The organism is Streptomyces sp. NPDC051987 (assembly GCF_040680735.1).
GTDB lineage: Bacteria > Actinomycetota > Actinomycetes > Streptomycetales > Streptomycetaceae > Streptomyces.
Map to the genome: position 1 here is coordinate 1 of NZ_JBFAXI010000015.1, position 56,479 is coordinate 56,479.

Here is a 56,479-nt window from a genome sequence, read left to right on the forward strand (position 1 = left end):
ACCCGGCCGGCGGCCGGGTCGTCACCCACGGGCCGCGCCCGCACCCGGCGCAGCACCGCCTCCATGCGGGCCAGCAACTCCCGGAAACCGTAGGGCTTGACGAGGTAGTCGTCCGAACCCGCCTGCAGGCAGAGCACGCAGTCGAGCTCCGAGCCGCGCGCGGCGACGGCGATGATCGGCAGGTCGCTGACCGCACGGATGCCCCGGCACACCTCCAGGCCGTCGAGGTCGGGCAGGTCGAGACCGAGCAGCACCAGGTCCGCCTCGCGGTGGCCGCGCAGCGCCTGGGCGCCGGTGGTGGCGCCGTGGGTGGCGTAGCCGTGCCGGACGAGCCCCTGCTGGAGGGTGTCGGCGGCCCGCGGGTCGCTCTCGACGACCAGGACGCTCAGCGCTCCCGCCCGGGGCGCGCCGTACGCGGGGGCCGGGCGGGCCGGGTGTCCGGCCGGGACGAGCGGGCCGTGCGAGCGGTGGCGCCGCGGCGACGGCGCCAGGTCCGCGTACTGGCGGTTCATCTGCTCCCCCTGAGGCACATCCACGTCATCTCGGACTCTGCGGGTTCACCACCAGACCGTACCAAACAGACTTGTCTGATTGTCAACCGATGAGCGAGGCGGGCGAGTCGCGTCGACCAACCCTCGGAGCCGCCCTCTTGAGCTGCGATTTCGTCGGATTACTGGACAAGTGGGAGGTCGGGCTCCGGTCATTCGTGCCAGGAAAAGACTTAACCAAGGCGCACGCCCTTCTTATGAATCATACAGGCTTGCACGTTTCACACTGACAATTCCGACATAGCGGCCAGACATCGTTGGCAGCGAGAACCTCCGCCTACTCAAATCGCCCAAGAAACCTCCTCACCCCTTGCGAAACCGGACCGACCTGTCTGTATCTTGTGCTCAGAACGTCGGCCACGGGGGGTGACAGCCGACGTACGGCCTGTTGCCCCCTCCTACCCGTCACACGACACAGGAGCGCTGCACATGCCGCACCTCACCGACCGGGCCATCGCCCCGAAGCACCTGCTTCCCGGACTGACCACCACTGTGCCGCGTGAGTACGTCCACCGCGCGGCGGTCTCCGAAGTCCTGCTCACCGGCTGGGAGCGCGACGAGGCCCCGCACGGCGACGGCTTCGACGGCTTCGTCGTCCGGGCCCAGTGGCCGCGCAGCCACGCGCTGTTCGCCCCCGACAGGGGCTACCAGGACCCGATGCTGCTGATCGAGTCCGTCCGCCAGATCGGCTCCCTGCTCGCGCACGCCGAGTTCGACGTGCCGTTCGGCCACCAGTTCCTCATGTCTGATATGTCCGTGACCGCGGAGCCCGACCTGCTGGTCACGGACGCGGTCCCCACCGAGGTCGAGATGCACACGGTCTGCCGGGACATCGTCCGCCGCGCCGGCCGACTGCGCGAGATGCGCTACGACGTCACCGTGGTGCGCGAGAACGGGGCCCGCGCCACCGCCTCGGCCGCGTTCCGCTGCATGAGCCCTGAGGTGTACCGGAGGATGCGCGGCGAGCGCCCCACCACCACCGACCGCACCCCGCCGGCCGCCCTCGACCCGGCCGCCGTGGGCCACGCCAGCGCCCGGCACGTCGTCCTGGGCGCGCCCGCGCCCGGCACGCACGACCGATGGGAACTGCGGGTCGACACCGCGCACCCGACCTACTTCGACCACCCCGTCGACCACATACCCGGCATGTTCCTGCTGGAGGCCGCCCGGCAGGCCGCGCACGCCCGCACCGGGGCGCCCTGCGCCGTGCTGCTCGGCCTGCGCAGCGAGTTCACCCGGTACGCCGAACTGGACGCGCCCTGCTGGATCACCGCCGAGCCCGAGCCGTACGGCGGCGCCGGCGACCTGCTGGTGCGGGTGCGCGGCAGCCAGCGCCAGGAGACGGTCTTCACCGCCGAGCTGGTCCTGCGGCCGCGTGTCCGCTGACCCCGACCACACCCCGGGAGGCTTCTCGTGCCCACCCTTCTCATCACCGGCGCGTCCGGGTTCGTCGGAACCCACGTGACGCGCGAGGCGCAACGCCGGCGGGCCGACCTCAGGCTCATGAGCCACCGCCGGTCCCTGCCGCGGTCCTGCTCCGGGGCGCGGACCGTGCACGCCGATCTCCGCGACCCCCGCTCGCTGCGCGGGGTGTGCGACGGGGTCGACGTGGTCCTGCACTGCGCCGCCCAGATCGGCGGCAGCGCCGCGGCCAACGAGGCGGTCAACACGCACGGCACGGCGGCGCTGGTCGCCGAGGCACGGCGGGCCGGAGTCCGCCGGATCGTCCAGCTCAGCACGGCCTCGGTGTACGGCCGCGGCACCTTCCGCGGGCACCGGCCCGAGGAACTCGCCCGCAATCCCGTCTCCGTCACCTCCCGTACCCGCGCGGCGGCGGAGGACGCGGTCCTCGCGGCCGGCGGGGTGGTCCTGCGGCCCCATCTGGTCTTCGGCACCGGCGACCTGTGGGTCGGCCCCGACCTGGCACGGCTGCTGCGGGCCCTGCCGGGGAGGGTGGCCGGCTGGCTGTCGCGGGCGTCGGTCATCGGCGCGCCGGACCTGGCCCGGCTGCTGGTCGCCACGGCGCTGGCGCCGGACGGGGCCCTGACCTCGCGGGTGTACCACGCCGCGGATCCGACGCCGGTCACGGTCGGCAGCGCGCTGCGGGCGGTCGCCGACTGCGCCGGGATCGACTGGCCGCGCGCCGATCTCACGGTCGAGGGGGCCAAGGCGATCCTCGCGGCGAAGGGGGTCGCGCCGGCCAAGCTCGACATCCTCACGACGGACCACTTCTTCGAGGCGGGCGCGCTCTGGTCGGAGCTCGGTCTGCGTCCGGGCGGTGGGTTCGCCACGTGGTTCCGGCGGGCCGAGCGGTGGTATCGGGCGGCCCTTGCGACGAACTGAGTCTGCGCCGATCCGTCGCCCCGGGTACCGGGTCCGGTGGCCCCACCCACCGGACCCAGTTGCCGCCGCCCACCTGAGGGGGGCGGCGCTTTTGTTGTGCGGGGGGTGGTGTGCGCCTCAGGGGGTGCCGGGTTGTGCTGTTCGGCGGGTGCGGGTTCGTCCGGGCTGATCGCGCAGTTCCCCGCGCCCCGGGAGGGGCCCCTTGAGTGGGCCGGAACCTTGAACCGCACGCCCCCGGAGGGGCGCCTGGGGCGGCCGGTACCTTGGCGGCATGCGTCTTCGGTGTGCTGTGCTCGACGATTTTCAAGGGGTGGCCGGGGAGTTCGGGGACTGGGGCTCGATCGCCGACCAGGTCGACGTCGTCTCGTTGCGTGAGCATCTCGTCGAGGAGGACGAACTCGTCGCGGCGCTCGCCCCGTTCGACATCGTCGTCACTCTTCGCGAACGTGTCCCCTTTCCCGGGTCGCTTCTTCGGCGGCTGCCGCGGCTGCGGCTCCTGGTCGCCTCCGGGATGCGGAACAGCGTCATCGACTACGCGGCCGCACAGGCGCACGGGGTCACCGTGTGCGGGACGGAGAGTTCCTCGGCGCCGCCGGTCGAGCTGACCTGGGCGCTGCTGCTCGGCCTGGCCCGCGGGCTGGTCCAGGAGAGCACGGCGGTGCGGACCGGCGGGCCCTGGCAGTCCACCGTCGGCGCCGATCTGCACGGACGCCGGCTCGGGCTGCTCGGACTCGGGAAGATCGGGAGCAGGGTCGCGCAGGTGGGGCTCGCCTTCGGAATGCGGGTCAGTGCCTGGAGCCAGAACCTCACCGCGGAGCGTGCCGAGGAGGTCGGTGTCGACCTCGCGCCGAGCATGGCGGACCTGCTCGCCACCAGTGACTTCGTCTCGGTCCACCTGGCGCTCGGCGACCGTACGCGGGGGCTGCTCGGCGCGGACGAGCTCGCCCTGCTCAAGCCCACCGCCTACCTGGTCAACACCTCCCGCGCGGCCGTCGTCGACCAGGACGCACTGCTCGCCACGCTGCACGAGGGCCGGATCGCGGGGGCCGGGGTCGACGTCTTCGACGTGGAGCCGCTCCCCGCCGACCACCCCCTGCGCACCGCGCCCCGGCTGCTGGCCACCCCGCACCTCGGCTACGTCTCCTACGCCAACTACACGACCTACTACGGCCAGGCCGTGGAGGACATCCGAGCCTTCCTGGCGGGTGCCCCGGTACGGCGGCTGCCCCAAGGGGTGTCCTGACTCCGACCCTTGGGGTGATCGTCCGCTGATCGGCGTGACCAGCCGCAGGTCGGGACGTTGAACGGGGAGTGCGGCGGCAGGACCGGCCACCGCACTCCCCCGAGCAACAAGAAGGAGAACGTGATGTCTCGCATCGCGAAGGCAGCCGCCGTCGCCCTGGGCACCGGCGCTGTGGTGATCGGCGGGGCCGGCCTGGCCCTGGCCGACGCGGGTGCCAACGGCGCGGCCGTCGGCTCGCCCGGCGTGCTGTCCGGCAACGTCATCCAGGTCCCGGTCAACATCCCGGTGAACCTGTGCGGCAACACCATCGACGCCGTCGGCCTGCTGAACCCCGCCTTCGGCAACACCTGCGTCAACGAAGGCCACCTCAAGGGCGGCGACAACAAGAGCGGCGGCTACGGCCACTGAGCCACCGTCGGCGGAAGGGCCCCGGTGCGCAAGGCGCCGGGGCCCTTCCCGTGTCCGTGGGGTTTCAGGCGTACCGGTAGATCCGGCTCACGTCCTCCAGGGACTGGGGGGTGACGTCCCACGGGGGCAGCTTCCCGTCGCGGGCGACGACCCGGTCGTGCTGCGGGTCCGTGACGCCCGGCGGCCGCGCCGGCAGGTAGCGCTGCCCGCGATGCCGGGCCTGCCAGCGCTCCCACTGCAGGTCGATGAAGGCGTGGTGGAACCAGAAGACGGGGTCGTTGACGGACGCGCCGCCGAGCATCGCCCCGCCGACCCAGCGGTGCACCCGGTTGTGGTTGTGCCAGGAGGCGCTGCCGCTGCCGGTCCCCCAGCCCTCCAGCTTGTTGCGGAAGCCTCGGGTGACGGTGGAGTCCCAGGGCGGGACGTCGTAGGTGGGGTCGTCGAGCGCCCAGTCGAGCTCGGCCCGGGTGGGCAGTTCGATGGGCCGGCCGGACCGGCCCAGGTCACGGGCGAGGAACTCGCCGTCGGTGACGCCCTCCTTGATGGTCCAGTGCCCGCCCGCATAGGCGAACGGACCGGTCATCACCTGCTGGTCGCGGGCCCGGCCGTTCCCGCCGAGCAGGTCCTTCGTCCACGGCACGCCGGTCTTCGACCGGTCCTTGGTCCAGTCCCAGTACGGCACGGTCACCGAGGAGTCCACCCGGCGCAGGGCGCGCTCCAGGTCCAGCAGGAAGCGGCGGTGCCAGGGCAGGAAGGAGGGGGCCATGTGGGCCGTGCGCAGCCCGTCGTCGCCGTCGGAGGTGTAGTAGTCGATGTGCGTCCGTACGAACTCGTCGTACTCGCCCCGCCGTTTGACCTCAAGGAACGCCTTCACCAGCCGCCTGCGCTCGCCGGCCGTCAGCCTGGCGACGTCCTTACGCACGTACGTCATGGTCTCCCCCCATGTGCGTGTGTCCCCCGCCCATCGGTCCGGGCGCCAGGTCGCGCAGCCGCTGGCCGGGCCCGATCTGGTCGACGGCCGCCCGCGCCGCCTGCAGCGGGGTCGGGTACGAGCTGTAGTGGTCGACCATGCTGAGCCAGGTGCCGTCGGCCCGCCGCATCAGGTGCAGCGGCCGGCCGTCCACGGTGACCTGCCACTCGCCCCGGCCGACGGCGGCCCGTCCGACCGGCGGCACCAGCACCCCGTGGATGCGGCGGCCCCGGTAGGTCTCGTCGAACGAGGTGCCCGCCCGCCCGTTCGCCGGAGGCACCGGGCTGGAGGCGGCGACGACCGGGGCGACTGCCAGGGCGGCCGCGGAGGCGAACAGCCCCCGCGTCACCTCGCGCCGGGTCGGTCTGCCCGTCCCGGCTCTGTCCGGCTGTCCGGCACCCGGCTCCGCGCCCACCGCCACCCCGCCGAATCCGACGACCATGCTCACTCCTCGTACGGTTCACCGTTCGCTGTCGGTACCGGTAACCGTCCGAGGGGCCGCCCGGTCACCACCGCGCCGCCATCCGGTGCACTCGAAGGCCGAAAAGACCTTCCCCGGAGAGGAGTTACCGCCCCGGGCCGGCACCCAGGTCGCCGCCGGCCACGGTCTGCAGGGCCGGGGCGAGCAGGCCGGCCCGGGGTTGCCTGAGGCCCGGCAGGCCGAAGTGGTGCGGGTCGGGCGCGGTGAGCGGGGCGTCCAGGGACAGGCCGGGGGCGAGGGCGCGCAGGTCGCTCGCGGGGGCGTCGACGCCGACGTGGTCGAAGTCGCCGCCGAGGACGTGCGGGAGCGGGGCGCGCAGGTCCAGGCCGGGCAGTCCGCCGCTGACCGGCAGCTGCGGCAGGGCCCGGTCGGGCAGGAGCCGGCCCTCGACGTAGCGCGGGCCCTCGGGGGCGCCGGGCGTCAGCAGCGGCAGCTCCATGCCGAGCTTGGGCACCTCCATGTCGAGGGACTTCCCGACGCCGTCCAGCGGTACCGGGACGGGGACCGTGCCCGCCGCGGCGGCGGGCGTGGCGGCGGCACCCACGGCCGCCACGGCGGCCACGACTCCCGTGACTGCGGCGGCGAGGGTTCCTCGGGTGGTCGGCTTCATGTCTGGTACGGGCCTTTCAGGAGGCGGGGCGAGGGACGTCCGTACCGGGTAACGAGCCGGAAAACGGCATCAATTCACAATTCGCCCGGGTGCAGCATTAGTCGGCTTGTCACTCGTCGGCTTGTCACTCGTCGGCTCGTCCTGACATCGGCTGGTCTTGACATCGGCTTGTCTGGAATACGGCTGGTCCTGTGGTCGGCTCGTCAGTCGGTCGGTTGATCGGCTCACGCCGCCGCCTCGGTCCCGGCGCCCGCGGTCCGGGCTGTCAGCCGCGCAGGCTGCGGGCCGGCAGCACGACGTGCGCGGCGGCCGTCAGGGTCTCCTCGGCCCCGGCGAAGTCCTTCAGCGCCTCGGGGGTGACGGGCCTGCCGGGCTCGCCCTCGGGCCACGGGCGGGTGGTGAACACCAGGTAGGCGTAGCCGCGTGCGCGGACCGCGGCGAGCCACTCCGGGGGCGCGGGGCACTGGGCGTTGAGCGGGGCCAGGTTGAGGACGGCCTGGCCGGCCTCGACGAGCAGGGTGACGGGCAGGCCGGGCCGGGCGGTGCCGTCGACGACGTCGCCGCCGACCGGCAGTCTGTTGTTGGCCAGCAGCGCCTCGATCGCGGCGGAGGTGGCCCCGGGTCCGCCCTCCGCGTCACCGAGGGAGTAGGCCAGCAGGTACGGCATGTCGCTGCCGTCAGGCGCCTCGCCGCTCCAGGCCAGCACGACGAGGGTGCCGAGGTCGGCGAGGCGGAAGGGGCGGGTTGCGCTTGGGGTTGAGGTCACCGCGCGACCCTATCGACGGGCCGCCCGGCGGCCGGGTACCCGCTCACCCGACCGGCGGACGCCCGCGGGGCTGCGCCACACGAACGAGGGACGGCCCGCGATGTCCCTCGAACGGCGTCCCTCGAACGGCCGCCGCGCGCTCCCCGTCGGTCGCCTCAGCCCTGCAAGGGCAGGCCGCCGAGGAGCGGGTTGTGCTGGTTGAGGCTGCCTGCCGCGCCCTTGACCGTGCTGAGCACGGAGTCCTTGTTCTCGGTGTCGAGCGCGTTCGACTGGTGCTGCAGCGGCATCGCCTGGTCCAGGCGCAGGGGACCCTTGGTGAGCGTGTTCACCGCGCCGTTGAGACTCGTGGGCGTGAGGTCGGCGGTGGTGTAGGCGAACGCGGGCGCGGCGACGCCGGCGAGAGCCACGGAACCGGCAACGACGGCGGCGGCCTTCAGGGACTTCATCGTGTTCCTTTCTTCGGCGACTTTCGGCGTGCCTAACGATGTCCCGGCGGCCCGGAAACCCCGCGTCCGGAAGACATATGAGATCACAGTCCGTGAGAAGCCCCGGTCAGGACGGGGGCAGCGGCAGCGGCGGGGTCGCCGTGAGGCCGGGCGTCGCCGCGTGTCCGGCGAGGTCGGGGGCGGGCAGCGTGCCGCCGAGGAGCAGCGCGGCGAGGTAGTCGACCACACCGGTCAGGACGGCGTCGGCGGCCGGGGCGACCTGGCCGGCGTCGCCGGAGGTGACGGCCTTGACCAGGTTGTCGATGGCGGTCCGCAGGGCCTTCAGCGCGTCCCCGGCCAGATCCTCGGCCGGGGCGGCGCCGAGCCCCTTGGCCTGGGCGGCCGCAGCGGCGGCCACGGCCGGCGCCGCCGGGACGCTCGGCAGGGCCGGGGTGGAGGGCAGGGCGGGGGCCGCGGCCGCCTCCGTGAGCCGGGCGATCGCCGCCTTCGCCGCGTCGGCGAGCCGGGCGGCCCGGTCGGGGGTCAGCTGACCGCGGTCCGCCTCGAGCACGGCGGTGAGCAGGGCGGTGACCGGTCCGAGCAGGGCGGTGAGACCGCCGAGCGACCTGGTCCGGCCGAGCAGCGCGTCGGCACCGGGTACGGGCGTCCGGGCGGTGGCACGGCCGCGCTCGTGGGCCGGGGCGGCGAGGGCCGCCGGGCCGGTGATCCCGGCCAGGAGGGCGGCGCAGAGCGCGGTGGACGCGAGACGCCGTGCGGGCAGGGCGCGCATGGGTGTTCCTTTCGGTGTGCGTCGGATCCTGCTGCCCACCGTGAAATCGCCCGTGCCGGCCCGCAACCGCTGGTCCGCCCGCCGAGGCCGGCCCGGAGAAGCCCGGACGCCCAGGAGCCGGGACGCCGAGAAGCCCAGGTGCCGAGAAGCCCGGACGCCGAAGAGCCCGTCGGCGGACGGCCGTGCAGACGCAGGTCGGCCGTCCGCTCGCGGGGTGCGCGGGCGGACGGCCGGCCGAAAGGGAACTGCAGCCGCGTCAGTCGTTGACGCAGGTGTTGCCGAACGCGGGGTTCAGCAGGCCGGTCAGGTTGATGGTGTTGCCGCAGAGGTTGATCGGCACGTGGATCGGAACCTGGATCACGTTGCCCGACAGCACGCCCGGGGAGTGAGCGGCGACGGCGTTCGCGCCGCTGTCGGCGGCAGCCACACCGGCGCCGCCGGCGACGGCCGCGACGGCGGCGGTGGACAGGACCAGGCCCTTCGCGATACGCGACATGGAGAAGTGCTCCTTGGGATCGAGACAAACATCCGGGCGGATGCCCAGCGCTGTGTCAACGCGCTGTACCGGCCCGGGTTGTGCCGCCAAAGGAGTGATCTCCGGGTGCCCGCCCTTCACCAATCCGACACACTTGACCGGTTTCGCCGGATTAGTACAGATACCGACTAGAGTTGCGCATCTCCCGATCACCCCGTATCGCCGTCCTCTCGCACTCCCCGGAAGGGCTGAGCCGGTCATGCGCAATCCCCTCGGCCCGCCGCTGCTGCGCCGCGCGTCGGTCGGCGCACTCGCCCTCGCCGCGCTCTGGGCACCGGGCACCGCACGGGCCGCCGCCCCGCCCGCCCCGCAGACCGCGCGCATCCCGTTCGCCGAGCGCTACCACGCGGTGCAGCACGGCGGGTTCGCCCGCGCGGCCAACACCTCCGTCAGCTGCCGCACCCCGGCCCACGACCCGGCCCACCCCTCGCCCGCCGCCCCGGCCGAGCCGCCCTGCCCGGCCGCCCGCGAGGGCCGAATCCCCGCGGTGAACGGGGACTTCGACATGTTCTACGTCGACGTCGACAGCGATCCCGACACGTACAACTCCTCCCGCGCCGAGCTCCGGCTGCCGGCCGGCGCCCGGGTGACGTACGCGCGACTGTACTGGGGTGGCAACCTGCTGGCCGGCGAGCAGAAGCCGGCGAGGGACGACGGACGGGTGCTGATCGCCGAACCCCACGGCGCCTACAAGGAGTTGCTCGCCGACACCGTGGTGGGTCACCGGGTGGCCGGCGGCGCGGACGCCTACCAGGCCTCGGCGGACGTCACCGCCCTGGTCCGGTCGAGCGGCTCCGGGCTGTGGACGGTCGGCCAGGTGGACGTGGCCAAGGGCAGGTCCGGGCCCGGTGCCTGGGGCGGCTGGACCCTGGTCGCGGCGTACGAGGACCCGGCGCAGCCCCGGCGCACGCTCGCCCTCTTCGACGGCTTCGACTCCCTCGACCGGGCGACCGAGGTTCGGCTGAACGGGCTACACCTCCCGCGTGGCGCCGGAGGCCAGGTGGGTCTCGTGGCCTACAACGGCGACCGGGGCGGCACCGGCGACTCGCTCACCTACGCCACCGCCGGCCACGTGCCCGTCCCCCTGGAGGACTCCGCCGACCCGGCCGACGACGTACTCAACTCCACGATCAACGAACCCGGCCCGGTACGCGCCCGGCGTGAGCCGGCGTACGTCAACACGCTCGGCTACGACTCGGATGTGTTCGATCTAGGTACTGGTCTCGCCCGGGGCGGTGACCAGCTGACCTTCCGTGTCGTTTCCCAGCGCGACGCGGCGTGGGCGGGCGCGCTCTTCGCCGCTGTGGACGCGCCGTAGTGCGGCGCGTTCCGGCCCGCAGTCCCGAGCGCCCCCCGTGAGCGAGGAAATCCGCGTATGCACCGATCAGCAACCGACCCTCGGCCGCGGGTCCTCCACCTGGCCCAACCCGTCGAGGGCGGGGTGGCCCGGGTCGTCCTGGACCTGACGAAGGCCCAGCTCACGGCCGGTCTGCGGGTCATGGTGGCCTGCCCCGGTGGTGAACTGGCCGAGCGCGCGCGGGACCTGGGCGCCGAGGTGCGCGGTTGGCGCGCCGACCGCTCGCCGGGCGCCGGTCTCCCGGACGAGGTACGACGGCTCGGCCGGCTGCTCGACGAGGTACGGCCCGCACTGGTGCACGCGCACAGCGCGAAGGCGGGCCTCGCCGGACGGCTCGCCGTGCGCGGCCGCGTCCCCACCGTGTTCCAGCCGCACGCCTGGTCCTTCGAGGCGGTCGGCGGCGCCACCGCCGCGCTGGCGCTGCGGTGGGAGCGGTGGGGCGCGCGCTGGGCGCACCGGGTGGTGTGCGTCAGCGAGGCCGAGCGGGCGACCGGCGTGCGCGCCGGGATCCGCGCCCGCTGCACCGTCGTACCGAACGGCGTCGACACCGGGCACTTCACCCCCGGCGGGCGGGGGCCGGACCAGCGGCCCGCGGGTGCTTCCGCAGCGGCTCCGCTGGTGGTCTGCGTCGGGCGGCTGTGCCGGCAGAAGGGCCAGGACGTGCTGCTGCGGGCCTGGCCCGAGGTGCTGCGCCGGGTGCCGGGCGCCCGGCTGGTGCTGGTCGGTGACGGCCCCGAGGAGACCGCGCTGCGCCGGCTCGCCCCGGCGTCCGTCGAGTTCGCGGGCGCCGTCGCGGATGTCCGCCCCTGGTACCGGGTCGCCGACCTGGTGGTGCTGCCCTCGCGCTGGGAGGGCATGGCGCTCGCCCCGCTGGAGGCGCTGGCCTGCGGGCGGCCGGTGCTGGTCACCGACGTCGACGGCGCCCGCGAGAGCCTGCCCCCCGGCCACGCGGCGCACTGCCTGGTCCCGCCGGGGCGGCCGGGCGCGCTGGCCGGGGCCGTCGCCGCGCTGCTCCTCGACCCGGAGCTGCGCGCGTCACTCGGCGACCAGGGGCGCCGGCACGTCCTGTCCACGCACGATGTGCGGCGCACGGCGGAGGCGGTCGCGGATCTCTACCGCGAACTCCTCGGCGGGCGGCCGCTGGTGTCCTTCGAGTGCAGGGAGTCCATCCACTCGTGACCGCGGAAAGCACCGTCCCCTCCCCCGGCACACAGCCCCGGGACCACGGACTCTCGCCTGTCTCGGTCCTGCCGCCGCGCACCGCCGGCGGCTTCCGGTTCCCGCTGCGCCGGCCGCCCGCCCGGCCCGCCTCCCCGGTGCCGCTGCTCGCCGCCGACCTGTGCGCCACGCTGCTCGGCGCGGCCGCGCTCGACGAGGCCGTCCGCCGGCCCGCCCTGGTCGGTGTGCTGCTGGCCGGGGCGATCCTGCTGCGCCCGCGGACCGCCCGGCGGATGACCGGGATCCTGGACGAACTCCCCGCCGTCTGCGGCCGGATCGTCGTCCTCTGGCTCGGGCTGGCCACGGTCGTCGCCGCCTGGGACCCGGACCGCGCGCTCTCCGTGCGCGTCCTGCTGCTCGGCTTCGCCCTGCACGCGGCGGCCGCCGCCGCGGGCCGCGGCCTGGTGCACTGGCGGCGCCGCGTCACCCTGCTGCGTCGGCCGCGCGCCGCCCTGGTCATCGGTCCGGCCGCCACCGCGCAGCGGGTCGCCGCCGCCGTGCTGCGCCACCCGGGCTGCGGAGTGCGCCCGGTCGGCGTGGTCGCCGAACACCCCGAGGGTCCGGCGGGCCTGCCCGTGCTGACCACCGGCGAGGAGGTCGAACGGGCCCTGATCCAGAACGGGGTCCGGGCCGTCCTCACCGTGCACCCGGCCGTCCGCACCGAACAGGGCCCGCTGCTGCGGGCGCTGGCCGAGTCGGGCTGCGTGGTGTGGGAGGTGGACGCGGACTCCCCGGCGTACGAGATGCGCGACCAGCTCGCCGGGTTCTCCTGCCGCCGCCTGGAGATGGGCTCGCGGCGGCGCGGCAGCGCCGGCAAGCGGGTGCTGGACATCGCCGTCTCCGGGGTGGCACTGCTGCTGGCCGGGCCGCTGCTGCTGGTCTGCGCGGCGGTGCTGCGGATCACCGACGGCCCCGGAGTCGTCTTCCGGCAGGAGCGGATCGGCAAGGACGGCCGGCCCTTCACGCTGCTGAAGCTGCGCACCCACCGCCCGGTCGACGAGCACGAGGCCGCGACCCGCTGGAGCGTGGCCGGCGAGATCAAGATGAGCCGCTTCTGCCGCTTTCTGCGCCAGAGTTCGCTGGACGAGCTGCTCCAGCTGTGGAACGTGCTCTGGGGCGACATGAGCCTGGTCGGCCCGCGCCCCGAACGCCCCTACTTCGTGGGCCAGTTCAGCCAGACCTACCCGGGCTACGCGGCCCGCCACCGGATGCGCACCGGCATCACCGGCCTCGCCCAGATCAACGGGCTGCGCGGCGACACCTCCATCGAGGACCGGGCCCGCTTCGACAACGCCTACATCGACAACTGGTCGCTGTGGCAGGACGTCTGCATCCTGCTGCGCACGGCGGCCGCGCTCGTGCGCTCGACGGGGAGCTGAGGATGAGCTTCGCACTGTCGCCGGCCAGGCCGCTCAGGCTGCCGCCGGTGCTGGCCGCGGTAGCGGTCCTCGCGGTCCTCGCGCTGCCGCTCGCCCCGGGCGGCGAGGAAGGCGGCGCCGGTCCGGCGGACGCGGTGTCCGCCCTCGTGGTGCTGTACGCGGCGCTGCGCACGCTGCGGGAGCGGCGGCGGCCGCTGTCCGCCACGGCCGTGCTGGTGCTCGGCATCCCGGTGGTGGGGCTGGCCGTCGCGGCGATGGGCGCGGCCTCGCCGGGCGCCGGACTGACCGGCCTCGGCCGCTACCTCCAGGTCTTCGTCCTGGTCCCGGCCGCCGTCGTGCTGCTGGTCCGGGACCGCGCCGACCTCCGGCTGCTGGCCTGGTCGTTCGTCGGGCTCGCGCTCTGGCAGGGCGCGGTCGGCGTGCACCAGTACGTCACCGGGACCGGGGCGTCGTACCAGGGCGAGGAGATCCGCGCGGTCGGCACCTTCGGGCCGCAGGACGTGATGGGGATGGCCACCGTCGTCTCGTTCGGTCTGGTGTGCGCGCTCGGGCTGGCGCTGGGGCGCACGCCGGTACGGCAGCGGGTGGCGGCGGGCGCCTGCGCGCTCGGGCTGCTGCTGCCGCTGGCCGTGTCCTTCAGCCGGGGCGCCTGGATCGCGACGGCCGTCACCTGTGTGGTGCAGCTGGCCCTGGGCGGGCTGCGGCGGGCGCTCAGGGTGGCCGCGGTCGCGGTCGCGGCCGGGGTGGTGCTGGTGGGCGGCTTCGGGGTGGGTACGGCGATGCTCCAGGAGCGGCTCAGCAGCATCGGGCAGGTGGCCGACGCGCCGGACCAGTCGGTGGTCGACCGGTACACGCTGTGGGCGGCGGCGACGGGGATGTGGCGGGAGCACCCGGTGACCGGCGTCGGCCTGAAGAACTTCCCCGCCTACCGGGACGCGCACGCCTCGCTGGCGCTGTCCTCCGGGAGCGACACGGAGGGGGCGGGGGCGGCGTACCGGAAGCAGCCGCTGCTGTCGCCGCACGACATGTACCTGCTGGTCCTCAGTGAGCAGGGGCTGCTCGGACTGTCGGCGCTGGCGGGCAGTTGGCTGGCGCTGCTGGTGTGCGGGGTGCGCGGGTGGTGGCGGGTGCGTGCCGGTGACGGCCTGGACTGTGCGGTGGTGGGGTGCGGGCTGCTGGTCTGGCAGCTCGTGGACTTCGCGTACGCCGACATCGGGGGGCCGTCGACGGTTCTCACGGCGGTGGTGTTCGGGGCGGTTGCCTGGTGGGCGCTGGTGGGGGCGGAGCGTGCCGAGGAAGCCGCGGCGCTATGACGGTGACGCCTTCTCGGATGCCGGGAGTGGAAGGGCCGGATGCCGGCTGCGGGCCGGTGGGGGTTGACCGCGCCCACGCGGCGGAGCCGCACATGTCACCGCCCCGCGCCCCTGGGCATGGTGGCGAACCCGGCGTCGAGAACCCACCCCCCACGCGGGGATTCCTCGCCAGGGCCGCTCTCGGGACTGCTCTTTTCTCCGTGCTCGGGTCGCTGCTCGGGCTGGTCCGGGACCAGTCGCTGGCTCGGCTGTTCGGGGCCGGGCGGGACACCGACGCGTTCCTCGTGGCGTGGACGATTCCGGAGTTCGCCGCGACGCTGCTCATCGAGGACGGGCTGGCGTTCGCGCTCGTCCCCGCGTTCAGCCTGGCGCTCGCCCGCAGGGGGCAGGGGGCGCCCGGTGACCCCGTGCGCTCCCTCGTCGCCGGCACCCTGCCCAAGCTGGCGCTGGCCTTCGCCGGTGTCGGCGCCCTGCTGATCGGCGGGGCCCCGCAGCTCGTGGAGGTGCTCGCGCCCGGACTGCGGGATCCCGGGCTGGCCGTCGGCTGCACCCGGCTCACCGCCACCTGTGTGCTGACCTTCGGGCTGGCCGGGTACTGCAGTGCGGCGCTCCGCGCGCACCGGCGCTTCCTCGCGCCGGCCGCGATCTACGTCGCCTACAACGCCGGCATCATCACGGCGATGTTCGCGCTCGGCGGCCACTGGGGCGTGCGGTCGGCCGCGTTCGGGGTGGCGGCCGGGGGCGCGCTGATGGTCGCCGTGCAACTGCCCGCGCTGCTGCGGCAGCTGCGGCAGGGGCCGAAGGCGCGGGAGAGCGCGGCCGTGCCCGAGGAACGGCCGCTGAACGTGGCGCTGATGGCGACCGTGCTGCTGTTCGCGCTGTGCCGGCAGTCGCAGGTGCTGATCGAGCGGTTCCTCGCCTCGCACCTGCACTCCGGGGCCATCTCGCACCTGAACTACGCGCAGAAGGTCGCGCAGATCCCGATGACGATGTCGATGATGCTGTGCACGGTCACCTTCCCGGTGGTGGCGCGGGCCCTGGCCGAGGGCGACACCGAGCGGGCCCGCGACCGGGTGGAGCGGGACCTGTCGGTGGCCGCGAGCGTGGTGCTGCTCGGCACCGCCGTGGTCGTGGCCTGCGCGCCGCAGCTGATCCGGCTGCTGTTCCAGCGGGGGGCGTTCACCGCCGCGGACACGGCCGCCACGGCCGGGGTGATGCGCGTCTACGCGCTCGGGCTGCTCGGGCAGACCCTGGTCGGGGTGCTGGTCCGTTCCTACTTCTCGGCGGGCCGCGCCACCTGGTACCCGGTGGGCGCGATGGCCGCCGGGATCGTGGTGACCTCCTGGCTCGGCGCCCTGACCGTCGGCTCGTACGGCGTCACCGGGATCGCCGCCGCCAACGCCACCGGCATCACCGCCAGTGCCGTGCTGCTGCTGGCCGGAACGGGCCCGCGCAGCGTCCCGATCCGTACCCGGCGGGTGCTCGTCGAGCTGAGCCGCCCGGTCCGGGCGGCGGTCGCCGCGGCCGCGGTCGGCGTCTTCGTCGCCGCGCGCCCGGCGGATCCGTTCACCGGTCTGGCCGCCGGCGCCACGGCCGTCACCGTCGTCTTCGTCCTGCTCGGCTGGGCCCTGGACGCCCAGGGCTTCGCACCCGCACTCCGTTCCGTAGCCACCGTCACCCGAAGGCTCGCGCATGCCGTCTTCCATTGAGTCCGCTGAGTCCGCCCGGAAGGCCGAGAAGGCCCAGAAGGCCGGACGCGTCACCGGCCCGGTCCCCTGGGTCGCCATGTACCACTCCGTGGGCGACTGTTCCGACGATCCGTACCGCGTCACCGTCACCCCGGAGCGCCTGGACCAGCAGCTGGGCTGGCTGCGCCGGCGGGGCCTGCGCGGGGTGTCGGTGGCTGAGCTGCGCGCCGCGCGGGCCCGTGGCGAGGGGCGCCGGCTGGTGGGGCTGACCTTCGACGACGGGTACGCCGACTTCCTCGACCACGCCCTGCCGCTGCTCGAACGCTGGGGCTGCGGCGCCACCCTCTTCGTGCTGCCCGGCCGGCTCGGCGGCGACAACGCCTGGGACCCGCTCGGCCCGCGCAAGGCGCTGCTCACCGCGGACGGGATCCGGCGGGCGGCGAAGGGCGGGGTGGAGATCGGTTCGCACGGGCTCACCCACGTCGACCTGACGAAGGCCGACGAGGCGACCCTGCGGGCCGAGGTCGCCGACAGCCGGGCGCTGCTGGAGGAGCTGGTCCAGGCCCCCGTCGAGGGCTTCTGCTACCCCTACGGGACCGTGGACCGACGCGCCGTCGACGCCGTACGGGACGCCGGGTACGGGTACGCCTGCGCCATCGACCCCGGCCCGCTGGGCGGCCCGCACGCCCTCCCCCGAGTGCACGTCGGGCAGGGCGACAACGCCCCGCGCCTCTTCCTGAAGTACCGGCTGCACCGGCTGCGCCGCCGTCCGGTCGAGGGGCTGTGAATGAGGGCGCTGCATGTCATCACCGGCCTCGGGGTCGGCGGCGCGGAGCAGCAGCTGCGGCTGCTGCTGCGGCACCTGCCGGTCTCCTGCGACGTCGTCACGCTCACCAACCCGGGACCGGTCGCGCGCGGCCTCGCCGCGGACGGGGTGCGGGTGGTGCACCTCGGGATGGCCGGGAACCGGGACCTGTCCGCGCTGCCCCGGCTGGTCCGGCTGATCCGCCGGGGCCACTACGACCTCGTCCACACCCACCTCTACCGGGCCTGCCTCTACGGCCGGATCGCCGCCCGGCTGGCGGGCGTGCGGGCCGTCGTCGCCACCGAGCACTCGCTCGGCGACTCCCAGCTGGAGGGGCGTGAACTGAGCGCCGGGGTACGGGCGTTGTACCTGGCGGGCGAGCGGCTGGGGCGGTCCACCGTGGCCGTCTCGCCGACCGTCGCCGAACGGCTGCGTCGGTGGGGCGTGCCGGGGTCGCGGATCGAGGTGGTCCCGAACGGCATCGACCTGGAGCGGTTCCGCTTCGACCCGGCCCGGCGGCAGCGGGTGCGCGACCGCCTCGGCATCCCGCCGGACGCCTGGGTCGTCGGTGCCGTCGGGCGGCTCGCCCCCGGCAAACGGTTCGGCGTCCTGATCGCCGCCCTCGCAGGCCTCCCCGCCGACTGCAGGCTGCTGCTGGTGGGCGGCGGCCCGGAGGAGGACGCGCTGCGCCGCGCCGCCCGGGAGGCCGGGATCGCCGACCGGGTGCTGTTCGCCGGGGAGCGGCCCTACGCCTCCGAGCACTCGCACGACCCCGACCTGCCCGCCCTGACCTCCGCCATGGACGTGTTCGCCTCCCCCTCCGCCGAGGAGGCCTTCGGGCTCGCGGTCGTCGAGGCGCTGGCCGCCGGGCTGCCCGTGCTCTACAGCTCCTGCCCGGCCGTCGAGGACCTGCCGCCCGCCGCCGCCCCCGGCGCCCGCCGCGTCACCGGCGACGCCGACGCCTACGCCGCGGCGCTGGCCGCCGCCCGCGCCGCCGCCCGCGCCGCCGGACCCGGCCCGCGCGGCGCGCCGGACGCCGCCCGGCACTACAGCATCACCCGCAGCGCCGCCCAGCTCATGGACGTCTACGCGGCCGCACTCGCCACCACACCTCAGGGAGCCAGCACGCCATGACCGAGAACCCCGACCGAGCACCCCGCTCGTCGCGCCGCGCCGTCCCGCCCTGGTCGCTGCTGGCGGCCGGCGTCCTCACCGGCGGGCTGCTGGGCGGCGCCTACGGTGTGCTGACCCCGCCCAGCTACACCGCGACCGCGTACGTCATCGCGGTTCCCGCCGACAAGTCCGACACCGCCGCCGCGCAGGGCTTCGCGCAGGCCTACGGCCGGGTCGCCACCCAGCTCGCGGTGCTCGACGACGCCCAGATGTGGGCCGGGGTGCCGCTGCGGACGCTGCAGGACAGCGTGCGGACGGAGACCTCCCCGGACGCGCCGATGGTCGCCGTCTCGGCCACCTCACCGCACGCTCTGCAGGCCACCGACATGGCGAACGCGGTCGTCCGCTCGCTCGTCCAGCACGCCAACGGCACCAAGGGCGCCACCAACGTCGAACTGATCAGGTTCTCCCGGGCGCTGAAGCCGACCGCGCCGACCTCCGCGTCGACGAAGGTGACCGCTCTGGTGGGCGCGAGCGCGGGCGGGCTGCTCGGCGGCCTGGTGCTGCTGGTGCGGCCCCGGCGCCGCGTGGCGGAGTCCGCGGTGCAGGCCTCGGTGCCCGGTCCGGCCGTCGCCGCCGACGTTCGCGGACAGCTGTGACGGCGACGGCCCACCCCACGCTCGCCGCGTACCGCACCGACCTGGTCACCGACGAGGACGCCTTCGCCGCTCTCGGCCCGGCCTGGGGCCGCCTGTACCGGCGGTGCGGCACGGCCACCCCGTTCCAGAGCCACGCCTGGCTGCACTCCTGGTGGCGCTCGTACGGCATCCCCGGGCGGCTCCGCCTGGTCCTGGTGCGCCACGGCGGTGAGCTGGTCGGCGCGGCTCCGCTGATGCTGGTGCACCGGCCGCTGCCCACCCTGGTGCCGCTCGGCGGGGCGATCTCGGACTACGCGGACGTGCTGCTCGCCGACGCCGACGACGGCCGGGTGACGGGCGCGCTCACCCGGGAGCTGGCGGAGGCGGCCCGCACGGCACTGATCGACTTCCGCGAGGTGCGGCCCGGCAGCGCGGTCGAGCGGGTCTACGACCGCTGGCACGGACCGTGCCGGAAGGTGCCGGACTCGCTGTGCCTGGAGCTGCCGGCCGTGTCGATGGACGAGCTGGTCGGCCGGCTGCCCTCGAACAAGGCGCAGCGGGTCCGCGCCAAGCTGCGCAAGCTGGGTTCGCTCGGGGTGCGCCGGGACGTCGTGCCGCCCGACGGGGTGGACGCGGCGCTGCGCCGCCTGCTCGATCTGCACCGGCTCCAGTGGCAGGGGCGGAAGGTGACCGCCGAGCACCTCCAGTCCCGCTTCCAGGAACACCTGGTGCGCTCGGTGGGGCCGATGGTGCGGTCCGGGGACGCGGTGGTCACCGAGTTCCGGCTCGACGACGAGGTGGTCGCCGTCGACCTGACCCTGCTGTCGCCGAGCCTGGCCGGCGGATACCTGTACGGGGCGCATCCCCGATTGCGGGAGCGCAAGGCGGACGTGGCGGTGATGCTGCTGGACGCCTGCACCCAGCACACCGGCGCCGGTGAGCGGGGCGCGCTGAGCCTGCTGCGCGGCGACGAGCCGTACAAGCACCACTGGCGGCCCCGGCCGGTCGTCAACCAGCGGCTGCTGCTGGCCCGGCGGCGCACCGCCCCGCTGCTGACGGCGGCGCTGTGCGACGCCGCCGCCCGGCAGCGGATCAAGGAGGTGCGGCACCGGTGGAAGGAACGCAGGCAGGACTAGGGCGTGCGCGGCGTCCTCGACCACCAGTCGAGGCGGATGCAGAGCTTCCCGCCGAGCCAGTACTCGACCCAGGCGCCGAGGTCCATCGGAACGCAGCCGGCCCGGGGCGTGCCCGCCGGTTTCGGCGTCGGGCCCGGTGTCGTGGTGGGGGTCGGGGCCGGTTTCGGCGTCGGGCTCGTGGTCGCGGTGGGGCTCGGGACCGGCTTCTGGGTCGGGGCCGGGCTCGGAGTCGGACTCTGGGTCGGACTCTGCGTCGGCGCCATGGTGTCGGTGCGGCCGGAGAGGGCCTCGCGGTAGACGCGCGCCGAGAGCGGGTTGGCCGAGCACTGCCAGACACCGTGCGGGCAGTAGTCGGTCAGCGTGTTGTACAGCGGCTTGTGCTCGTCCATCCAGGCGAGCATCCGCCGCATGTACTCGGCGTTGTCACCGTTGCGGAAGAGACCCCATTCCGGATAGGAGACCGGTTTCCCGTGGGCCTTGGCGAAATCGACGTGCTGCTGAAGTCCGTAAGGCTCCCGCACCTGTTGGTCGAAGGAAATTCCGGTCGGCTGGTCGTACGAGTCCATGCCGATGATGTCGACCGTGTCGTCCCCGGGATAGCACTGCGTCCACGGTACGGCGTCGCGGCCCCGGCTCGGCGTGAAGTCGAACCGGAATTTCTGGCCCGGCACCGCCCGCATGGTGGTGACGATCCTTTTCCAGTACGTCTTCCAGGCCTCCGGGTCCGGCCCGCAACGATGGGTGTACGTAGTGCCGTTCATCTCCCAGCCGAGCACGATGACCGTGTCCGGCACCCGCAGCTCCACCAGCCGCTCGGCCAGCGCCCGGAAGTGGTGATCGAACTGCCCGGCCGCGCCCTGCCGCAGCAGCTCGCGGACCTCCCGGTCCCCGACGCCCTCCTCGTTGCGCTCCTGCATGGGCACGTTGAGGACGAGGGTGCGGTCGGCCTTCTGCCGTCGCCAGTGCGCCCAGACGTCCAGGAAGCCGGGGGCGCCCTCGATGTCGGACCAGCGGTTGCCGGGCAGATAGGTGTGCGCGACCTTGAGCTCGGTGCCGCCGAGCCAGCTGCTCAGCTGGGCCATCCGGGCGACACCGAGCGGGCCGGAGTCGAGGAACGCCCCGAAGGCCGGGGGCATCGCCCTGGCCGGTACGCCGACGGCCGGTCCGTGGGCGGCCGGGGCCGGCGTCGGCAGGGGTGCCGCCGATGCCGGGACGGACGTCGTGGGCGTCGGGGCGGCCGGCGCGCGGTCCGGGACGGCCGGCGCCGGTCGCGGGACGGTCTTCGTGGGGGTCGGAGCCGGTGGGTCGGTGACCCGCGCCGCCCCCGCACCCGCCGCGAATCCCGGGCCGGTCGCCAGGGTCGCCGAGGCGACGACGACGGCCGCCGTGACCACGGCCGGCCGATACCACCGGAGCCGCGTGCGCTGTCGCTGCCGTGGGGCCATGCCTGCTCCTTTCTCCACCAGTTCCCGCCCGTTCGCAGAATCCCTGAGGTAGTGCCAGTTACTGACACTCAGTCATATCAATATGAATTCCGCCAGTGCGGTTGCGGCTTTCGGGTGCCCCGAACGCCCGCACGGGTGAACCGACGCAAAGGAAAAGGTCCGTGTCGCTGCTAGACATCCGGGTCCCCGCGGTATTGCTGCGGATCGACCGGAATCCCTTTCACCACGGCACCTTGGGGGCCGTGCGCTCGCTCGGCAGAGCCGGTGTGGACGTCCACGTGGTCGCCGACTCCGCAGGAAGCCCGGTCCGCAAGTCCCGGTTCGTACGACAGCTGCATCCGCCGCCGGCGCCGGGCGCGTCGCCCGCCGAGATCGCCTCGGTGCTGCGCCGGGTGGCGGCGCGGATCGCCCGTCCGGCGGTGCTGATCCCGATGGACGACGCGAGCGCGATCGCGGCCGGCCGGCTCCGTGAGGACCTCACCCCCGCCTACCTGCTCCCGCACCAGCCCGGCGCCCTGCCCGAACGCGTCGCCGACAAGGCCGAGTTGGCCGAGGTGTGCGCGGCGGCCGGGATCCCGCACCCGGTGACCGAGGTCCCGGACAGCGCCGAGCGCGCCGCCTCCGCCGCCCGGCGGCTCGGACTGCCGCTGATCGCCAAGTGGAGCCGGCCCTGGCTGCTGCCGGCCGGGGCCGGGCTGCGCAGCACGGTCGTGGTGCGCTCGGCGCGGGAGGCGGGGGAGCTGTTCCTGCGCAGCGAGGAGGCCGGCAGCAGGCTGCTGCTCCAGGAGTTCCTGCCGCCGGGCCCGGACCGCGACTGGTTCTTCCACGGCTACGCCGACCGCACCGGGGCGGTGCGCTCGGGCGGCCCCGGCCGCAAGCAGCGGGCCTGGCCGCGCGGTGCCGGACTGACCGCGGTCGGCCTGTGGACGCCCAACCCGCAGGTCCAGGGGCTGGCCGAACGGCTCACCGGCGAACTGGGCTTCCGGGGCATCTTCGACCTGGACTTCCGGCGCTGCGGCAGCACCGGCCGCTACCACCTGCTCGACTTCAACCCCCGGCCGGGCGCCCAGTTCCGGCTCTTCACCGACAGCGCGGGCGTCGACGTGGTGCGCGCCCTGCACCTGGACCTGACCCACCGTCCGCTGCCGGACGGGATGCCGCTGGCCGGGCGGGCGTTCGTGGTGGAGAACTACGCGCCGCTCAGCGCGCTGCGCCCGGCGCCGCGCGGGCGGGAGCTGGCCTGGTCCGCGCCGGACGACCGGGGGCCGGGCCTCGCGATGTGGGCCCTGTGGGGCCGCCATGTGGCGGGCCGGCTCCTGAACCGCCTGCACGACACCGCCCCCGGCCGACCCGCCCGGCCGCACTCCCCCTCCCCCTCTTCCCCCTCCTCCGTGGTCCGCCAGGCCGGTGACGTCCGCCAGGCCGGTGAGGCCGCCGTGCCGGGCGCCCGGGGCGAGGAACGCACCGGGGTGGCGGGCCTGACCGCCGCACCCGGCCTCCCCACCCTCTCCGGTCAGCCCGACCGGTCCGACGACGAGAAAGCGAGCAGCTGCTGATGTACGACCTGCTGGTGGTGGGCGCGGGCCCGTACGGCCTGTCCATCGCCTCCCACGCCGCGGCCGCGGGCCTGACCGTGCGGGTCCTCGGCCGCCCGATGGCGTCCTGGCGCGACCACATGCCCCGCGGGATGTTCCTCAAGTCGGAGCCCTGGGCCTCCAACCTGTCGGATCCCGAGGCACGCTGGCGGCTGGACGTCTACTGTGCGGGGCGCGGTGTGACGGCCCGGCACGGGCAGCCGATCCCGCTGGACATGTTCGCCGAGTACGGCCTGTGGTTCGCCCGCAACGCCGCCCCGCCCGTCGACGAACGCATGGTCACCCGTGTCGCGCCGCGGGCCGGCGGCTTCGACGCGACGACGGAGGACGGCGAGGTCCTGCGCGGCCGGACGGTCGCGCTCGCCATCGGGGTGCTGCCGTTCGTCGAGATCCCCGCCGCCCTGCGCGGCCTCTCCCCCGACCTCGTCACGCACAGCAGCCACCACGCCGACCTCGACCGCTTCCGGGGCCGGGACGTCACGGTGATCGGCGGCGGCCAGGCGGCCCTGGAGACGGCCGCGATCCTCGCCGAACTGGGCAGCCGGGTCCGGGTGGTGGTGCGGGCGGACCAGCTGTTCTGGAACGATGTGCCGCCGCCCTGGCAGCGTCCCTGGTGGCAGTCGGTCCGCTCCCCGCACAGCGGGCTCGGCCCCGGCTGGCGCAACTGGTTCTACGCCGAGCGGCCGGGCCTGTACCGGCGGCTCGCGGAGCCGACCCGGGCCCGGATCGCGGCGACCGCCCTCGGGCCGGCCGGCGCCTGGTGGGTGCGGGAGCGGGTGGAGGCCGGGGTGGAGGTGCTGCTCGGCCGGGAGGTGACCGCGGCCCGCGCGACGGCGGACGGGGTACGCCTGGACCTGTCCGGCGCCGAGGGCCGCACGGGCACCCTGGAGACCGGCCACGTCATCGCCGCCACCGGGTTCAGGGCGACCCGGGACCGGCTCGGGCTGCTCGCGGGCGAGCTGCGCTCGACGCTGGTGACGGGGGCCGACGGGGCGCCGGAGGTGGGCCGGGACTTCGAGTCGTCCTACCCCGGGCTGTTCCTGGCCGGTCTGATCACGGCCGCGGGCTTCGGCCCGGCGATGCGCTTCGTGCACGGCGCCGGCTTCACCGCGGGCACGCTGGTGCGCGGGGTACGGCGGCGGCTGCGTTCGGGGCCGGCCGGCTGGGGCATCCCGGCGGGGCGCCGGGAGTCGGCACCGGATCCGGTCCGCACCTGACGAACGGGTGCCGGGCGGCCATCGCGTCCGGCACCCGCTCCCTGCCTACGGGCGGCGGGACGCGGCCCGACCGCGCCGGTACAGGATCGTCCCGCCCGCGATCAGCGCGGCGCTGGCGGCCGAGGTCGCGAGCATCGCCCCGGTCCCGGTGTGCGCGAGACTCGGCGGCACCCCGTGGTCGTGGCCACCGACGGGCGGCGCCGTCTGCCGCGGCGGGGTCGAGTGCTCCGGCGGCGTGGAGTGACCTGGCGGGGTCGTCCGGCCCGGCGGGGTGGGCTGACTCGGCGGAGTGTCGTGGCACGGAGGAGAGTTGTCGCCGCCGTACCCGGGCGGGGTCTCGTGCCCGTACCCGGGCGGGGTCTCGTGCCCGTATCCGGGCGGGGGCACCTCGCCGTAGGGCCCGGGGGTCTCGCGGGGGCCGGGCGGGCTGTCGACGCCGTACCCCGGGCCGCCGTAACCGGAGTTGCCGCGGCCCAGGTCGCCGTAGTGACCGAGGTCCCGGTGGTCCAGGTCGCCGTAGGCGGAATCGTGGTGGCCGGTGTCGCCGTAGGCCATGTCGTCATGGGCCAGGCCGCCGTACGGCGAGCCGTGGGTACGGACGTGCTGGTCCGGATGTGACGGGTTGGCACAGGAGTTGCCGAAGGCCGGGTTCAACGCGGCGGCGGCGTCGACCGAGTTGCCGCAGACGTTGACCGGCACGCTCACCGGGGCCTGGACGTTGTTGCCGGACAGGACGCCCGGCGAGCCTCCTCCGATCCCGGTCGCCTCCGAGTCGGCGAACGCGGGGCTGCCGTACAGGGACAGAATGCTCGTCGCAGCGGCGGCGGCGACCATTCCCCTGCTGAGGGTCTGTCGCAATCTCGTTGTCTTCCTGCTTGACGAAGTGGGAAAGCCGGCCTCGGAACGCGGATGCGGAGGATCGCCGGTCCGAGGCCGGCCCTGACCCAGCCGGTGGGGCTGAGGCGCTGCGTCCGTGGAGTCAGTCGTTGACGCAGGTGTTGCCGATGGCCGGGTTCAACGCGGCGGCGGCGGCGTCGAACGAGTTGCCGCAGACGTTGACCGGCACGTGGATCGGGATCTGGATCACGTTGCCGGAGAGGACGCCCGGGGAGGCGACGGCGGCACCGTGGGCATCGGCGTCCGCGAAGGCCGGGACGGCACCGCCCAGAGCCAGGATCGCGCCGGCGACGACAGCAGCGGTCTTCTTCATGAGTTTTCCCTTCTCTGCGGTCATGCCCGTGTGACGGCCGAAACCGAGCGAGCGCAGCTGGACGGCTCGCACCATGACCGGCAGGCTGTAGAACGAGGAATAGACGGCGAGGAAACTACGGAACGCGCGCCGCCCGCTAATTCACTCGATCGCCTCCGCGGAATTGACGCGACATCGGGGAAACGATTCTCCTGAAAGACGGCAGAGAATTGCCGGGAAAGCCGCTCGGGCGACGGCGCATGAGCACACGCCGTCGCCCGAGCGGACTTCACACCACCGGGGTCACCTGTTGGCGACGCCGTTCGCGGACAGGACCGCGATGTCGTCCACGATGTGCGACAGCGGCTCGTCGCCCTTGGCCTGGGTGGAGTTCTCGGCGCACTGCTGGTTCTGCGGCGCGGACAGGATGGGCACGTCCTGCAGGGCGCCGACGGCGGCGACGGCGCCGAGGATGCTCTGGGCGTTCGCCTTCGCGGGCAGGCCGACACAGAGCTTGTTGAGCGAGCCCCCCACCAGGGTGGCCTGGGGACTCATGTTGCCCTTGGTCACCGCGTTGCCGAACGCCTCGTGGGCGCCGTTACCACTCGCGGAGGTGGTGCCGTGGTCGTTGCCGGTGGCAAGCGCCTGGGGGGCTGCCGCCGCCGACACACCTACGACGGACGCGGCGACCGCCGCCGCGGCCATTGCCTTCTTCAGCATTTCCAGTTTCCTTTCCCGGCTTGCGCCAAGACGGACGTTCCTGCCCGGCATCAACCGCCCGCGCCCTGAATGGTTGCGGCAGGGCTCCGGTACGTCACCCGAACGGACCGACGGCCCGTCCGGAATTCCCGGGAACACCGGGCCACCGCCTAAACCGGGTATTACCGGGCCGTGGGCCATTGGAGTGAAGGGGAGCAACCAACCGGCGCACGGGGAGTTGACCAGAACGCTCCGGTGGACGGGGTGTCCGCAGAAGGGAATTGACAAGTGATCAAAAAGGTTCTGGCCACCGCCGCTGTCGCAGCCTCCGTCGTCGGAGTCTCGGCCGCGGCCGCCGCACCGGCCCTGGCCACCGGCAACGACCACGGCACCACGTCGGCCAGCGGCAACGGCGCGTTCCAGTCGTTCGGCAACTCGGCCACCTACGGCAACATGAGCCCCCAGATGGCGCTGATCCAGGGCTCCTTCAACAAGCCCTGCATCGGGCTGCCGGCGAAGCTGAACCTCCAGAGTCTGGCCGGTGTCGCGGCCGTCGGCGCCCTGCAGGACGTGCCGATCCTGTCCGCGCCGCAGAACCAGCAGTGCGTCGAGAACTCCACCCAGGCCAAGGGCGACGAGCCGCTGTCGCACATCCTGGACGACATCTCGGCCCTGTCCGCGAACGGCGTCAAGAACAGGTAGTCCGAAGCGCCTTCACCGGCGGGCCGCCGACTTCCCGGCGGCCCGCCGGTCCGCTGCGCGGCCCGTGTGCCCCCGTCCGGCGAGGCCTTCGTCGGCTGATCTGACCGCACTACGCCAATCGGGGCAAAAGCCGCAACCACCGGCATACTTTCGCAGTTGATGATCACGCAGCTCCTCCCCGGAGTCCGCCTTTCGAAAGGGAACCAACATGAAGAAGCTGTGGGCAACCGCGGCCGTCGCCGTCACCGTCGCCGGTTTCGCCGCCGCGGCCGCCCCTCAGGCCCTGGCCACCGGTAACGACAACGGCACCACGTCGGCCAGCGGCAACGGCGCCAAGTCGGAGTTCGGCAACTCGGCCACGTTCGGCGACATGAGCCCGCAGCTGTCGCTGGTCCAGGGTTCCCTGAACAAGCCCTGCATCGGGCTGCCGGCGAAGCTGAACATCCAGAGCCTGGTCGGTGCCGCGGCCGTCGGCGCCCTGCAGGACGTCCCGGTCCTCTCCGCGCCGCAGAACCAGCAGTGCGTCGAGAACTCCACCCAGGCCAAGGGCGACGAGCCGCTGTCGCACCTCGTGGACGACATCGCGGTCCTCTCCGCGAACGGCGCCGGCAACCGGTAGCCGACACGCTCCGCGGGCGGCGGGTCACCGGTTCCTCCGGTGGCCCGCCGCTCTGTGCTGCCCCGCGGTGGAGCGCCGTCGTCCCTGGCTCCGGGAAGGGGCGTCTCAGCCGGCGCTGCCTGCGGCACCCGCTTCCCGGATGGCCGCGGCCAGGTCGGCCACCTCCTTGTCCTCGGTCGCCCTCGCCAGGCCCTCGGCCCGGTCTCCGAGCTTCGTCAGGCCCGGTGCTCCCGGGATGTCGTAGTCGCCGCCCGCCAGCGCGTCCGCGAAGTACGCCGCCACCGCCGTCACCTGGAAGCGCGGGGAGGCCGTCCACACCGAGTCGTGCAGGGCGTCGGTCTCCATCTCGCCGGTGTTCTCGTGCGGGGTGCGGGTGTCGGGGTCCAGCCAGCGGACGGTGGCGGTGGCGAGGTGGCCCTCGGTGCCGGGGTTGGTGCGGACGGCGTAGAGGGCGGTGACCGTGTGGCCGGGGCCGACCTCGCCGCCGTCCACCCGGTCGTTGCGGAAGTCCCGGTCGGCGACCTTGCGGTCCCGGTAGCCGATCAGGTGGAACTCGGCGACGGTGTGCGGGTCGAAGGCCACCTGGGCCTTGGCGTCCCGGGCCACCAGGTCGATGTTCTCCGGGAGTTTGCGGCAGAAGACGTCGGCGGCCGCCTTGGTGTCGGCGACGTACACGGTGTGGCCGTCGCCCTTGTCGGCGAGGCGTTCCATGAGGGCGTCGCCGTAGTCACTGCCCACGCCCACCCCGAACAGGGTGATGCCGTACTCGCGGCGGGCGCCGTCGACGCGGTCGAGGATGGTGTCCGGATCGGTGTCGCCGTCGTTGGCGAGGCCGTCGGAGATGAGGACGACCCGGTTGGTGGCGTGCGCGCGCCGGCCCGCGACGGCGGTGGCGTAGCCGGTCTCGACGCCTTCGCCGAGGTTGGTGGAGGAGAGGGCGTCCAGGCCGTCGATCGCGTCGTGGATCTCGGCGCGGTGGCCGCCGAGCCGGGTCATCGACAGCACGGTCTCGGCGTGTTCGCTGAAGGTGACGAGGGCGACCGAGTCGTCGTCGCGCAGCCGGTCGGTCATCGTGTCCAGGGACTTCTTGGCGAGGTCGAGGCGGCCCGGCTCGCCCATGGAGCCGGAGACGTCGATGACGAAGGTGAGGGCGGCCGGGGGGCGTTCGCCGGAGTCGTCGGCGGGGCTGGTGGCCAGGCCGACGCGGACCAGCGACCAGTTCGGCCTGCTGGTGCGGGCGCCGTCGACGGTGACCGTGAAACCGTTGTGCTCGGGGGTGCGGTAGTCCTGGCGGAAGCTGTTGACGAATTCCTCGGGCCGGATGGTGGCGGGGTCGGGGCGGCCGCCGTCGGCGAGGGTGCGGCGGGCGTAGCCGTAGGAGGCGGTGTCGACGTCGAGGGCGAAGGTGGAGAGGTGGTCGGAGGACGGCGCGGTCTCGGCGCCCTGGGCCTGCGAGGGGGCGGGGGCGCGGTGGTAGTCGGGGCCGTTGTAGCGGTTGCCGCCGTCGCCCGAGCAGCCTGCCAGGAGCAGGGCGCCCGCGGTGGTGAGGGCGAGCAGTGCCCCCACGGTCTGGCGTCGGGTCCGGTGTCGGTTCATCGCGTGTGCCCCCTGTGCCGCTCGGAGTCGACTTCCTGACGTGTCGTCGACTGTGACGGCGCAGGGGACAGGAACGTGCGCCCCGGCACGTTGCGGATGGATCTCGAACCGGCCACGGACCAGGGGTGCCGAGGCCGGAGGGAGATCGTCCGGTGACCTAGGAGACGATGTCCTTGCGGGCGAAACCCCGGAAGGCCAGGGCGAACAGCACCAGGGCGTACGTTATGGAGACCGCGGTGCCCTGGATCATGCCGGACCACTCCAGGTGCGGCTGTACGGCGTCCGCCCAGGCGAACTGCCAGTGCGCGGGCAGGAAGTCACGCCAGTGCCCGAGGGCGGTGACCGCGTCCAGGACGTTGCCGACGATGGTCAGGCCGACCGCGCCGCCGACCGCGCCGAGCGGGGCGTCGGTCTTCGTGGAGAGCCAGAACGCGAGGCCCGCGGTGACCAGTTGGGACAGGAAGACGTACCCGACCACGACCAGGAGGCGCTGGGTGGCGGTGGTGGTGTCGAGTGTGCCGCCGGTGGGGATCTGCAGCGGGCCCCAGCCGTAGGCGGCGGTGCCGACGGCGAGGGCGACCAGGGGCAGCAGGATCATCGCGGCCAGGCTGAGGCCGAGCGAGACGACCAGCTTGGACCAGAGCAGGCGGGCCCTCGGCACCGGTGCGGCGAGCAGGTAGCGCAGGGAGGACCAGCCGGCCTCCGAGGCGACCGTGTCCCCGCAGAACAGGGCGACCGGGATGACCAGCAGGAAGCCCGCGGACACGAACAGGTTGACCGCGGCGAAGTTGGCGCCGGACGCGGTGGCCGTGTCCAGGAGGGTGACCTGGCCGTTCTCCCTGCCCGGCTGGCCGCCGACGGCGAACGCGATCAGCAGCACGAAGGGCAGGACGGCCAGGATCGCGCCCATCACCAGGGTGCGGCGCCGCTTGAGCTGGCGGACCAGCTCGACGCGGAGCGGCAGGGTGCGGCCCGCCCGGTAGCCGGAGGCGACCGCGGCGTTCTCGGTGAGCGGGCTCACGCGGAACCTCCGATCAGGGTCAGGAAGGCGTCTTCCAGACGGCGGTGCGGGCCGACCGACGCCACCGGCACGTCGAGCCGGACGAGTTCGGCGACCAGTTGCGGGGCGCTGCCGCCGGGGTCCAGGCGGACGAGCAGGCCGTCGTCCGTACTGGTCACGGTGGCCACGCCGGGCAGGGCGGCCACCTTCTCCACGAGCGGCTCGGCCACGGGGGTGCCGGTGCCGACGAGGAGGGTGTCGCCGGAGCCGATGATCTCGGCGACCGGCCCGGCCTGGACGAGCCGGCCGCGGTCCATCACCACCAGGTGGGTGCAGGACTGCTCGACCTCGGCGAGGAGATGGCTGGAGACGATCACCGTGCGGCCGGCGGCCGCGTAGCGGATCATCACCTCGCGCATCTCGCGGATCTGCGGCGGGTCGAGGCCGTTGGTGGGTTCGTCGAGGATGAGCAGGTCCGGCAGGCCGAGCATGGCCTGGGCGATGGCGAGCCGCTGGCGCATGCCCTGGGAGTACGTGCGGACCGCGCGGGCCAGCGCGTCGCCGAGGCCGGCGATCTCCAGGGCCTCGTCCAGGTGGGCGTCCTCGGGGGGACGCCCGGTGGCCTGCCAGTACAGTTCCAGGTTCTCCCGGCCGGAGAGGTGCGGCAGGAAGCCGGCGCCCTCCACGAAGGCGCCGACCCGGGAGAGGACGGGCGCGCCCGGACGGACGGCGTGGCCGAAGATCCTGACCTCACCGCCGTCCGGCTTGATCAGGCCCATCAGCATGCGCAGGGTGGTGGTCTTGCCCGCGCCGTTGGGGCCGAGGAGGCCGAGGACCTGGCCCTGCTCGACGCGGAAGGAGAGCTCCCGGACCGCGTACCGGTCGGTCGAGCGCGCGTAGCGCTTGCTCAGGTCCGTTATCTGCAGCGGGACGTCGGCCAGTTCGGCGGCCGGTGCCGGGCCCGCGGTGCGGCGGCGGCCGGTGAGCAGCAGGGCCAGAGCGGCCACCGCGCCGGCCAGCGGCAGCCACCACACCCAGGCGGGCAGCGGGGCGGCGGCCGTGTCCACCTGGGGTGCCGTCGGCACGCTCAGGGGGCCCTTGAGGGAGACGGTGTAGGTGGCGGGGGCGGCCGGGGAGGCATAGCCGAGGTCGGTGGAGGCGAGGACCAGGCGCAGCCGGTGGCCCTTCTGCACCTCGTGGTCGATGGCCGGGAGGGTGAGCGTGACGTCCTTGCCCGCCTTGGCTCCCTCGACGCGGACCGGGGCGACCAGCTGGGCGGGCAGCACCTGCTGGGTGCCGTCCGGGCCGACGTCGTACACCTTGCCGAAGAGGACGGCGTCGTCGCTGGTGGAGGTGAGGTGGACGGTGGCCGTGGGGGTGCCGGTGATCTGCACGGCGGCGGTCATCGGGGCCGAGTCGAAGCGGGCGTACTGGCCGGGGAAGTCCAGGGAGATGCCGACGCCGAGGGAGGAGAGCTGGGCGAGGCCGCCGGCGCCGCCGAGGCCGGGCAGCGCGGAGACGCCGGGCGGGCTGGCGCCGGCCGGGTTGGCGACGCGCTGGGTGCCGCCGTGCAGGGCGATGTCCTTCCGGTCGCTCTCCAGGCCGGGGTAGCTGTCGGCGGTCGCGCCGCGCAACTGGGCGGTGCCGTTGGTGGAGTCGACGCCTCCGGTGCGGGTGATCCGGAAGGCGGGCCCGGTGGCGGTGGCCTTGTCGCCCTTCAGATACCGGTCGAACCACGAGGTCACCCGGCCCTCGACCCGGCTGGTCTCCAGGTCGCCGCCGTCGTGGCCGCCGGCGATCCAGTCGACGTCGACGGGGGCGCCGTTGGCCTTGACGGCCTTCGCCGCGGCGTCGGACTGGGCGAGCGTGAAGAGCGAGTCGGTCTGCCCCTGGAAGAGCAGCGTCGGCACCTTGATGCGGCTGCCGACGGCCGACGGTGACCGTTCCTCAAGGAGCTTGACGGCCGCCGCGTCCGGTTTGCCCGACTCGGCGACCCGGTCGTACATCGCGCACAGCGCGGGCTCGAACTTCGCGCATCCGCCGCCGGTGTTGAAGAAGATGCCGGCCCACAGCTTCTTGAAGACGCCGTCCGGGAACAGGGCGTCCGCGAGGTTCCAGTACGTGATGGAGGGGGCGATGGCGTCGACGCGGTCGTCGTAGGCGGCGGTGAGGAGGGAGATCGCGCCGCCGTAGGAGCCGCCGGCCATGCCGACGCGCGGGTCGCCGGGCTTGTCGAGCTGGACCTGGGGCTGTTTCGCCAGCCAGTCGATGAGCTGGGAGACGTCGGCCACCTCGCCCTTGGGGTCGTTGAGGCCGATCTTCCCGGTGGACCTGCCGAAGCCGCGGGCGGACCAGGTGAGGACCGCGTAGCCGTCGCGGGCGAGGTCCTCGGCCTCGGCGCGCATGTCGTCCTTGCTGCCGCCGAAGCCGTGGGCGAGGAGGACCGCGGGGCGTCGGCCGGTGCCGGCGGCGGTGAAGAACGAGGTGTCGAGACGCACCCCGTCCACGGCCATGACCTTGTCGGTGCGGTGCACCGGGGACGGGGCGTCGGAGGCGACGGCCGTCCACGTGCCGGCGGCGCCGAGCACGACGACGGCGGCCGCGGCGGCCAGCAGCCGCCGCGGCCGCCGGAGCAGCGCTCGCGGGCCGGGGGGTCGAAGATCCATGCTCCAACGGTACGGGTATGGACTGACGTCCGACGCCGACGGTGGGGTGAACCCGGGGCCATCCCCGGGACGTACAGAGACGTCCACCCGTACTCCGCCCGCGGTACGGCTCCCCTCGATCCCGCCGCCACGGCGGCGGAATTCGGCGGTGCCGGAGCGGCCGGTGGGCGGGTGCGGGGCCGGTGGGGGCTGGGCGCGCAGTTCCTCCCCCAGCCTTCGGCCGGGGGTACCCCCAGCGCCCCTGAGGTCGGCCGACCGACCCGGCGTTCACAAGTCGGCGGCGTTCACGCAGACCGCTTACGCCTTGGTGTCGTCCGGGATGGAGACCAGCCAGTGGGTCTGCTTGCGGGGGCGGAGGTAGAAGGCCCAGTAGAGGGTGGCGGCGGCGGTGATGCCGCCGGTCCAGAGGAGGTAGGTCGTCTCCTGCTGGGTGAGGATGTAGCCGAGGACGGCGATGAGCAGGATCGGCATCGCGGGCCAGAGCGGCATCCGCCAGGCCGGGGTGTGCTGGTGGTGGGCGCGGCGGGAGAGCAGGGCGGCGACGGCGACGAGGAGGTACATGCCCGTCACCGAGACGCCCGTCACGCCGTACAGGGTGTCGAGGTTGACGAAGCAGAGGAGGGCGCCCGGGACGCCGACGGCGAGGGTGGCGACCCAGGGGGAGCCGAAGCGGCCCAGCCGGGAGAGGGCGCTGTTGACCGGGTTCGGCCACGCCTTGTCGCGGGCCGAGGCGAACAGGACGCGGGAGTTCTGGATGACCATGACGATGCCCGCGTTGATGATCGCGAGGGCCACGCAGAGGCTGACGAAGGTGCCGACCGCGGAGTTGGACCAGGCGGTGACCATGGAGCTGATGTCGCCACCGGTGAGGGCCTTGAGGTCGCTCGCGCCCATGGTGATCGCGGCCACCGGGACCAGGATGATCACCGTGGAGATCGCGAGGGTGGCGAGGACCGTACGGGCGACGTTGCGGCGCGGGTCCTCCAGTTCCTCGGAGAGGTAGACCGCCGTCGAGAAGCCCTGGGTGACGAAGAGGGCGATGGCGAGGCCGGAGACGACGAGCATGGCGGTGACGGTCGTGGTGTGACCGCCCGCGTCCGCGACCTGCATCGAGGTGAGGCTGCCCACGCCCCGGTGGCTGTGGGAGAAGCCCAGCACGGCGACCAGGCCCGCCGCGATGACCTCCAGGACCAGGAAGATGCCGGTGATCCAGGCGTTGGCGCGCAGGTCAAGGAGGCCCGCGAGGGTCGCGAGGAGCATCACGCCGGCGCCGGTCACGGCCGGGTCCAGGTGCACGATCGGGGCGAGGTAGTCGGCCGTGCCCATCGCGATCACCGGGGGCACGATCATCACGACGAGGAGGGAGAGGACGAAGACCAGCCAGCCGGCGAGACGGCCCGCCATCGTCGAGACCATCGCGTACTCGCCGCCCGCGCTGGGGATGAGGGTGCCCAGCTCGGAGTAGCAGAAGGCCACGGCGATACAGAGGAGGGAGCCGATGGCGATCGTGAGGGCGGTGGCGGTCCCCAGGGAGCCGAAGAGGTCGGGCACGACCACGAAGAGCGTGGAGGCCGGGGTGACGCAGGAGAGGGTGAGGAGGGTGCCGCCTACCACTCCGATGGAGCGCTTGAGCGTCTTGGGGCTGCCTGACGCCTCGGTGACGGCGTTCTCGACAGGGCGGAGCGTGTCGGTCATGCGGCGGTTCCGATCGGGTCGTGCGGATGCCTCCGGCGGTTGGGCTGCGCTGCATGGAACCCCGACGAAAACCATCGCGTCAATGGCTGTTTACCTTCGGATTCCGCACTCGTAAAGGGTTCGATGCCGCATCACTTTCTTAGGGAGGAACCCATTGGCGAGGCAATCATCAAGACAGATCGCTGCACGACCTTGCTTTTGAAGGTCATGAACGCAAAGGACTTAAGTCACCCGTTTCATCCCACGGAAACGGGAACCGAAGGTGAGTCGACGAAAAAAGTCGAGGCCGTCCGGTATCCGGACGGCCTCGACGGGGTAGAGCGGTGACGCTCAGTGGTTGCGCGGGAAGCCCAGGTCGACACCCGTAGGGGCGTCCGCCGGGTCGGGCCAGCGGGTGGTGACGACCTTGCCGCGGGTGTAGAAGTGCGTGCCGTCGTTGCCGTAGATGTGGTGGTCGCCGAAGAGGGAGTCCTTCCAGCCGCCGAAGCTGTGGTAGCCGACGGGGACCGGGATCGGGACGTTGACGCCGACCATGCCGGCCTCGATCTCCAGCTGGAAGCGGCGGGCCGCGCCGCCGTCCCGGGTGAAGATCGCGGTGCCGTTGCCGAAGGGGGAGGCGTTGATCAGCGCCACGCCCTCCTCGTAGGTGTCCACGCGCAGCACGCACAGGACCGGACCGAAGATCTCGTCCTGGTACGCCTTCGCGGTGGTCGGCACCTTGTCGAGCAGCGAGATGCCGATCCAGTGGCCGTCCTCGAAGCCCTCGACCGTGTAGCCGGTGCCGTCCAGGACGACCTCCGCGCCCTCGGCGGCGGCGCCGGAGACGTAGGAGGCCACCTTGTCGCGGTGGACGGCCGTGATGAGCGGGCCCATCTCGGACGTCGGGTCGTTGCCGGGGCCGATCTTGATCTTCTCGGCGCGCTCGCGGATCTTCGCCACCAGCTCGTCGCCGATCGCGCCCACGGCGACCACGGCGGAGATCGCCATGCAGCGCTCGCCCGCCGAACCGTAGGCCGCGGAGACGGCCGCGTCGGCCGCCGCGTCCAGGTCGGCGTCCGGGAGCACCAGCATGTGGTTCTTGGCGCCGCCGAGGGCCTGGACGCGCTTGTGGTTGGCGGAGGCGGTGGTGTGGATGTACCGGGCGATCGGCGTCGAGCCGACGAAGGACACCGCCTTGACGTCCGGATGCTCAAGGAGCCGGTCCACGGCCACCTTGTCGCCGTGCACGACGTTGAAGACACCGTCGGGCAGACCGGCCTCGGCCAGCAGCTCGGCCAGCTTGATCGAGGCCGAGGGGTCCTTCTCGGACGGCTTGAGGACGAACGTGTTGCCGGTCGCGATGGCGATCGGGAACATCCACATCGGGACCATCGCCGGGAAGTTGAACGGCGTGATGCCCGCGACGACGCCGAGCGGCTGGCGGATCGAGGAGACGTCGACCCGGCTGGCGACCTGTGTGGACAGCTCGCCCTTCAGCTGCACGCTGATACCGCACGCCAGGTCCACGATCTCCAGACCGCGCGCGACCTCGCCGAGCGCGTCGGAGTGCACCTTGCCGTGCTCGGCGGTGATCAGCTCGGCGATCGCGTCCCGGTTGGCGTCGAGCAGGGCACGGAACTTGAACAGGATCTCCGTGCGCTTGGCCAGCGACGACTGGCCCCAGCTCAGATACGCGTCCTTGGCGGCGGCGACCGCGGCGTCCACCTCGTCGACCGAGGCGAAGGCGACCTTCGTGGTGACCGCGCCGGTGGCCGGGTCGGTGACCGGACCGTAGGTGCCCGACGTGCCGTCGACGGACTTGCCGCCGATCCAGTGGTTGACGATCTTCGTCATGACCGGTTACTCCTTCACAGATGGCGGCGTCGGGTCGAGACGTGCCGTTCGTACAGCTCACGTGCCTTGACCGCGGCGGATCGGGTCGCGGTCTCGGCCACAGGTACATCCCACCAGGCCTGCGCCGGAGGCGGGCCCGACACAGTGTCGGCCGTTTCGGTCTCCACGTAGACACATGTGGGAGTGTCGGCGGCCCGCGCCTCGGCGAGCGCCGCGCGCAGGTCCCGGACAGTCTTCGCGCGCAGGACGCGCATGCCGAGGCTGGCCGCGTTGGCGGCGAGGTCGACGGGGAGCGGGGCGCCCGTGAGGGTGCCGTCCTGGGAGGGGAAGCGGTAGGCGGTGCCGAACCGCTCGCCGCCCACCGACTCCGACAGCCCGCCGATGGAGGCGTAGCCGTGGTTCTGCACCAGCAGCACCTTGATGGCGATGCCCTCCTGCACGGCGGTGACGATCTCGGTCGGCATCATCAGATACGTGCCGTCGCCGACCAGCGCCCACACGTTCCGCTCCGGCGCCGCGAGTTTCACCCCGATGGCGGCCGGTATCTCGTAGCCCATGCAGGAGTAGCCGTACTCCAGGTGGTACTGGTCGTGCGAGCGCGCCCGCCAGAGCCGGTGCAGGTCGCCGGGGAGGGAACCGGCCGCGTTGATCAGTACGTCCGTCTCGTCGACGAGCGCGTCCAGGGCGCCGAGGACCTGCGGCTGGGTCGGCCGGACGTCCGGTTCGTCGGCCTCGTAGCAGGCGTCGACGCGCTGCTCCCAGCGCTCCTTGTCCTCGGTGTACTCGGTGACGTAGGAGTCGGCGGTCCGGTGACCGTCCAGGGCCTTGGTCAGCTCGGCCAGAGCGCTGCGGGCGTCGGCGACCAGCGGCAGGCCGGCCAGCTTGTGGCTGTCGTAGGGGGCGATGTTGAGGTTGAGGAAGCGGACGCCGGGGTTCTCGAAGAGGGTGCCGGAGGCCGTGGTGAAGTCGGTGTAACGGGTGCCGACGCCGATCACCAGGTCGGCGGTGCGGGCGAGTTCGTCGGCGGCGGCGGTGCCTGTGTGGCCGACCCCGCCGACGTCCTGCGGGTGGTCCCAGCGCAGCGATCCCTTGCCGGCCTGAGTGGACGCGACCGGGATGCGGGTGGCCGCGGCGAACTCGGCGAGGACGGCCTCGGCGCGGCTGTGGTGGACCCCGCCGCCGGCGATGATCATGGGCCGGCGTGCGTCCCTGATCGCCGTCACGGCCGTGGCGAGTTCTGCGGGGTCTGCGGCCGGCCGCCGTACGGTCCACACCCGTTCGGCGAAGAACTCCTCCGGCCAGTCGTACGCCTCCGCCTGCACGTCCTGCGGGAGGGCGAGGGTGACCGCGCCGGTCTCGACGGGGTCGGTGAGGACCCGCATCGCGGCGAGAGCCGAGGGGATCAGCTGCTCGGGACGGTTGATCCGGTCGAAGAACTTCGACACCGGGCGCAGGCAGTCGTTCACCGACACGTCGGCCGCGTACGGGACTTCGAGCTGCTGGAGGACCGGGTCGGCGGGGCGGGTGGCGAAGACGTCGCCGGGCAGGAGCAGGACCGGGAGGTGGTTGATCGTGGCGAGGGCGGCGCCAGTGACCAGGTTGGTGGCGCCCGGACCGATGGACGTCGTCACGGCGTGCGTGGCGAGACGGTTCGACTGACGCGCGTAGCCGACCGCCGCGTGCACCATGGCCTGCTCGTTGCGGCCCTGGTGGTACGGCATGTCGTCCGCGTGCTCCAGGAGCGCCTGGCCGAGCCCGGCCACGTTGCCGTGGCCGAAGATCCCCCAGGTGGCGCCGATCAGGCGGCGGCGCTCGCCGTCCCGCTCGGTGAACTGGACGGCGAGGAAGCGGACAAGCGCTTGCGCGACGGTCAACCGAATCGTCATCGGTAACCCTCCGTATGGTCCGGGTGGAAGCAGATCCGCCACTCCCGCGTCGCACCGGGCCCCGCCATGACGTTCAGGTAGTACATGTCGTGCCCGGGCTGCGCGATCGACGGGCCGTGCCATCCGTCGGGAACGAGCACGGCGTCGCCGGAGCGGACCTCGGCGAGGACGTCCGTACCGCCCTCACGGGAGGGGAATACGCGCTGGTACCCGATACCGTTCGGTCCGTCGATCTCGAAGTAGTAGATCTCCTCCAGCTCCGACTCCTCGCCGGGCCGGTGCTCGTCGTGCTTGTGCGGCGGGTAGGAGGACCAGTTGCCACCGGGCGTGAGCACTTCGACGGCGATCAGCTTGTCGCACTCGAAGGCGGACGCGGAGGCGAAGTTGCGCACCTGGCGGGCGCTGGTGCCGCTGCCGCGGTCTTCGACGGGGACCTCCGGCGCGGGGCCGTAGCGGGCGGGGAGTCGTCGCTCGCACTTCGCTCCTGCCAGGGCGAAGCGGCCTCCCGCGCCGGAGGCGATCTGGACCTGGGCGTCCCGGGGCACGTACGCGAAGTCGGAGACTCCGCTGAACACGCTTTCCCGGCCCAGGATCTGGAACTCGTTTCCCTCTGTGCGCACCGTACAACCGCCCTGCAGCGGAAGCACGATCCACTCGCTGTCCCCGGTGGTGAACAAATGCGTTCCCCCTGGGGCCAGTTCGACGATCCTGAGGCTGCTGTGCGCCCAACCGGCCCGCTTGGGGTCGATGTCGAGCGCGTACTGGGCGTTCGCGGTCGAACCCTTGGTCAGGTGCAGGTCGTTGGTCGTCATCTTCTCGCCCTCACAGGAGTCCGACGGCGGTGTCCACGGCGGCGGCCACGTCGCCGTCCGCCGGGTACAGCAGCGAGCGGCCGACCACCAGGCCGCGCACGGTGGGGAGTTGCAGGGCGCTGCGCCACTTCTCGTAGGCGCCGTCCTGGTCGTCACCCACCTCGCCGCCCAGGAGCACGGCGGGGAGGGTGGACGTCTCCATGACCTCGGCCATGTCGTCGGGGTTGTCGGTGACCGGCACCTTCAGCCAGGTGTAGGCCGAACTGCCGCCGAGGCCCGAGGCGATGGCGATGGACCTGGTGACCGCCTCCGGGGACAGGTCGTTGACGACCTTGCCCTCCGGGGTGCGGCGGCTGATGAACGGCTCGACGAAGACCGGGAGCCGGCGCGCGGCCATGTCGTCGATGGCGCGGGCGGTGGACTCCAGGGTGGTCAGCGAGCCCGGGTCGTCGTAGTCGATGCGCAGGAGCAGTTTGCCGGCGTCGAACCCGAGGCGCTGTATGTCCTCGGCGCGGTGGCCGGTGAACCGGTCGTCGAGCTCGAAGGAGGCGCCCTGGAGTCCGCCGCGGTTCATCGAGCCCATGACGACCTTGCCGTCGAGGGCGCCGAGCAGGAGCAGGTCGTCCAGGATGTCGGCGGTGGCGAGGACGCCGTCGACGCCGGGCCGGGACAGCGCCAGGCAGAGCCGCTCCAGCAGCTCGGCCCGGTTGGCCATGGCGAGCTTGCGGCCGCCCACGCCGAGCGCGCCGCGGGCCGGGTGGTCGGCGGCGACGATCATCAGCTTGCCGTCCTCGTCGAGGAGCGGGCGGCGAGAGCGCCGGGCGGCCGCCTCGGCGATGGCCTCGGGGTGGTGGGTGCGGGTGTGGACGAGGGCGGAGATGTCCACCTTCACCTGCGGACCGGGAACGCCCGCGCCGCCTTCGTGGTGCGCGCCCGTGACGCGGCCCGCCCTCACAGCACCGCTCCGGCGGCGAGCGCGGCGTCGATCTCTTCGCGGGTCGGCATCGCGGAGGAGCACTCCAGGCGGGAGGCGACGATCGCGCCGGCCGCGTTGGCGTGCCGCATGATCTTCTCCAGGTCCCAGCCTTCGAGGAGGCCGTGGCAGAGGGAGCCGCCGAAGGCGTCGCCGGCGCCGAGGCCGTTCAGGACGTTCACCGGCAGCGGCGGGACCTCGGCCGAGTCGCCGTCGCGGCTGACGGCGAGGACCCCCTTGGGTCCCTGCTTGACCACGGCGATCTCCACACCCGCGTCGAGGAGGGCCTGGGCGGCGGCCCGCGGCTCGCGCACGCCGGTCGCCACCTCCACCTCGTCGAGGTTGCCGACGGCGACGGTGGTGTGCTTGAGCGCCTCGGCGTAGAAGGGCCGGGCGGCGTCCGGCCCGCGGCGGGAGCCGTTGGCGTCACCGCTCCAGAACATCGGGCGCCAGTCGAGGTCGAAGACGGTCGTGCCCGCCTTGGCGCGGTGGGCGAGGGCCGCGAGGGTCGCCGTGCGGCTGGGCTCCTCGCTCAGGCCGGTGCCGGTGATCCAGAAGATCCGGGCGTCGCGGACGGCGTCGAGGTCCAGCTCGTGGGCGTCGATCTCCAGGTCCGGGGCCTTCGGCTGCCGGTAGAAGTAGAGCGGGAAGTCATCCGGCGGGAAGATCTCGCAGAACGTGACGGGGGTGTTCAGGCCGGGGACCGCGGTGACCCAGCGGTCGTCCACGCCGAAGCCCCGGAGGGCCTCGTGCAGGTAGGCGCCGAAGGCGTCCTCGCCGGTGCGGGTGATGACGGCGGTGCGCCGGCCGAGGCGGGCGGCGGCCACCGCCACGTTCGTCGCCGACCCGCCGAGGAACTTGCCGAAGGACGACACCTGGGCGAGCGGGACTCCGGTCTGGAGCGGATAGAGATCCACCCCGATCCGCCCCATGGTGATCAGGTCGTACGCCATCGGCTTCCCTTCGTCGTGGCTCTCCCGTGGTTTGTAGTCCGGGACCGGAGGTCGTGTCAATGGTTTGTCCGGACATTCGGACGAGAGTTGGGCCATGTGTCTGCGTCAGCCGTGTCACAAACACCCCCGTTGTGTCACACATGTCACGCATACGCGGGTTCTCGGTCACACCCGGTCGACAGGCACTTGCCCACGGTCACTCTCCGTCGTTCACCGGGCACAGGCTTTGTGATCGCCAGCGCAGCGTCCGGCTCCCCCGACGACCGCCTCCGGTCGGCCCCGCGGCGCGCGCAGGGAGGTGCATCTCATGACCGACCGAAGGCTCTGGTCCTACAAGGAGATCGCGGCGCACATCCGGGTGCAGCCGGACACCGTCCGCTCCTACCGCAAGCACGGACTGCTCCCGCCGCCGGACCACGTCGAGGGCGGCAAGCCCTACTGGTACGCCGACACGGTCCGGGCCTGGGTCGCCTCCCGGCCCGGCAACCGGGGACGCAGAGACCTCTGAGCCCCCTTCCCGGCGCGGGACGCCCCGCCTGCCGAGGGCGGGACACACCTGTGTCAGGCCCACGGCTCGATGACCGTCACCCCCGCGGCCGGGGCCCCGCCCATCGCCGCCAGGGCCGCCGGGGCCGCGTCCAGGGTGATCGCCGAGGTGACCAGGAGGTCGGGGCGGAGGGTGCCGGCGCGGACCAGTTCGAGCATGGCGGGGTAGGTGTGGGCCGCCATGCCGTGGCTGCCGAGGAGCTCCAGCTCCAGGGCGATCGCGCGGGCCAGCGGCACGGGGGTGTTCCCGTCCGGGGAGGGCAGCAGGCCCACCTGGACGTGCCGGCCGCGCCGGCGCAGGGAGTTGACCGAGGCGGCCGAGGTGGCCGGTGAGCCCAGGGCGTCCAGGGAGAGGTGGGCGCCGCCGGCGGTCAGGTCGCGGACCGTCGCCGCGGGGTCCTCGTCGTCCGCCGCGTTCACACCGTGGGCCGCGCCGAACTTCTTCGCCAGGTCCAGGGCCTGGGGCGACACGTCGACCGCCACCACGCGCGCCCCCGACGCCGCGGCGATCATCACCGCCGACAGACCCACGCCGCCGCAGCCGTACACCGCCGCCCACTCCCCCGCCGCGACCCTGCCCTGCTGCACCACCGCGCGGAACGCGGTGGCGAAGCGGCAGCCCAGGGAGGCGGCGGTGGCGTACGACATGTCGTCCGGGATCGCCACCAGGTTCACGTCGGCGTGGTCCAGCGCCACGTACTGGGCGAAGGAGCCCCAGTGCGTGAAGCCGGGCTGGGTCTGGCGTTCGCAGACCTGCTGGTCGCCGGCCGCGCAGGACGGGCAGCTGCCGCAGGCACAGACGAAGGGGACGGTGACCCGGTCGCCGGGGTGCCAGGCGGTCACCCGGGCGCCGACCTCCTCCACGACCCCGGCCAGCTCGTGGCCGGGGACGTGCGGGAGGGTGACGTCCGGGTCGTGACCCTGCCAGCCGTGCCAGTCGCTCCGGCAGAGGCCGGTGGCCTCCACGCGGACGACCACTCCGTGGGGGGCCGGGCGGGGGTCGGGGACCTCCCGTACCTCGGCGGGGGTGGCGTAGTGGTCGAAGACGACGGCTCGCATCGCGCGTGCTCCTTTCGGGGGGGCTGCGGGGGCTGCGCGAAGGCTAAGCGCCGCGGGAGTCCCGGTGCAGCGCCGGTTCCGGCTCGTCGTGGCCGGTCGCGCAGTTCCTCCCCCCGGCCTTCGGCCGGGGGCACCCCCAGCGCCCCTTTGAGGGCGCGTTCGGCTCAGTGCGTTGCGGCAAAGGGAGTCCCTGTTCGATGAGAAGGGGCTTCTTCAAGTGCGGGGCATGATCGCGACGGGGTAGGGGCAGGCAGCCGCGTTGTCCGTCAGAGCGGCGCACGACCTCGACGCGCACCCCGTGACGGGCGAACGCCTCGGCCAGGGCCGGGCCCTGGTAGGCGCTGTCGACCCACACCAGTTGCAGCAGCCGGCCCGGCTGGTCCATGAACGTCTCCAGCAGTGCGAGGGCGGCCTTGGAGTCGTGCACATCGGCCGTGGTCACGGTCACCTCCAGGAGCAGGCCCTCGGTGTCGGTCAGGATGTGACGCTTGCGCCCGTCACGTGACTTGCCGCCGTCGTATCCGCGACGCTCCTCGCCGACGGTCTCGGAGGCGTCCACCGACTGACTGTCGATGACTCCCGCACTGGGCTCAGTGTTGCGGCCGACGCGTTCCCTCGCCGTGCGGCGCAGGCGTTCGTGCAGTTCACGCACGTAGCCGCAGGCCCGCCAGCGGCGGAAGAAGTCGTAGATCGCCCGCCAGTACGGGAAGCCGACCGGCAGAGCCGTCCACTGCACGCCGTTGTCGACCAGATATGACAATGCCCGGCCATTGCTACGCTCCTCGGTCTGAAGCGGCGCTGCGCGTAGCGTCAGCCGGTGCAGGGAGCGGTGGTGGGCGCCGGACGACCGCATAGCCCATCCCAGCAGCATCCCGGTGAACAGTGCTGTCACGTGGCCGACAGGAGTGACCCCCAGCGTGGTCAGGCCGCTCGTGATGTGCGGTGCACGCACCACGAGCGCGGCGAACGCGGTCCATCGGTGCCACCGCCTGGCCCCCGCTACCACCACGGCGGCCAGGCCCGAGACGATCACGTAGGACGGGCCGACGTCCAACATCACACGCAGCGCCGGGTCTGCCTGGCCTCCCGCGATCCGTGCGGCCAGCAGCCCTTCGCTCACCAGTGTGCCGAGGACCTGGCCGGCCGCGACCAGCGCGAGCGTCCGCATGTTGCCGAACCGGATGACGAGAAACGCCAGCATGGCCCCGGCGAAGGCAATGCCGCGCAGACTGGCCCAGGGATCGGCGCCGAACAGGAAGGCGGAGGTGATGAGCGCCTCCACAGGATGATCTCCCAAATTGGCCAGGTTGGTCGACGCCCAGGCGTTCACCGCTTGATCACCGCCGTATGTCAGGGACGACACGGTGGCGAGCAGGGCGAAGCCCCAGGGAACAGGGGAAAGCCAGCGGCGGGCGGGAGTCCGGGAGAGATCCATGCGGCCGACCCTGGCAGAGGGTGCCCGTCCTGCGGATCTGGCCACGGAATGACCGCCTGATCTCTGTCTCCGGACAGAGGCGGATGGTCCCTCCACCCGGTTAGGGTCGAATGCATGCGCATGATGATGAGGCATGATGCGGCACCCCGTGCCAGGAGGCTGACGCCACATCAGCTGGTCGCGCTGGACGTGCTTTTGGCCGTGGTCCTGATGGCGTCGAACGTCTTGTGGTGGACGCTTGGCACGCATCGCACAGGCTGGCCGGCCTGGCAGACCGTGCTGACGGGCTCGTTGGGCATGGCCGTCGCCTTGCGTCGACTGCTGCCACTGCCTGCGCTGGCAGTGGGGTCGGTGGTGATGGCCACCGACGGCGCGCTCAGCCTGACGGGGGTGCTGGCGACTGCCTTGCTGGTATACGGGGTGGCAGCCGCCCGACCCGTGCGTGTCGCCGCCTACGCGTGCATGGTGGCAGGCGCAGCACAACTCGCCTTGATGATCCCCATGCAGGACATCACAGGGCACGACTACTGGGGGTGGCCGGGGATGACCCAGAGCCTCATCGTCGAGGCCGCCGCCTGGGCGATCGGATGGTCCACCAGACAGGGCCGTGCCTACACCCGGGGCCTGGTCGAGCAGGCCGAGGAGCGGGCACAACTCCTCCTCGTCGAGGAACGCATGCGCATCGCCCGGGAGTTGCACGATGTCGTCGCGCACAGCCTGAGCATCGTCGCGGTCCAGGCGGGCGTCGGCCACCACGTCATCGGCAGCCGGCCCGACGAGGCCGCGAAGTCCCTCTCCGCGATCGAGACGACGAGCAGGCAAGCCCTGGGAGAGCTGCGTTCACTGCTGGGTGTCCTGCGCGATGACGACGGCGCCGAGTGGCTGCCCGGCGGCCTGGACGACCTCACCACGCTCCTCGAGCAGATCCGACGGGCCGGTGTCCAGGTCGATTTGACGATCAGCGGTCACCCGGACACCCTGCCCCGAGGCGTGGACCGCGCCGCCTACCGCATCGTGCAGGAAGCACTGACCAATGTCGTCAAGCATGCCCACACCGGCCACGCCCGGGCCACGGTCGCCTACGCGCCGGGCGAGGTCGCTCTCACAGTCGTCGATGCCGGAGTCGGCCGCAGCACATCCATCCCCATCACCGAGGGCCACGGCCTGACCGGCATGAAGGAACGCGCCGCCCTCTACGGCGGCGAGGTCCACGCAGGCCCGCTCTCGCCACACGGCTTTCGCGTCACCGCCCGGCTGCCGTACGCCACGGATGAGCGCACAGCTCAGTTCCCCGTGGGCGCCCACCTGGAGGGCGCATGACAGTGCGGGTCGTCGTGGTGGACGACGAGACACTGGTGCGCGCCGGGTTCCGTGTGCTGCTCGAGTCGGAAAACGATCTCCAGGTCGTCGGAGAGGCCGCCGACGGGACCGAGGCGGTCAGGGTGATCCGCGAACTGCGCCCCGATGTGGCCCTGATGGACATCCGGATGCCCGGGCTCAACGGCATCGAGGCCATCCGCACGCTGTTCGGCAGCCCGTCCCCGGTGCCCGTCCACGTCCTGGTGCTCACCACCTTCGACCTGGACGAGTACGTCTTCGAAGCGCTCCGCGCAGGCGCCGCGGGCTTCCTCCTCAAGGACACTCCACCCGCACGCCTGATCGACGCCGTGCGGGTGATCGCCACCGGGGAGTCGCTGCTGTCCCCCGGCGTCACCCGCAGGCTCATCGAGACCTACGTCCGCCGCCCCGGCTACCCCGGCCCGGTCACCCATGCCCTGGACGGTGTGACCGGCCGCGAGCGTGACGTGCTGGGACTGATCGCACGTGGCCTGTCCAACAGCGAAATCGCAGCCGAGCTGTATCTGACCGTCGGCACGGTCAAGACCCACGTCAGCCGTCTGCTGATGAAGCTGGGGGCCAGGGACAGGGCCCAACTCGTCATAGCCGCCTACGAAAGCGGCCTGGCCAGTGCTTGGGGTGCACGACCTCGCGGCGGACAATGATCCGCCGCAGGAGCCGGACGGTCAGGTCGAGCAGGTCAGTGATGTCCACCAGGCGGGGGACTGCCCTTCGCATCGAGCGCGGGCGCCCATTCAGTGCGTTGTGGCAAACCGGATCTTGTTCGGGCGGCAGCGGGTGGTCGTCTGGACGGACGTTCAGGCGCGTCCGATCGGAGCCGGGTCCGGGCGGGGTGCCGCCGGCGCGGGCGTCTGCTGCTCGCCCTCGCTCAGACCGAACCGGTCGTGGAAGCGGCGCAGGGGGGCCGGGGCCCACCAGGTCGCCTTGCCTGTCAGGCGCATGATGGCCGGGACCAGGAGGCTGCGGACGACCATGGCGTCCATGAGGACCGCCAGGGCGATGCCGAGGCCCAGCATCTTGGTGTTGGTGACCCGGGAGGTGCCGATCGCCACCATGACCACCGCCAGGATGACCGCCGCCGCGGTGATCAGGCCTCCGGTGCGCTGAAGCCCGAGGCGGACCGCCCTCTCGTGGTCGCCGGTCCTGTCGTACTCCTCCTTGATGCGGGAGAGCAGGAACACGCCGTAGTCCATGGAGAGGCCGAACGCCACGCAGAACATCAGGACCGGGAGCGTGGTCTCGATCGAGCCGGTGCTGGTGAAGCCCAGCACGTGCGAGAGGTGGCCGTCCTGGAAGACCCAGACCACCGCGCCGAACATCGCCGTGAGGCTGAGCGCGTTGAGCAGCACCGCCTGCACCGGTATCAGGACGCTGCCGGTGAGGAGGAAGACCAGCAGCAGGGTGACGATCGCGATGACGGCCGCCGCCCAGGGCAGGCGTGCGGCGATGGCGTGCTTGGAGTCGACCAGGACCGCCGCCGTGCCCGTCACCTTCGTGTCGAAGGGGGCCTTGAGCGCGCGCACCTCGCCCACCAGCCGCTGGGCGCCTTCGTCCACCGACTCGCCCTTCGGCTGCACCGTGAAGTACGCGGCGTCGCCCTTGACCACGGGTCCGGCCACCGCGGCCACCTCCGGCAGGGCCGCGACCCGCTGCCGGTACGCCGTGTACTGCGCCGGGGTCGCCCCGCCCTCGGCCAGGACTTCGAGGTCGCCGCCGGGGTTGCCCGGGAAGCCGTCCCGGATGTGCTGCTGGACGACGTGGGACTCGGCGCCGGACGGCAGCTGCCGGTCGTCGGCGGTGCCGAACTTCACGCCCAGGAACGGCAGTCCGAGGACGATGAGGAAGGCCGTGGTGGCGACGGCGAACAGCGGGGCCCTGCGCATCACCAGGGTGGCCGTGCGCGCCCAGGCCGTGCCCCCGGCGCCGGAGGGGCGGGCTTCCCGGCCCCGGCGGAACAGCCGTCGCAGATCCAGCGCGTTGACCCGGTCGCCCAGCAGGACCAGCGCCGCCGGGAGCAGGATCAGGGCGGCCGCGGCGGCCAGCAGGACCACCGCTATGCCGGCGTAGGCGAACGAGCGGAGGAAGTACTGGGGGAAGACGAGCATCGCCGCCAGGGAGGCGGCCACCGTCAGGGCCGAGAACAGCACCGTGCGCCCGGCCGTGCGCAGGGTGGTGCCGACCGCCGTCAGCGGGTCGGCGCCCGTGGCCAGTTCCTCGCGGAAGCGGCGGACGACGAAGAGGGCGTAGTCGATGGCCAGGCCGAGACCGAGGGCCGTGGTCAGGTTCATCGCGAAGACCGAGACGTCCGTGAAGGACGTGATGCCGCGCAGGACCGCGTTCGTGCCGAGGATGGCGACGATGCCGATGCCCAGCGGAAGCAGGGCCGCGATCGCGCTGCCGAACACCATCACCAGCAGGACCAGGGTGATGGGCAGGGCGATCAGCTCGGCGCGGGCCAGGTCCTCCTTGATGATCGTCTGCATGTCGCTGCGGACCGCCACCATGCCGCCGACCTTCACCGTCACCGGGCCGTGGGTGCCGCGGTAGTGCGGGGCGATGCGGTCCAGGGTGTCGGCCGCCGCTTTCTCGTCACCGGTGATGCGGGCCGCGATCAGGGCCTCGTGGCCGTCCTCGGCGCGCAGGGCCGGCGATCCGGTCTGCCAGTACGAGCCGACGCCCGTGACGCCCGCCTCGCCGGACAGGCGGGCGGCGAGGGCCCTGGCCTCGGCCGCCACGGCGGGGGTGTCCACCGAGCCGCCCCGCGCGTCCACCAGCAGGAGCAGGTTCGGCTGGGAGTCCGGGAACTCGCGCTCCAGCGCCTTCGTCGCGTACGTCGACTCGGCGGCCGGGTCCTCCCAGCCGCCGCTGCCGAGCCGGTCGGCGACCCCGCTGCCGGCCAGCACGGCGAGCGCGGTGATCACCAGGGCGAGCAGCAGCGAGAGCCGTGGGCGGGCGGTCACGAACCGGGTCCAGCCGCCTGGACGCGCCCCGCTCCCGGCCTCCGAGGGCTTGTTGACTTCGGTCATCCTGCGGTGTCCCCTTCACCATGACCACTGCCCGCCCGGTACGCATCGGCTTCGCGCGCAGGGCAGCATGGGTCGGCCATTGCCACTTAGACTGGCAAACACGAGTCGTCGCTCGCGTTTCATCAGAATGCGAGCGAGGTCTCGCGTTTGTCAATCGCGTCCGAGGACCTGGGGATAACGCGTGCCCGACAAGCCCGACATGTCAGAGCAGCCCGACGGCACGGCCACGGGCAAGGAGCCGCCGCGCAGGCGGCAGGCCCGTGGCGAGCGGCGCATCCAGCAGCTGCTCGAAGCCGCCGCCTCGGTCTTCTGCACCACGGGCTACACGGCCGCCAGCACCAACGCCATCGCCCGTGAGGCCGGCGTCTCTCCCGGCACGCTCTACCAGTTCTTCCCGAACAAGGAAGCGATCGCGATCGAGCTGGGCGGCCGGCTCATGCACGACCTGCGGGACACCTACGGCGAGGCGCTCGCGCCGGTCGAGCCCGGCACCTCGCTGACGGACGCGGTCGGCGCCACCGTGGACCGCCTCACCGCCTTCAACCTTGAGCACCCGGTGTTCTTCGCCCTGATGCACGGCCCCGACGTGCCCGGCGGCATCACCGAGGCCCACGAGGCCCTGCACACCAACCTCCTCGGCCGCGTCGAGGGCCTGCTCGCCTCGCTCCTCCCGCCCGACGCCGACCAGGCCCTCGTCACGCGGACGGCCCACGTCAGCCTCGCCCTCTACAAGGCAGGTCTGGAGCTGGTCCTCGGCCACGAGGGCGCCGAGCGCCAGGCGTACATCCAGGAGATCAAGAACGTGCTCACCCGGTACCTCGCCCCCCTGGTGGGCGACCGCCTCGGCCACCCGGCCGGCTGACCGCCCACCCCCCTGGCACCCCCCGGACTGCGCCCCACGGTACATATGCCTAAAGTGCGGGTAAATCGCCCCCGATTCCGAGCCCGAGCCCGAGCCGACGAGGGCCACCCGTACCCGCAGGAGCACAAGGGGACCCGCCTTGACCCACTCTCCGCAGTCCGGCCGGCCGCGGGCGCGCATCCCCGGCCCGCAGCAGCCGCCACCGCCGTACCCCCGTATCCGCGCCGGCCTGTGGAAGCGCTGTCTCGGCGGCGGACTCGCCCTGTGGGCACTGACCGCGATGGTCACCTACACCACGAGGAACACCACCCTGCTGCCGACGCTGATCCTGCTCGGCAGCTTTCTCGTCCCGGTCGTCTTCGTGCTCTGGGCGTACGAGCGGCACGGCCGTGACCTGGGGGTCAGCGCGATCCTCGGCTGCTTCCTGACCGGCGGCACGCTCGGGGTGCTGGGCGCCTCGGTGATGGAGTTCTACCTGGTCCGCCCCTCCTGGGGGATGTTCGTCTGCGTCGGCCTGATCGAGGAGGCGGTGAAGCTCGGCGCGCTGGTGTTCGTGCTGCGCCGGCTGCCCGGAATCCGGGGCATGCGGGCCGGACTGGTGCTCGGCGCCGCCGTCGGCTTCGGTTTCGCGGCCCTGGAGAGCGCCGGGTACGCCTTCAACGCGGCCGTCTCCACCGAGGGCGTCGACCTGCGCGCGCTGATCGAGACGGAGATCCTGCGCGGAGTGCTGGCCCCCTTCGGGCACGGCCTGTGGACGGCGATCGCCGGCGGGGTGCTGCTCTCCTTCCGCCGCCTGAGCGGCCGTTTCCGCCTCACGGCCCCGGTCCTCTCGGCCGGCCTCGGGGTCGCCCTGCTGCACGCGCTGTGGGACTCCACGCACGGCGTCGCGATCTGGCTGGTCGCCCGCCTGGCGGACACCGGACTGGACCGGCAGCTGTTCGCCGAGGGGTACATCCCGCGCCCCAGTACGGCACAGGAGCATCTCTTCACGGTGTTCTCCGTGGGTCTGCTGGTACTCGTCGCCCTGCTCGGGGCCGCCTGGGTGCACTCGCTGGCGCGCCGCGACCCCTCTTGGAGAAATACCCCCTAGGGGTATAGTGTGGCGACAGTGGGGTTCCCTCGTGGGCCCCATCGGCCCCACCCGCCTCGACGAGGAGAACGACATGACCGCCCAGACCGACACACCGGGCTCCGTGACCGCCGTCTACAAGGTGACCGGCATGAGCTGCGGACACTGCGAGGGTTCCGTCTCCGCCGAGATCTCCGGGATCCCCGGCGTCAGCTCGGTGACGGCCGTCGCGGCCAGCGGCGAGGTCACGGTCGTCTCCGCGGCCCCGCTCGACGAGGAGGCGGTCCGCGCCGCCGTCGACGAGGCGGGCTTCGAGCTCGCCGGCCGCGCCTGACAGCCACCCGACGCGCACCCCGGCACCGCAGGCATCCCCCGCACCGCGGGAACGGCCGACACCGCACGCGCACCGCAGGCACCACGAGCAGCACAAGCACCACCGAGCAGCACACTCATCACCCACGCACCACCAGCAGCACGCACGACGGAAACGTATCTCCCCGCCGGGCCGTGCCGACCAGCTGATACTGGCTCCGTACGGTCCGGTCCGTTGTCTGGAGTCCGGACATGACGACCAGCACCACCACCAGCACCGCACAGACACCGATAGCCCCGCCACGCCCGGCCGGCGAGTCCGAGGTCGAGCTGCTGATCGGCGGTATGACCTGTGCCTCCTGCGCCGCCCGGGTCGAGAAGAAGCTGAACCGGATGGACGGCGTCACCGCCACCGTGAACTACGCGACCGAGAAGGCGAAGGTCACATACCCCCAGGGGGTTCAGGTCGCCGACCTGATCGCCACGGTCGTGAAGACCGGGTACACCGCCGAGGAGCCCGCGCCCCCGGCGCCGGAGCCGGAGCCGGAGCAGGAAAGGGAGGCCGAGGACGCGGCGGACCCGGAACTCGCCGGCCTGCGCCACCGCCTCCTGGTCTCCGCCCTGCTCGCCGCCCCGGTCGTGCTGCTCGCGATGGTCCCGGCGCTGCAGTTCGACAACTGGCAGTGGCTGTCGCTGACGCTCGCCGCCCCCGTCGTCGTCTGGGGCGGTGCGCAGTTCCACCGGGCCGCCTGGACCAACGCCCGGCACGGCGCCGCCACCATGGACACCCTGGTCTCGGTCGGCACCCTGGCCGCGTTCGGCTGGTCGCTGTGGGCGCTGTTCTTCGGCGACGCGGGCATGCCGGGGATGCACGATGAGTTCCGGTTCACCGTCTCCCGCATGGACAGCGCGTCCACGATCTACCTGGAGGTCGCCTCCGGGGTCGTCGCGCTGATCCTGCTCGGCCGCTATCTGGAGGCGCGTTCCAAGCGGCGCGCCGGCGCGGCCCTGCGGGCGCTGATGGAGCTGGGCGCCAAGGACGTGGCGGTGCTGCGCGGCGGCCGGGAGGTGCGGGTTCCGGTGGCGTCGCTCGCGGTCGGCGACCGGTTCGTCGTACGGCCCGGCGAGAAGGTCGCCACCGACGGGACCGTGGTGGAGGGCGTGTCCGCGGTGGACGCGTCGATGCTGACCGGCGAGTCCGTGCCGGTGGACGTGACCGTCGGCGACGCCGTCACGGGCGCGACCGTCAACGCGGGCGGCCGGCTGGTCGTCGAGGCGACCCGGGTGGGCGCCGACACCCAGCTCGCCCGGACGGCGCGCATGGTGGAGGACGCGCAGAACGGCAAGGCCGAGGTGCAGCGCCTGGCCGACCGGATCTCCGCCGTCTTCGTCCCGGTCGTCATCCTCGTCGCGCTCGGCACCTTCGCGGTCTGGCTGGGCGTCACCGGGGACACCGCCGCAGCGTTCACGGCCGCCGTCGCCGTGCTGATCATCGCCTGCCCGTGCGCCCTGGGCCTGGCCACGCCGACCGCGCTGATGGTCGGCACCGGGCGGGGCGCCCAGCTCGGCATCCTCATCAGGGGCCCGGAGGTGCTGGAGTCCACGCGGCGGGTCGACACCGTCGTCCTCGACAAGACGGGGACGGTGACCACCGGGCGGATGAGCCTCCAGGAGGTGCACGTCGCGGCGGGCGCCGACGCGGACGAGGTCCTGCGGCTCGCCGGCGCCCTGGAACACGCGTCCGAGCACCCGGTCGCCAGGGCGATCACGGCCGGGGCGGAGGAGCGGGTCGGGGCACTGCCCGCCGTCGAGCACTTCGAGAACGTCCCCGGGCGGGGCGTGCGCGGGCGCGTGGACGGCCGTGAGGTGGCCGTGGGGCGCCTCTTCGACGTGGTGCCCGAGGAGTTGGCCGCGGCCCGCTCCCGGGCCGAGCGGGAGGGGCGCACGGCCGTCCTGGCCGGGTGGGACGGAGCGGCACGGGGTGTCCTCGCCGTCGCCGACACCGTCAAGGAGACCAGCCCCGAGGCGGTGCGCGAGTTGCGCGCGCTCGGCCTGACACCGGTGCTGCTGACCGGGGACAACCGGGCGGTGGCCGCATCGGTGGCGCGGGCCGTCGGGATCACCGAGGTCATCGCCGAGGTGCTGCCCGAGGAGAAGGTGGAGGTCGTACGGCGGCTGCGGCGCGAGGGGCGGACGGTCGCCATGGTCGGCGACGGGGTCAACGACGCGGCGGCCCTGGCCACCGCGGACCTGGGGCTAGCGATGGGCACCGGGACGGACGCGGCGATCGAGGCCGGCGACCTGACCCTGGTGCGCGGGGACCTGCGGGTGGCGGCCGACGCGATCCGGCTGTCCCGGCGGACCCTCGCCACCATCAAGGGCAACCTGGTGTGGGCCTTCGGCTACAACGTCGCCGCGCTCCCGCTGGCCGCCGCGGGACTCCTCAACCCGATGATCGCGGGCGCCGCGATGGCCTTCTCGTCGGTGTTCGTGGTGACCAACAGTCTCCGGCTGCGCACCTTCCGGTGAAAGTTACCGCCGGTTCGGGACAGCGGATGCAAGAGTCCCCCTGGAGTCCGACGCGAGCCTCACATAAGCTCTTCACAAGGCTCGCGCATCATCCTTACGCTTGAGCTCCGATCGCCGTATCGGGGCTCTTGCGCATCTATCGGACCGATGCAAGAGACGCAGATCACAGTGATGCGAACGTAACCATCGAAGGGCTTCGAAGGTCTAAGTTGGCGATGTCAGGGAAGCGTCTTGGGGGGCGCTGACCTGGCATCTGGGGATGTCTTGGGGGACTTCCTCAGAGATGCGTTGCCGGGGCACGTACGTCGGGAAGCTTTGAGCGGCCCTCCCGTGCCGTGCGGGTCCCGGCAGATCGCACCGCATCACTGGATGAAGTACGGCGAGTTCTGCTCGTTGTGCTCAACGCAGCGATTCAGGCGCTGCCGTACCGAGCGCCCGGCCGGATCCCGTGGGGGGAATCCGCACCGGGACACGGGAAGGCGCCCTGGTCGCCGGCCCGTGGGGGGACCGGCGCTCCAGGGCGCCTTCTGCTAGCTTCTGCGGCTCCTGACGAAAGAGCGCTCAGCGCTCCTCGACCGGCACGAAGTCGCGCTCGACGACGCCCGTGTAGATCTGGCGGGGGCGGCCGATGCGGGAGCCGGGCTCCTTGATCATCTCCTGCCACTGGGCGATCCAGCCGGGCAGCCGGCCGAGGGCGAACAGGACCGTGAACATCTCGGTCGGGAAGCCCATGGCGCGGTAGATCAGGCCGGTGTAGAAGTCCACGTTCGGGTAGAGGTTGCGCGAGACGAAGTAGTCGTCGGAGAGCGCGTGCTCCTCCAGCTTCAGCGCGATGTCCAGCAGCTCGTCGGACTTGCCGAGGGCCGAGAGGACGTCGTGCGCCGCCGACTTGATGATCTTGGCGCGCGGGTCGAAGGACTTGTAGACCCGGTGGCCGAAGCCCATCAGGCGGACGCCGTCCTCCTTGTTCTTCACCTTGGTGATGAAGGAGTCGACGTCGCCGCCGTTGGCCTGGATGCCCTCCAGCATCTCCAGGACGGACTGGTTGGCACCGCCGTGCAGGGGGCCCCAGAGCGCGGAGATACCGGCGGAGATCGACGCGAACATGTTGGCCTGCGACGAGCCGACCAGGCGGACCGTCGAGGTCGAACAGTTCTGCTCGTGGTCCGCGTGCAGGATCAGGAGCTTGTCCAGCGCCGAGACGACGACCGGGTCGAGCTCGTAGTCCTGCGCCGGCACCGAGAACGTCATGCGCAGGAAGTTCTCCACGTAGGAGAGGTCGTTGCGCGGGTAGACGAACGGGTGGCCGACCGACTTCTTGTACGCGTACGCGGCGATGGTCGGAAGCTTGGCGAGCAGGCGGATGGTGGAGAGGTCGCGCTGCTTCGCGTCGAACGGGTTGTGGCTGTCCTGGTAGAAGGTGGACAGCGCGGAGACCACCGACGACAGCATGGCCATCGGGTGGGCGTCACGCGGGAAGCCCCGGTAGAAGTTCTTGACGTCCTCGTGGAGCAGGGTGTGCCGCGTGATCTCGTTCTTGAACGTGGTGAGCTCGTCGACCGTCGGCAGCTCACCGTTGATCAGCAGGTAGGCCACCTCCAGGAAGGTGGAGCGCTCCGCCAGCTGCTCGATCGGGTAGCCGCGGTAGCGGAGGATGCCCGCCTCGCCGTCGAGGTAGGTGATGGCGGATTTATAGGCAGCGGTGTTGCCGTAGCCGCTGTCCAGGGTCACGAGACCGGTCTGGGCCCGAAGCTTCCCGATGTCGAAGCCCTTGTCGCCGACGGTGCTGTCGACCACCGGGTAGGTGTACTCGCCGTCGCCGTACCGCAGTACTACAGAGTTGTCGCTCACGTCTTCCCTCACCGACGTAGTGCCTCATCTTCGAGGTGCCCTGACTGTCTCTACCATCCCCCATTTGGCTCAGGAGAGTGCACTCGGGGTCGACCATTGGGCCTATCGGCGGCACTCAGTGCCGCCAACCTGCTCATCCTGCCCCCTTGTCTCCCCATCTGGAAGGCCCTTGTGACCTTCACGACTCATTTGATCGATCATTTTTCGGGAGATCCGCCCCGGCTGAGCCGGAAGGCGAGCGCGGTACAGCGCCGACCTGCCGAAACGGTGCGCACCGCCTGCCCGATCGCCTTGCGCGAACCGACGAGGACGACCAGCCGCTTGGCCCGCGTGACCGCCGTGTAGAGCAGGTTCCGCTGGAGCATCATCCAGGCTCCGGTGGTGACCGGAATCACCACGGCGGGATATTCACTGCCCTGTGAACGGTGGATGGTCACCGCGTAGGCGTGCGCCAGTTCGTCCAGTTCGTCGAATTCGTACGGCACCTCCTCATCTTCGTCCGTCAGCACCGTGAGGCGCTGGTCGACCGGGTCGAGCGCGGTGACCACGCCCACGGTGCCGTTGAAGACGCCGTTCTCGCCCTTCTCGTAGTTGTTGCGGATCTGCGTGACCTTGTCGCCGACCCGGAACACCCGCCCGCCGAGCCGCTTCTCGGGCACGTCGGGGCGGGCCGGGGTGATGACCTGCTGGAGCAGGCCGTTGAGCGCGCCGGCGCCGGCCGGACCCCGGTGCATGGGCGTGAGGACCTGCACGTCCCGCCGGGGGTCGAGGCCGAACCTGGCCGGTACCCGCCGGGCGGCGACGTCGACGGCGAGCTTGCCGGCCTCCTCCGTCTCGTCCTCCACGAAGAGGAAGAAGTCCTTCATGCCGTCGGTGACGGGGTGCTGGCCCGCGTTGATCCGGTGCGCGTTGGTGACCACGCCGGACTGCTGGGCCTGCCGGAACACGCGCGTCAGGCGCACCGCAGGGATCGGACCGCCCTCGGCGAGCAGGTCCCGCAGCACCTCCCCCGCCCCGACGCTGGGCAGCTGGTCCACGTCCCCCACGAAGAGCAGGTGCGCGCCCGGCGGTACGGCCTTCACCAGCTTGTTGGCGAGGAGCAGGTCGAGCATGGACGCCTCGTCCACCACCACCAGGTCGGCGTCGAGCGGCCGGTCCCGGTCGTAGGCCGCGTCCCCGCCCGGCTTCAGCTCCAGCAGCCGGTGCACGGTGGACGCCTCGGCCCCGGTCAGCTCGGCGAGCCGCTTGGCCGCACGGCCGGTGGGGGCGGCGAGCACCACCTTCGCCTTCTTGGCCCGCGCCAGCTCCACGATCGACCGCACGGTGAACGACTTGCCGCAGCCCGGCCCGCCGGTCAGCACCGCCACCTTCTCCGTCAGCGCCAGCCGGACGGCCGCCTCCTGCTCGGGGGCCAGCTCGACGCCGGTACGGTCCTTCAGCCAGCCGAGCGCCTTGTCCCAGGCGACGTCCCTGAACGCCGGCATCCGGTCGTCGCCGGTGCGCAGCAGCCGCAGCAGCTGGCCGGCGAGTGCGACCTCGGCGCGATGGAAGGGCACCAGGTAGATCGCGGTTACGGGCTCGGCGTCCGGGTCCGGCCCGGGGAGCTTCTCCCGCACGACACCCGGGTCCTCCCCCTCCTCCGGCTGCGCCGCCAGCTCGGCGAGGCACTCGATGACGAGGCCGGTGTCGACCTGGAGCAGCTTGACCGCGTCCGCGATGAGCCGTTCCTCGGGGAGGTAGCAGTGCCCCTGGTCGGCGGACTGCGAGAGCGCGTACTGCAGCCCC

General features: G+C 72.8%; 50 protein-coding genes (1 of these 50 cut by a window edge). 24 read left to right on the plus strand and 26 right to left on the minus strand.

Features of this window, described 5'->3' with window-relative positions; genetic code table 11:
- Positions 1–512: response regulator (locus AB0M11_RS11130; protein WP_365703778.1), on the minus strand; the 512-nt coding region annotated here is incomplete at its 3' end.
- 465 nt (positions 513–977) lie between these two features.
- Here AB0M11_RS11130 and AB0M11_RS11135 point away from each other — a divergent pair.
- From AB0M11_RS11135 to AB0M11_RS11150, 4 genes are all read left to right on the plus strand, one after another.
- Positions 978–1,934 (plus strand): ScbA/BarX family gamma-butyrolactone biosynthesis protein, encoded by a 957-nt coding sequence (locus AB0M11_RS11135; RefSeq protein WP_365703780.1) that lies wholly within the window; start codon positions 978–980, stop codon positions 1,932–1,934.
- 27 nt (positions 1,935–1,961) lie between these two features.
- Positions 1,962–2,891, plus strand: a complete 930-nt coding sequence (locus tag AB0M11_RS11140; protein WP_365703782.1) for an NAD-dependent epimerase/dehydratase family protein — start codon at positions 1,962–1,964, stop codon at positions 2,889–2,891.
- 271 nt (positions 2,892–3,162) lie between these two features.
- Complete coding sequence (locus AB0M11_RS11145; protein ID WP_365703784.1) at positions 3,163–4,134, plus strand: D-2-hydroxyacid dehydrogenase family protein; 972 nt, start codon at positions 3,163–3,165, stop codon at positions 4,132–4,134.
- 123 nt (positions 4,135–4,257) lie between these two features.
- A complete protein-coding gene (locus AB0M11_RS11150) occupies positions 4,258–4,542 on the plus strand; it encodes a chaplin (RefSeq protein ID WP_365703786.1) in 285 nt (94 codons plus the stop codon).
- Positions 4,543–4,606: 64 nt separating this feature from the next.
- Here AB0M11_RS11150 and AB0M11_RS11155 read toward each other — a convergent pair whose 3' ends face one another.
- From AB0M11_RS11155 to AB0M11_RS11185, 7 genes are all read right to left on the minus strand, one after another.
- Entirely contained in the window at positions 4,607–5,473 is an 867-nt protein-coding gene (locus AB0M11_RS11155) for a tyrosinase family protein (protein ID WP_365703788.1), read from the minus strand.
- Positions 5,457–5,954 (minus strand): tyrosinase family oxidase copper chaperone, encoded by a 498-nt coding sequence (locus tag AB0M11_RS11160; protein WP_365703790.1) that lies wholly within the window; start codon positions 5,952–5,954, stop codon positions 5,457–5,459. The genes AB0M11_RS11155 and AB0M11_RS11160 overlap by 17 nt, the downstream gene beginning before the upstream one ends.
- A 124-nt stretch (positions 5,955–6,078) precedes the next feature.
- On the minus strand, positions 6,079–6,603 hold the full coding sequence (locus AB0M11_RS11165) for a hypothetical protein (protein ID WP_365703792.1): 525 nt from the start codon (positions 6,601–6,603) through the stop codon (positions 6,079–6,081).
- Positions 6,604–6,868: 265 nt separating this feature from the next.
- Positions 6,869–7,369 carry a DUF5949 family protein gene (locus tag AB0M11_RS11170; RefSeq protein ID WP_365703794.1) on the minus strand — a complete coding sequence of 167 codons (501 nt, stop codon included), beginning with the start codon at positions 7,367–7,369 and terminating at the stop codon, positions 6,869–6,871.
- Positions 7,370–7,524: 155 nt separating this feature from the next.
- Positions 7,525–7,815 (minus strand): hypothetical protein, encoded by a 291-nt coding sequence (locus AB0M11_RS11175; protein WP_365703796.1) that lies wholly within the window; start codon positions 7,813–7,815, stop codon positions 7,525–7,527.
- A 106-nt stretch (positions 7,816–7,921) separates the two neighbouring features.
- Positions 7,922–8,584 carry a hypothetical protein gene (locus AB0M11_RS11180; protein WP_365703798.1) on the minus strand — a complete coding sequence of 221 codons (663 nt, stop codon included), beginning with the start codon at positions 8,582–8,584 and terminating at the stop codon, positions 7,922–7,924.
- A gap of 256 nt (positions 8,585–8,840) precedes the next feature.
- Positions 8,841–9,080 (minus strand): chaplin, encoded by a 240-nt coding sequence (locus AB0M11_RS11185; RefSeq protein ID WP_365703800.1) that lies wholly within the window; start codon positions 9,078–9,080, stop codon positions 8,841–8,843.
- Between the two features lie 238 nt (positions 9,081–9,318).
- On the opposite strand from AB0M11_RS11185, the gene AB0M11_RS11190 reads away from it, so the two are divergent.
- From AB0M11_RS11190 to AB0M11_RS11230, 9 genes are all read left to right on the plus strand, one after another.
- Positions 9,319–10,437, plus strand: coding sequence for a DUF3344 domain-containing protein (locus AB0M11_RS11190; protein ID WP_365703802.1), 1,119 nt, complete (start codon positions 9,319–9,321; stop codon positions 10,435–10,437).
- A gap of 57 nt (positions 10,438–10,494) precedes the next feature.
- Positions 10,495–11,655 carry a glycosyltransferase gene (locus AB0M11_RS11195; RefSeq protein WP_365703804.1) on the plus strand — a complete coding sequence of 387 codons (1,161 nt, stop codon included), beginning with the start codon at positions 10,495–10,497 and terminating at the stop codon, positions 11,653–11,655.
- The gene (locus tag AB0M11_RS11200) at positions 11,652–13,073 is read left to right on the plus strand and encodes an exopolysaccharide biosynthesis polyprenyl glycosylphosphotransferase (RefSeq protein ID WP_365703806.1); all 1,422 of its coding nucleotides are present in this window, start codon (positions 11,652–11,654) and stop codon (positions 13,071–13,073) included. The genes AB0M11_RS11195 and AB0M11_RS11200 overlap by 4 nt, the downstream gene beginning before the upstream one ends.
- Positions 13,074–13,075: 2 nt before the next feature.
- A complete protein-coding gene (locus AB0M11_RS11205) occupies positions 13,076–14,386 on the plus strand; it encodes an O-antigen ligase family protein (protein ID WP_365703808.1) in 1,311 nt (436 codons plus the stop codon).
- A 92-nt stretch (positions 14,387–14,478) separates the two neighbouring features.
- Positions 14,479–16,095, plus strand: a complete 1,617-nt coding sequence (locus AB0M11_RS11210) for a lipid II flippase MurJ (protein ID WP_365703810.1) — start codon at positions 14,479–14,481, stop codon at positions 16,093–16,095.
- A gap of 76 nt (positions 16,096–16,171) precedes the next feature.
- On the plus strand, positions 16,172–16,861 hold the full coding sequence (locus tag AB0M11_RS11215; RefSeq protein ID WP_365703981.1) for a polysaccharide deacetylase family protein: 690 nt from the start codon (positions 16,172–16,174) through the stop codon (positions 16,859–16,861).
- On the plus strand, positions 16,862–18,013 hold the full coding sequence (locus AB0M11_RS11220) for a glycosyltransferase (protein ID WP_365703812.1): 1,152 nt from the start codon (positions 16,862–16,864) through the stop codon (positions 18,011–18,013).
- Positions 18,010–18,651: a lipopolysaccharide biosynthesis protein gene (locus tag AB0M11_RS11225; RefSeq protein WP_365703814.1), complete on the plus strand. Its 642-nt coding sequence runs from the start codon at positions 18,010–18,012 to the stop codon at positions 18,649–18,651. The genes AB0M11_RS11220 and AB0M11_RS11225 overlap by 4 nt, the downstream gene beginning before the upstream one ends.
- Complete coding sequence (locus AB0M11_RS11230) at positions 18,648–19,766, plus strand: GNAT family N-acetyltransferase (RefSeq protein ID WP_365703815.1); 1,119 nt, start codon at positions 18,648–18,650, stop codon at positions 19,764–19,766. The genes AB0M11_RS11225 and AB0M11_RS11230 overlap by 4 nt, the downstream gene beginning before the upstream one ends.
- On the opposite strand, the gene AB0M11_RS11235 is transcribed toward AB0M11_RS11230, so the two are convergent.
- Positions 19,763–21,211, minus strand: a complete 1,449-nt coding sequence (locus tag AB0M11_RS11235) for a glycosyl hydrolase (protein WP_365703817.1) — start codon at positions 21,209–21,211, stop codon at positions 19,763–19,765. The two genes, AB0M11_RS11230 and AB0M11_RS11235, sit on opposite strands and share 4 nt — an antisense overlap.
- Before the next feature lie 161 nt (positions 21,212–21,372).
- On the opposite strand from AB0M11_RS11235, the gene AB0M11_RS11240 reads away from it, so the two are divergent.
- Complete coding sequence (locus AB0M11_RS11240) at positions 21,373–22,767, plus strand: ATP-grasp domain-containing protein (protein WP_365703819.1); 1,395 nt, start codon at positions 21,373–21,375, stop codon at positions 22,765–22,767.
- Positions 22,767–24,023, plus strand: a complete 1,257-nt coding sequence (locus AB0M11_RS11245) for an FAD-dependent oxidoreductase (protein WP_365703821.1) — start codon at positions 22,767–22,769, stop codon at positions 24,021–24,023. Before AB0M11_RS11240 ends, AB0M11_RS11245 begins: the two co-directional genes overlap by 1 nt.
- A gap of 45 nt (positions 24,024–24,068) precedes the next feature.
- Here AB0M11_RS11245 and AB0M11_RS11250 read toward each other — a convergent pair whose 3' ends face one another.
- From AB0M11_RS11250 to AB0M11_RS11260, 3 genes are all read right to left on the minus strand, one after another.
- Positions 24,069–24,881 (minus strand): chaplin family protein, encoded by an 813-nt coding sequence (locus AB0M11_RS11250; protein WP_365703823.1) that lies wholly within the window; start codon positions 24,879–24,881, stop codon positions 24,069–24,071.
- Between the two features lie 121 nt (positions 24,882–25,002).
- On the minus strand, positions 25,003–25,257 hold the full coding sequence (locus AB0M11_RS11255) for a chaplin (RefSeq protein WP_365703983.1): 255 nt from the start codon (positions 25,255–25,257) through the stop codon (positions 25,003–25,005).
- A gap of 258 nt (positions 25,258–25,515) precedes the next feature.
- Complete coding sequence (locus AB0M11_RS11260) at positions 25,516–25,932, minus strand: rodlin (RefSeq protein WP_365703825.1); 417 nt, start codon at positions 25,930–25,932, stop codon at positions 25,516–25,518.
- A 267-nt stretch (positions 25,933–26,199) separates the two neighbouring features.
- Here AB0M11_RS11260 and AB0M11_RS11265 point away from each other — a divergent pair, with 267 nt between their 5' ends.
- Positions 26,200–26,613, plus strand: coding sequence for a rodlin (locus AB0M11_RS11265; protein ID WP_365703827.1), 414 nt, complete (start codon positions 26,200–26,202; stop codon positions 26,611–26,613).
- Positions 26,614–26,821: 208 nt separating this feature from the next.
- Positions 26,822–27,232: a rodlin gene (locus tag AB0M11_RS11270; protein WP_365703829.1), complete on the plus strand. Its 411-nt coding sequence runs from the start codon at positions 26,822–26,824 to the stop codon at positions 27,230–27,232.
- Between the two features lie 105 nt (positions 27,233–27,337).
- On the opposite strand, the gene AB0M11_RS11275 is transcribed toward AB0M11_RS11270, so the two are convergent.
- From AB0M11_RS11275 to iolC, 9 genes are all read right to left on the minus strand, one after another.
- Positions 27,338–28,828, minus strand: coding sequence for a von Willebrand factor type A domain-containing protein (locus AB0M11_RS11275; protein ID WP_365703831.1), 1,491 nt, complete (start codon positions 28,826–28,828; stop codon positions 27,338–27,340).
- A gap of 157 nt (positions 28,829–28,985) precedes the next feature.
- Entirely contained in the window at positions 28,986–29,849 is an 864-nt protein-coding gene (locus AB0M11_RS11280; RefSeq protein ID WP_365703833.1) for an ABC transporter permease, read from the minus strand.
- Positions 29,846–32,494, minus strand: coding sequence for a CocE/NonD family hydrolase (locus AB0M11_RS11285; protein WP_365703835.1), 2,649 nt, complete (start codon positions 32,492–32,494; stop codon positions 29,846–29,848). The genes AB0M11_RS11280 and AB0M11_RS11285 overlap by 4 nt, the downstream gene beginning before the upstream one ends.
- Before the next feature lie 297 nt (positions 32,495–32,791).
- Positions 32,792–34,189 carry an APC family permease gene (locus AB0M11_RS11290; RefSeq protein ID WP_365703837.1) on the minus strand — a complete coding sequence of 466 codons (1,398 nt, stop codon included), beginning with the start codon at positions 34,187–34,189 and terminating at the stop codon, positions 32,792–32,794.
- Positions 34,190–34,519: 330 nt separating this feature from the next.
- Complete coding sequence (gene mmsA / locus AB0M11_RS11295) at positions 34,520–36,022, minus strand: CoA-acylating methylmalonate-semialdehyde dehydrogenase (RefSeq protein WP_365703839.1); 1,503 nt, start codon at positions 36,020–36,022, stop codon at positions 34,520–34,522.
- A 14-nt stretch (positions 36,023–36,036) separates the two neighbouring features.
- Positions 36,037–37,908 (minus strand): 3D-(3,5/4)-trihydroxycyclohexane-1,2-dione acylhydrolase (decyclizing), encoded by a 1,872-nt coding sequence (iolD, locus tag AB0M11_RS11300; RefSeq protein WP_365703841.1) that lies wholly within the window; start codon positions 37,906–37,908, stop codon positions 36,037–36,039.
- Positions 37,905–38,720 carry a 5-deoxy-glucuronate isomerase gene (gene iolB, locus AB0M11_RS11305; RefSeq protein ID WP_365703843.1) on the minus strand — a complete coding sequence of 272 codons (816 nt, stop codon included), beginning with the start codon at positions 38,718–38,720 and terminating at the stop codon, positions 37,905–37,907. Before iolB ends, iolD begins: the two co-directional genes overlap by 4 nt.
- 10 nt (positions 38,721–38,730) lie before the next feature.
- Positions 38,731–39,612 (minus strand): deoxyribose-phosphate aldolase, encoded by an 882-nt coding sequence (locus AB0M11_RS11310; RefSeq protein ID WP_365703985.1) that lies wholly within the window; start codon positions 39,610–39,612, stop codon positions 38,731–38,733.
- Positions 39,613–39,671: 59 nt separating this feature from the next.
- Complete coding sequence (gene iolC, locus AB0M11_RS11315) at positions 39,672–40,646, minus strand: 5-dehydro-2-deoxygluconokinase (RefSeq protein WP_365703845.1); 975 nt, start codon at positions 40,644–40,646, stop codon at positions 39,672–39,674.
- 307 nt (positions 40,647–40,953) lie between these two features.
- On the opposite strand from iolC, the gene AB0M11_RS11320 reads away from it, so the two are divergent.
- Positions 40,954–41,154, plus strand: a complete 201-nt coding sequence (locus tag AB0M11_RS11320) for a MerR family transcriptional regulator (RefSeq protein WP_037649824.1) — start codon at positions 40,954–40,956, stop codon at positions 41,152–41,154.
- Between the two features lie 53 nt (positions 41,155–41,207).
- Here AB0M11_RS11320 and AB0M11_RS11325 read toward each other — a convergent pair whose 3' ends face one another.
- Together AB0M11_RS11325 and AB0M11_RS11330 are read right to left on the minus strand one after the other, a co-directional pair.
- The gene (locus AB0M11_RS11325) at positions 41,208–42,251 is read right to left on the minus strand and encodes a zinc-dependent alcohol dehydrogenase family protein (RefSeq protein ID WP_365703847.1); all 1,044 of its coding nucleotides are present in this window, start codon (positions 42,249–42,251) and stop codon (positions 41,208–41,210) included.
- A 43-nt stretch (positions 42,252–42,294) separates the two neighbouring features.
- A complete protein-coding gene (locus AB0M11_RS11330) occupies positions 42,295–43,686 on the minus strand; it encodes an IS5 family transposase (protein ID WP_365703849.1) in 1,392 nt (463 codons plus the stop codon).
- A 114-nt stretch (positions 43,687–43,800) separates the two neighbouring features.
- On the opposite strand from AB0M11_RS11330, the gene AB0M11_RS11335 reads away from it, so the two are divergent.
- Entirely contained in the window at positions 43,801–45,006 is a 1,206-nt protein-coding gene (locus AB0M11_RS11335) for a sensor histidine kinase (RefSeq protein ID WP_365703851.1), read from the plus strand.
- Entirely contained in the window at positions 45,003–45,689 is a 687-nt protein-coding gene (locus AB0M11_RS11340) for a response regulator transcription factor (RefSeq protein WP_365703853.1), read from the plus strand. The genes AB0M11_RS11335 and AB0M11_RS11340 overlap by 4 nt, the downstream gene beginning before the upstream one ends.
- 153 nt (positions 45,690–45,842) lie before the next feature.
- Here the strand turns inward: AB0M11_RS11340 and AB0M11_RS11345 are convergent, their stop codons facing one another.
- Entirely contained in the window at positions 45,843–48,071 is a 2,229-nt protein-coding gene (locus AB0M11_RS11345; RefSeq protein WP_365703855.1) for an MMPL family transporter, read from the minus strand.
- Between the two features lie 199 nt (positions 48,072–48,270).
- On the opposite strand from AB0M11_RS11345, the gene AB0M11_RS11350 reads away from it, so the two are divergent.
- The 4 genes from AB0M11_RS11350 to AB0M11_RS11365 all read left to right on the plus strand — a co-directional run bounded on the left by AB0M11_RS11350 (position 48,271) and on the right by AB0M11_RS11365 (position 52,843).
- Positions 48,271–48,933, plus strand: coding sequence for a TetR/AcrR family transcriptional regulator (locus AB0M11_RS11350; protein ID WP_365703857.1), 663 nt, complete (start codon positions 48,271–48,273; stop codon positions 48,931–48,933).
- 139 nt (positions 48,934–49,072) lie between these two features.
- The gene (locus AB0M11_RS11355; protein WP_365703859.1) at positions 49,073–50,023 is read left to right on the plus strand and encodes a PrsW family intramembrane metalloprotease; all 951 of its coding nucleotides are present in this window, start codon (positions 49,073–49,075) and stop codon (positions 50,021–50,023) included.
- A 73-nt stretch (positions 50,024–50,096) separates the two neighbouring features.
- Complete coding sequence (locus tag AB0M11_RS11360; protein WP_365703861.1) at positions 50,097–50,336, plus strand: heavy-metal-associated domain-containing protein; 240 nt, start codon at positions 50,097–50,099, stop codon at positions 50,334–50,336.
- 230 nt (positions 50,337–50,566) lie between these two features.
- The gene (locus tag AB0M11_RS11365; protein WP_365703863.1) at positions 50,567–52,843 is read left to right on the plus strand and encodes a heavy metal translocating P-type ATPase; all 2,277 of its coding nucleotides are present in this window, start codon (positions 50,567–50,569) and stop codon (positions 52,841–52,843) included.
- Between the two features lie 561 nt (positions 52,844–53,404).
- Here AB0M11_RS11365 and AB0M11_RS11370 read toward each other — a convergent pair.
- Together AB0M11_RS11370 and AB0M11_RS11375 are read right to left on the minus strand one after the other, a co-directional pair.
- On the minus strand, positions 53,405–54,694 hold the full coding sequence (locus tag AB0M11_RS11370; protein WP_294002060.1) for a citrate synthase: 1,290 nt from the start codon (positions 54,692–54,694) through the stop codon (positions 53,405–53,407).
- Between the two features lie 197 nt (positions 54,695–54,891).
- Positions 54,892–56,479: the 3' portion of an ATP-dependent RecD-like DNA helicase gene (locus AB0M11_RS11375; RefSeq protein WP_365703866.1), read on the minus strand. 683 nt of this gene lie beyond the right edge of the window; only the last 1,588 of its 2,271 coding nucleotides appear in the window; its start codon lies beyond the right edge, outside the window — the gene reads right to left on this strand; it ends in the stop codon at positions 54,892–54,894.

Coding starts and splice junctions, on each gene's coding strand:
- AB0M11_RS11135 (WP_365703780.1), top strand. CDS start 978: ATGCCGCACCTCACCGACCGGGCCATCGCCCCGAAGCACCTGCTTCCC.
- AB0M11_RS11145 (WP_365703784.1), top strand. CDS start 3,163: ATGCGTCTTCGGTGTGCTGTGCTCGACGATTTTCAAGGGGTGGCCGGG.
- AB0M11_RS11150 (WP_365703786.1), top strand. CDS start 4,258: ATGTCTCGCATCGCGAAGGCAGCCGCCGTCGCCCTGGGCACCGGCGCT.
- AB0M11_RS11155 (WP_365703788.1), bottom strand. CDS start 5,473: ATGACGTACGTGCGTAAGGACGTCGCCAGGCTGACGGCCGGCGAGCGC.
- AB0M11_RS11160 (WP_365703790.1), bottom strand. CDS start 5,954: ATGGTCGTCGGATTCGGCGGGGTGGCGGTGGGCGCGGAGCCGGGTGCC.
- AB0M11_RS11165 (WP_365703792.1), bottom strand. CDS start 6,603: ATGAAGCCGACCACCCGAGGAACCCTCGCCGCCGCAGTCACGGGAGTC.
- AB0M11_RS11175 (WP_365703796.1), bottom strand. CDS start 7,815: ATGAAGTCCCTGAAGGCCGCCGCCGTCGTTGCCGGTTCCGTGGCTCTC.
- AB0M11_RS11180 (WP_365703798.1), bottom strand. CDS start 8,584: ATGCGCGCCCTGCCCGCACGGCGTCTCGCGTCCACCGCGCTCTGCGCC.
- AB0M11_RS11185 (WP_365703800.1), bottom strand. CDS start 9,080: ATGTCGCGTATCGCGAAGGGCCTGGTCCTGTCCACCGCCGCCGTCGCG.
- AB0M11_RS11190 (WP_365703802.1), top strand. CDS start 9,319: ATGCGCAATCCCCTCGGCCCGCCGCTGCTGCGCCGCGCGTCGGTCGGC.
- AB0M11_RS11195 (WP_365703804.1), top strand. CDS start 10,495: ATGCACCGATCAGCAACCGACCCTCGGCCGCGGGTCCTCCACCTGGCC.
- AB0M11_RS11205 (WP_365703808.1), top strand. CDS start 13,076: ATGAGCTTCGCACTGTCGCCGGCCAGGCCGCTCAGGCTGCCGCCGGTG.
- AB0M11_RS11210 (WP_365703810.1), top strand. CDS start 14,479: ATGTCACCGCCCCGCGCCCCTGGGCATGGTGGCGAACCCGGCGTCGAG.
- AB0M11_RS11215 (WP_365703981.1), top strand. CDS start 16,172: ATGTACCACTCCGTGGGCGACTGTTCCGACGATCCGTACCGCGTCACC.
- AB0M11_RS11220 (WP_365703812.1), top strand. CDS start 16,862: ATGAGGGCGCTGCATGTCATCACCGGCCTCGGGGTCGGCGGCGCGGAG.
- AB0M11_RS11225 (WP_365703814.1), top strand. CDS start 18,010: ATGACCGAGAACCCCGACCGAGCACCCCGCTCGTCGCGCCGCGCCGTC.
- AB0M11_RS11235 (WP_365703817.1), bottom strand. CDS start 21,211: ATGGCCCCACGGCAGCGACAGCGCACGCGGCTCCGGTGGTATCGGCCG.
- AB0M11_RS11245 (WP_365703821.1), top strand. CDS start 22,767: ATGTACGACCTGCTGGTGGTGGGCGCGGGCCCGTACGGCCTGTCCATC.
- AB0M11_RS11255 (WP_365703983.1), bottom strand. CDS start 25,257: ATGACCGCAGAGAAGGGAAAACTCATGAAGAAGACCGCTGCTGTCGTC.
- AB0M11_RS11260 (WP_365703825.1), bottom strand. CDS start 25,932: ATGCTGAAGAAGGCAATGGCCGCGGCGGCGGTCGCCGCGTCCGTCGTA.
- AB0M11_RS11270 (WP_365703829.1), top strand. CDS start 26,822: ATGAAGAAGCTGTGGGCAACCGCGGCCGTCGCCGTCACCGTCGCCGGT.
- AB0M11_RS11275 (WP_365703831.1), bottom strand. CDS start 28,828: ATGAACCGACACCGGACCCGACGCCAGACCGTGGGGGCACTGCTCGCC.
- AB0M11_RS11285 (WP_365703835.1), bottom strand. CDS start 32,494: ATGGATCTTCGACCCCCCGGCCCGCGAGCGCTGCTCCGGCGGCCGCGG.
- AB0M11_RS11290 (WP_365703837.1), bottom strand. CDS start 34,189: ATGACCGACACGCTCCGCCCTGTCGAGAACGCCGTCACCGAGGCGTCA.
- mmsA (WP_365703839.1), bottom strand. CDS start 36,022: ATGACGAAGATCGTCAACCACTGGATCGGCGGCAAGTCCGTCGACGGC.
- iolD (WP_365703841.1), bottom strand. CDS start 37,908: ATGACGATTCGGTTGACCGTCGCGCAAGCGCTTGTCCGCTTCCTCGCC.
- iolB (WP_365703843.1), bottom strand. CDS start 38,720: ATGACGACCAACGACCTGCACCTGACCAAGGGTTCGACCGCGAACGCC.
- iolC (WP_365703845.1), bottom strand. CDS start 40,646: ATGGCGTACGACCTGATCACCATGGGGCGGATCGGGGTGGATCTCTAT.
- AB0M11_RS11320 (WP_037649824.1), top strand. CDS start 40,954: ATGACCGACCGAAGGCTCTGGTCCTACAAGGAGATCGCGGCGCACATC.
- AB0M11_RS11325 (WP_365703847.1), bottom strand. CDS start 42,251: ATGCGAGCCGTCGTCTTCGACCACTACGCCACCCCCGCCGAGGTACGG.
- AB0M11_RS11330 (WP_365703849.1), bottom strand. CDS start 43,686: ATGGATCTCTCCCGGACTCCCGCCCGCCGCTGGCTTTCCCCTGTTCCC.
- AB0M11_RS11335 (WP_365703851.1), top strand. CDS start 43,801: ATGCGCATGATGATGAGGCATGATGCGGCACCCCGTGCCAGGAGGCTG.
- AB0M11_RS11340 (WP_365703853.1), top strand. CDS start 45,003: ATGACAGTGCGGGTCGTCGTGGTGGACGACGAGACACTGGTGCGCGCC.
- AB0M11_RS11345 (WP_365703855.1), bottom strand. CDS start 48,071: ATGACCGAAGTCAACAAGCCCTCGGAGGCCGGGAGCGGGGCGCGTCCA.
- AB0M11_RS11350 (WP_365703857.1), top strand. CDS start 48,271: ATGTCAGAGCAGCCCGACGGCACGGCCACGGGCAAGGAGCCGCCGCGC.
- AB0M11_RS11360 (WP_365703861.1), top strand. CDS start 50,097: ATGACCGCCCAGACCGACACACCGGGCTCCGTGACCGCCGTCTACAAG.
- AB0M11_RS11365 (WP_365703863.1), top strand. CDS start 50,567: ATGACGACCAGCACCACCACCAGCACCGCACAGACACCGATAGCCCCG.